The following is a 57,671-nucleotide window of genomic DNA, read 5'->3' as shown; positions in this document are numbered from 1 at the left end:
CTGGAGCGAGATGGCACGGGGCTTGTCGTCGAGCTTTTCGAGGACGACCTCGGCCGCACGTCGACGAAGCTCGAGCGCCTCGTTTCCGTCCATGACGTTCTCGGCGCGCTTCAAGAGGAGCGTCGTCACCTCGGCGAAGTCGCCGGCGTGCTCTCGAAGCGCGACGAGCTCGGCGAGCGCCCAGTCGTCGGCTTCGTTCTCGGCGAGGAGCTCCCGGAGGGCCGCCTCGGCGAGCGCGACGTCCCCGAGGGTGTTCTGCGAGACCTCCTTCGCCTCTCGAAGGAGAGCTTTCTTGTCGGACGGGTCCGTCTCGAGCTTCGCGCGATGGCGGAGCACCTCGACGAGATCTCGTTCCCGTCCCGACACCCGCAAGAGGGCCTCGAGCTCGCGGAGCGCGTCGAGGCTCTCCTTGTCGAGGGCGATCGCCTTGCGGAGCGCGACCTCGGCGCCCGCGGCGTCGTTCGCGCGGTCCCGTCTCCAGCCGGCGAGCCGGATCCAGAGCGTCACCGGCTCGCCGAAGGCGTCCAGGTTCGTCGTGGAGAGCGTCTTCCCCTCCGCGCTCGCGTCGAGCGAGGCGGCCAGCGCATCGGCAGCGCTCGCCCATCGCCCCGTGATCCCGGCGAGACGCTCGAGCTCGGCCTGCGCCTCGGACTCGAGGGGGTCGTCCGAGATCGCGGCCTCGATGGCGCGCTGGGCGCCTTCGACGTCGCGGACCTCGTTCTCGAGGATCTTCGCGTGGTCGAGGCGCGCCGCGACCCGAGCCTTGCGGCCGTCGGCCCGCGCGACACGCCGTGCGAAGAGGTCGCCGAGCTCCTTGGAGAGCGAGAGCTGGCGGTACACCGCCTCGAGGCTCTCGAACGCGTCCTCGAAGAGATCCGTGTCGTCGAGGAGCTTCTCCATGAGCTCGCGGCTCTTCGCGTGCGACGGGACCTTCTCGAGGGCCGTGCGCAAGGTCGCCAAACCTTGGGCTTTTTCGCCGAGCGCGTCGATCTGGAGGCACGCGAGCCGGTGCACCAGATCGGCGGTGGGCTCGGCCTCCGTCTCGAGGGCGATGCGCCGCTCGAGCACGTCGGCGAGGGCGGCGCTGTCGCCGAGCTCCGAGAAGACCGACTCGAGGGCGACGAGCACCTCGGTCGTGTCTCCCCCTTGTTCGGCGGCGTGCTGGAAGGCCTCCGCAGCCTTCCTGGCGTTCCCGAGCTCGGCGCGCTCGATGCGGCCGAGCCTCGCGTAGAGGTCGGCGGTCACCGTCGAGTCGAACGTGGACGTGGCCCGTTCGCGCAACGTGTCGGCGTACTTCTCGAAGCCGGACTTGCCGACGGCCTTGCAGAGCCGCTCGATGTCGGTGTGGGTCGGCGCGTCCCCGGGCTCTTCGGCGAGCGAACGGAGGAGCGCGCCGAGGGCGCGATCGGGCGACTCGACCCGATTTTCGCAATACTCCGCGATCTGCCGGAGGGTCCGGGCTCGATCGAAGGGCTCGGTCTCGGCGCGGAGGCGGAGCTCGAGCACGTCGACGAGCTCGGCGTACTTGCCCTCGGCGAGCAGGATGCCGGTGACCGACTCGGCCGCCTCGTGCCGGAGCTCTTCGCGGGCCTCGCCGATCGCGCGGATGGCCGCGATCGCGTCGGGATCGAAGCCCATCGCGAGCACGTCGGAGTACGCGACGAGCGCCTGCGCGGGATCGTCGAGCTCCTTCGCGAGCAGCCCACCGACACGCTTCTTGAGCGCGCGGCGCTTGTCGGAGTCGGCCTCGAGCCCCGCGCGGGCGCGGAGGTTCTCGTGGAGCTCGGCGTACATCCCTTCGGTCTCGTAGAGCGCGCCGAGGCGCTCGAGGACGTCGACCGAGTCGGGGCGAACCTCGAGGGCCTCGGTGAGCGCTTGGATCGCCTCGCGTCGCTCTCCGAGCCCCTTCTCGTAGCGCTCGGCGGCGTCGAGGAGGAGCTGCAGCTTGAGGCCCTCGTCGTCCTCTCCGCAGAGCTCGATTCGTCGACGATAGAGGTCGACGAGCCTCGCGGCGTCGTTCTTCGCCTCGTAGAGCGGGATGAGGTTGTCGAGCGTGAACGCGCTCTCCGGCTCGAGGTCGAGCGCGCGCTCGTAGGCCTCGGTGGCACCTTGCGCGTCGTCGAGCATGTCGCGTTTGGCCTCGCCGATGCGCCGCCACGTGCTCGCACGCTCGTCGTCGGAGGGGATGAGCTCGACGCGCTTCGTCAGGACGCGCACCAACGTGGGCCAGTCGGACAAGAGCGTGGCGAGATCGACCATCTCGTCGAGCGGATGAATCTCGCTCTCGTCGAGGCGGAAGAGCCGGTCGTACGCGTCGAGCGCGCGACGCGGATCGTCGCGACGCTTGTCGTGCAGCTTGGCGAGCGCCTCGAGGAGCTCCCGTTTGCCGACGCCATCGGTTGCCTCGATCCCACGCTCGTAGGTCTCGGCGAGGTCGTCCCAGCGCGACGTCGCCACCGCGAGACGGTCGAGCTCCTCCCGCGTCTCCCCGTCGTCCGGGTCGAGCACGAAGGCTTGGCGCAAGGCCTCGAAGGCTCGATGCGGGTCGTTGCCGCGCTGCTCGAGCAAGCGGGCGTTCTCGCGAAGGACTCCGACCCGCTCGCCCGAGTCTTGGGCGATCGCGAGACGGTGCTCGTTCACCGAGACGATATGCTGCCAGTCGTCTGCGCGCTCGTAGAGCGGCCGCAGGATCTCGACGACTCGCACCTTGTGCGACTCGTCCGAGAGGAGCGACTCGAGAGCCGCCACCGTCTCCCGGTAGGGGGTACGGGGAGACTCGCCGAGGAGCTCGACGATGGCCTGGTACTCGTCGACCGCCCGGCTCACGTCGCCGACCTTCTCGCGAAGGACGGTGGCGAGATCGAAGCGGAAGCGGGCCTCTTCTTCGGGCATCGCGCTCTGCTCGGCGCGGCGGCGGAGGAGCTCGGACAGGTCGTCCCACCGGGCGTTCTTGGCGAAGAGCCTCGTGAGCGCGTCGAGCGACGTCGTGTCCGTGTCCTCGGTGTCCACCGCGGCACGGTAGCTCTCGATCGCCGCCGCGTCGTCGCCGAGCTCGGCCTCCTGGAGGCCCGCGATGACGTGCAGCGTGCGAACGCGATCGGACGAGTCGTGGCGATGGTCGAGCGACTCGCGGTAAAGGGCCACCCGCTCGACCGGGCGCTTCGCCTTCGTGAGGAGGCGATCGATGGCATCGAACGCCGCCTTTTGGTCCTCGGGAGCGAACGCATACGCCCGCCGGAAGAAGACGAGCGCACGGTCGATGTCCCCGAGCTGCTCGAAGAGCTCTCCGGTCCGCTCGGCGAGCTTCGCCGTGGCGGGCTCGTCCGAGGCGATCTTCTCGAGCTCGGACGCGTACACCTCGGCGAGGCGACGCTCGGCGTTGGCGGCGCGCGCGAGGCGCTCGAGCTCGGCCCAGGTCGACTCGTCGGTGACGTCCTCGGCGAGGAGCCGAGCCGTCACGTCGAGCGCGGCCTTGAGGTCGTCGGACTGCTCCTCTTCGAGCTTCGAAAGGCGCCGAAGCAGCTGGCGACGCTCGTCGGGATCCTGGCTCGCGCCGAGCCGGGCCTCGAGGGTGGACATCACTTTGCGCCACTCGTGGCGCGCGAGATACACCCCTTCGAGGATCTCCGCGGAGCGCGCGGCGTGCGCCTGCTCCTTCATGAGCGCCTCGAGGGACGCCACGGTCGGCGCGTGCTGCGGCACCAGGGTGAGAGCAGCTACGTACTCGTCGAACGCGCGATCCGCGTCGCCGAGGCGCGCCTCGCGCAGGCCACCCAGCGCGTGGTGGAGAGCGGCCTTGTCGCTGTCCGAGAGGGCCCCCTCGGAGAGCCTCCGCTCGTGGAGCGCGACGAGGTCCTCCCAGCGGCCCTCGCTGGCGTAGAGGCGCTCGAGCGACGCGATCGCGTCCGCCTCGAGGCCCAAATCGAGGATCCGCTCGTACACCTCGATCGCGGACACCTTCTCGCCGAGCTTCTCGTCGAGGAGGCGGGCTTCCTTCATGTACACGGTGCGCCGCTCGCCGTCGGTCCGAGCGCTCTCGCCCCGCCGCTTGAGGATGCGGTAGAGGTCCTGGTCCGCGCCCTTCCCTTCGAAGATCGCCTCCAGCGCGAGGAGGGCGTGCTCGTCGTCGCCTCGGAGCTCCAGCGCCTTCTCGTAGTACTCGCGCGCGAGGTCGAGATCGTCGAGCTTGTCGCGGCCGAGGTCCGCCACCCGGAGGAGCACCGCGACCTGGCGGTCCTCGTCCAGGATGTCGCCCGCGACCTCCCTCAAAAGGGCGCACAAACCCTTGAAATCACCGTTCTTTTCGGCGAGCCGCTCGACCCTTTGGAGCCACTCCCCGAGCTGAGTCTCGGCCGCGGCGTGGCGTGTGCCACGGGCCGCGTACACGAAGGCTCGCGTCGCGTCGTGCAGGCGACCTTCGGCCACGTCGGCCGCGAGCGCGAGCAGCTGGAGCTTCTCGTCGATCCCGTCCGTTCCGTCGATCTGGATGTCGAGGACGCGGAGGAGCTTCTCGTGCGCGTCGTCCGCTTCGTAGAGGGGGCGGAGGAGGTCGGCGGCGTCCTTGCGAGCGGTCTCGTGATCGAGGAGCGCCTCGACGGCCTCGCGGCTCTTCGCGTGGGAGGGGCTCAGCGTGAGCGCCTCACGGTACGCGTCGATGGCGGCGTCGACCTCGCCGAGGAGGTTTCGTCGCACGTCGCCGAGCCGCGTCAGGAGGTCGAGGCGTTCGTCGACGACGTCCACGAGGCCGAGCTCCGCGACCAGCGTCTCGGCGAGATCCTCGTTGCGCTTCGCACGTTCGTAGAGGCGCGCGAGGCTCGCCAGGATCGAGCGCTCGGGACCGAAGTCGTCGAGCACCGCCCGGTACGCGAGGATGGCCTCGTCGATGTCTCCGAGCTTCTCGTCGAGCGTCGCGGCGGCGCGGACCATGAAGGTCTTGCGCGCGTCGGCGCCCTGGGCAAGGCGCTCCCGCGAGCGAAGGATGTCGACGAGCGCGCGCGCGTCTCCCTTGCGCTCGTAGAGCCGGTCGAGGGCCACGAGGGCCTCGTCGTCGGTCGGGTCGTCCTCGAGGCGCTCCTTCCACGCGCCCACGGCGGCGTCGAGGTCGGAGAGCTGCTCTTCGCAGAGGGCCCCGAGCCGGCCGAGCAGCGCGCGACGAGCGTCGGGCTCGACCTCGAGCTTCACCTGGACGCGGATCATCTCGGCGAGCTCTTTGCTACGCCCCGTCGCTCCGTAGATGCGCTCGAGCGAGCGAGCGGCCGGCAGGGCCACCGTCGGGTCCTCCCGGTCGAGCTCGAGCACCTCGCGGTAGATCCCTTCGGCGCGCGTCGCGTCGGCGCTCCCCTCGTGGATCTTCGCGACCTCGAGGAGAATGTCGGCGCGCGGCTGCGGCGCGGAGGCGGCCTCGGCGGCCTCGCGGAGCACCTCGGCGGCCTTCGCCATCGCGCCGTGGCGCGCGCTGATCTCGAGGAAGCGGCGCCGGTTGTCGACGTCCTCGGGGGTGAGCGGAACGAGGCGCGCGTAGGCCTCGAGGGCACCGGCGTCGTCGGTGAGCTTCTCGTCGCGGAGGTCGGCGACGCGGCGCAGGAGGTCTCGTCGTTCGTCGCGGTCGGTGGCGAACTCGAGCCGGACCTCGAGAATCCGAACGAGATCACGGCTCTCGCCGCGGTGGGAGTACACTCCCTCTAGAATTTCAGCCGCACGCTTACGCAGCTCGGGCACGGCCAGCGTCGCCTCCACGAGGTCCTTCGCCTCGCGGTTCGTCGGGTCGTCCGCGAGGACCTCCTCGAGGTACCCGATCGCGTTCCCTGGCTCGGAGAGCTTCTCGTGGAAGATCCTGCCGAGGCGGAGGCGCAGCGTCGTGGCCTCGTCACCGATGGCGTTGCCGAGCTTGCGCTGAAGGAGCGCCGACAGCTTTCGCCACTCGCCCGACGCGGCGTAGAGCTTGTCGAGCGCGGAGACGGCCTGATCGTGATCGGGCAAGGTCTCGAGGATGCGCTCGTAATACCCCACGGCGCGCGTGGGCTCGCCCACGATCTCTTCCACGAGGGTCGCGACGTCGACGAGGAGCGACGCGCGCACTTCGCCTTCTTGCGCGGCGATCACCTGCTCGTAGGCGGCCTCGAGATCGGCCCACTTTTCGCGCGCGGTGAGGTTCTGACGGAGGCGGGCGAAGGCGCGTTCGTTCTTCGGGTCGGCCTTGAGGATGCGCTCGAGGTACGGGCGAGCCGCGTCGGAGTCGCCGAGGTTCTCGTCGTACAGCGTGGCCGCGCGCTCGGCGAGATCGAGCTCGACGGCGAGAGGCAGCGACGTGGGCCCGGTGCGCGGTACCGAGGCCGCGATCGCATCGACGAAGGCCTGGGTTCGCTGCGTCTGGTTCGCGAGCACGCCGAGGCGATCCCACAGGGCGAGCTCGGAGGGGATCTCGTCCACGGCGCGCGCGACGACGTCGAACGCGAGCGCGAAGGCCCCCTGCTTCTCGTGCACGTCGGCGAGGCGCTCGAAGAGCGGCAGCCTGTCCTGGCGCGACACCGCGGTCGCGATGCGCACGCCGAGCACCTCGGCTTGTTTTTCGAGGCGCCCCGTCGCAGCGTACGACTCTTCGAGGACCACCGCCGCCCGGCCGCGGGTCTCCGCGACGGGAAGGAGCTTCTCGACGACCGCGACCGCCTCCGGTGCGTTGGGCTCGGCGGCGAGGGCCCGCTCGGCAGCGGCGAGCGCGTCGACCGGACGGCCCAAGCTCCCCATGTAGAGCTCCGCGAGCTCGAGCTCCCTCGCGACGAGGTCCTTGCCTTGAGCCAGGTCTCGCTCTCGTTCGATCGCCGCAGCCGCACCCGCCGCGTCGCCGCCGTGGCGCAAGAGCCGCGCGACGGCACGCAGGGCGCGTTTGTTCGAGGGGTCTCCGTCGAGGATCTCGCGGTAGAGCGCCACCGCGCGTTCGGGGCTCTCGAGCCCCTCTTCTTCGAGAGTGGCCCACTCGGCGAGCAAGTCGAGACGCGCGGAGCCCTCGGCGCGATCGACACGGCGACGGAGGAGCCATCGCAGGTCGTCGTGACGGGCCTCGGCGCGGAGGAGCGCGTCGAGTCGCGAGCCGACCTCCTCGTCGGTCTCGTCGGCTTCGTAGAGGGACCGGTACGTCGCGACGGCTTCGTCGACGCTCCCGAGCTCGCGCGCAGCGATCTCTGCGATCGCGAGCTTGAGGCTCCGCGCCTCAGCCGCCGAAGGCTCACCCTTCGCCAGGCGCGCGCGCAGGATCTCGACGAGCTCGGACCACTTGCCAGCGCTCCGCGTGACGGCCTCGAGAGCCGCGAGCGCGCCTTCCCGGGTGGGGTCGAGATCGTAGACCTTCCGCGCCCACGAGAACGCCGTGCTCCGATCCTGGAGCCTGTCTCCCGTCGTCACCACGAGCTTCTGGAGCAGCGCTCGCCGGGCGCCGTCGTCTTTGGCGTGACCGAGGAGCACTTCGTAGAGCGGGGGCAACCTGCCCCACTTTTCGTCCGACTCGTAGAGCGGCACGAGCTCGCTCGCGGCCCGCTCGTCCGTGGGGCGCACGGCGAGCACGCGCTCGTACGCGCGGAAGGCACGCTCCGGCGCGCGGAGGTTGTCCCGGTAGACGGCCGCTGCACGGAACGAAAGCTCGACCTTCGCCTCCGGATCGCTGGCCTTGTCGGCTGCGCCCGAGAGCACCTCGGCGAGCCCCTCGTAGTCCTGGGTGCGATCGTACATCGCCGTCAGCGCGTCGAAGTCGTGCGTCTCCAGGAACCGATCCCGCAGGGCGCGGAGCGCCTTCGGGTGGTTGGGAGAGAGCTCGAGGACACGCGTCCAGGTCCGGCTCGCCCCCTCCGAGTCGGAGAGGCGATCCGTGTACACTGCACCGAGCTTCTGAAGCACCTGCAAACGCTGGGCGTCGTCGGTCGCGAGCTCGACGCGGCGCTCGAGGACCTCGGCGAGTGAGCGGAAGTCCTTGTCGCGCTCGGACTGCTTCTCGAGCGCGTCGATCGCGGGGAGGTACGAGGGCTCCTCTTCGAGGACCTTCTTGTAGAGCCGTACCGCGTCGGCGCCGCGGTCGAGCCGCTCGGCGGCGAGCTTGGCCATCTCGAGCGTGATGGCGCGGCGCTCGGCCCCGGGCGCCATCGCGGCGACCTCGGCCTCGTGGAGCTCGTAGAGCTTGTTGTAGGTGCGCCGTTTCCCGTAGAGCTCCTTGAGCTTCTCGAGGGCCTCCGGATCGAGCGGCGCGGCCTCGCGCAGCTTCTCGTACGCCTCGACGGCGTTCTGGACGTTGGAAAACTGCTCGATCCACCGGCGTGCGATGCCCCGGTAGATCTCGGCGCGGGCGCCCGCGTCGGGCTCGAGCTCGGCGAGACGAGCCTGCGTGGTCAAGAGGTCGCGCCACCGCTGGAGCGCCTCGTACACGCGCGAGAGCTCGCGGAGCGCGTCGGCGTCCTGAGGCGCCAGCGTGACGATCTGCGTGAGCACGGCGACGAGCGCCGAGTCGCTCTTCAAGTGGTCGCGGTAGACCTGGGCGATCTCGCGCAGCACCGGGAGCCTCGCGTCGGCGTCCTCCGGAGCGATGCGCTCGAGCTCTCCGCGGAGGAGGTCGGCGAGGGCGTTCCACCCGGACGTCTGGCGGTAGAGCCGGCGGAGGGCCACGCGCGCCTCGGCGTGCGACGGATCTTGACGATGCAGGGCGCGCCACTGCTCGATCGCCTTGGCGGCGTTGGCGCCCTCTTCGGCGAGCTTCGCGATCTCGGTCGCGATCTTGGCGCGCTCGGCCTCGGGGAGGGCGCGCTGGGCGTCGCCGAGGATAGCCGCGAGCCGCTGCGATTCGCCGCGCTCGACGCACACCTCACGGAAGAAGGCGAGCATCACCGGCTGCGCGGGCTCCATCTTCCGGAGACGCTCGAAATAGGGCTCCGCCTGCTCGGGGCGCTTCCGCATGCGCCAGTGGACCATCGCGATCTGGAGGAGCGTTCCAGCCTCTTGGCCACCGCGAACGCCGCCGCCGGCGAGCTGCTCCTCGTAGAGCGCGACGAGGTGGTCCCACATCTCCTTCTCGGTGAAGTGATTCGCCAGGAACGAGATGGCCTCCGGGTGGCCCGGGGACAGCTCGAGGACACGCTCGTAGGCGGTCGCCGCGCGCTCGGGCGCCGCGAGACGCTTGCGCGTGAGACGTCCGAGGCGCAGGTATCCCGCGACCTTCTCGTCCTTCGCGCTGGACTCGAGAGCGAAGCGCTCCATCGCCTGCGCGAGCTCCTCGAAGCGCTCCTCTTCGCGGTAGACGTGCTCGAGCAAGAGCGCGGCGCGACGGTTCTTCGGATCGATCTCGAGGGCCTCGGAGAGGCCCGACACGACCTCTTCGAGCAAGACCTTACGAGGAGCCTTGCCCTTCTTGCCCTTCGCCGCGAGCTCCGGCCGCCCGTAGCGGAAGGCGGTCTCGGCCGCGCTCACCAGGAACGAGCTCTTCAACGCCGTGTCGCTCGCGGACCTCGCCTCTTCGACGTAGCGGGTCACGAGCTCACGCCACTTGGCGCGACGCATGGTGCTGCGCTCGATCGCCTCTTCGGCGTGATCGTCGCCAGGGGCGAGCTCGAGCACCCGGCCATAGGCCTTCACCGCGGCCTCGTCGTCGAGCAGCTCGTCGTCGAGAACACGCCCGAGCTCTCGCGCGAGCCCGAGCTCCGCTTCACTTCCGGCCGAGAGCCCGAGCTCGAGGCGCAGCACGTTCGCCACGGCGTCGTACTCGCGACGGGCCTCGTGCGCCTTTCGCGCGGCTTCGAGGAGCTTCGCGAGCTCCGCACGAGGCAAGTCCTCCTCGACGTAGGTGACCTTCCCCGTCTCCGCGTCATACCCGACGGCGGCGCGCAGCTCTGCGAGCGCCTCCGTGTTCTCCGGGTCGTCCTGAAGCTGGCCAAGTGTGCTGCGGATGGTCTTCGCGCTCATCGTCACCTTGCGAATCTGTTCCCCGAAAAACCGAACGACGTGGGCACCTTGGCGAACGTAAACCTTCTACATCGCTAGGTTTTTCCCGCACGAAGCGGCAGTCGAGCCACGATGGTAAAGGCCAGACTGAACGGATTCAATGGGGTTTCGGAGCACACCTCGCGATCCTTCGTGCGCGACGCGCATGCCGGGGCGATTCCGTCGTCGTGTGTCCCTCCGCGCGAAAATTCCGCGTTTCCCTCTCCTTCTCGCAGGCGTCGGGAGGCAAAGTCGTGCTACTAGCCTGGGACCTGCGCGTGGCCCGCTCCCTTCGACTCACCCTGATGAGCGTGTACGAGACGCTCGCCATCTGTGCGCCGACCGTGCTCGAAGCGGCCGTCGGTCGCGTGTCGAAGTCGACCTGCGACGAACGCCTCTCCCGGTGGGGACACCGCATCGTGAAAGGCACACGGATGGACGTCACCGTGGCGGGTCGCGACCACGTGGCCCCCGGCGAGACGTTCGTGGTGATGTCGAACCACCAGTCCCACTACGACGTGCCGGTGCTCTACCACGTGCTCGGGGGCAACCTCCGCATGGTGGCGAAGCAGGAGCTCTTCCGCATCCCGATCTTCGGCGGCGCGATGCGCGGAGCCGGGTTCATTTCCGTCGACCGCGAGAACCGCGAGAGTGCCATCCGCAGCCTCGAAGCCGCGAAGCCCATGCTCCGGGGGGGCACCCACCTCTGGATCGCTCCCGAAGGCACCCGCAGCCTCGACGGGAAGCTCGGCCCGTTCAAGAAGGGCGGCTTCGTGCTCGCGAGGGACCTCGAGCTCCGTATCCTACCGGTCACCGTGACGGGCACGAGAAACGTGCTCCCCTCCCACGGCGCGCTCACGGCACCCGACGAGCCTGTCCACGTGACGTTTCACGCTCCCATTTCGAGCTCGCGGCCTCGCGACGAGGTGATGGCCGCGGTGCGAGAGGCCATCGCGAGCGCCCTGCCGTGAAAACGCGCCGGGGCTCGGCGACCGGGGCGGGCCTCGCCATCGTCGTCAACGCCAACGCCAAACGAGGAGGGCGCCGCATCGCCGTGCAGATCGGCGAGGTGCTCCCGGGGGCCGTGATTCGCCTCACGAAGAGCGCGGACGAGGTGCAGGGCTTCCTTCGCTCGCTCGGGCCTACGAAGGCCGTGATGGCGGCCGGCGGGGACGGCTCCGCGGTCACGCTCCTCACGGCCCTCGACGCCGTGACCCCCCAAGATCGCGAGCTCCCGGCGTTCGGGGTGCTCCCCCTCGGGACCGGAAACGCGTTCGCGCACTCGCTCGGCGCTCGCTCCCTCGACGCGTGCGTGCGCGCCCTCGCGCGTCACCGCGGTCCCCTCCCCACCCGATCGACCCGCGTGTTCTCGTGCGACGAGAAGCTCACGTTCTTCGCGGGGAGCGGCTGGGACGCAGAGATCCTGGACGACTACCGTGCGCAGCTCGAGTCCGCTCCGTCGCGGCGCGTGGCGAAGAGCGTCTGGGGATACCTCTCCGCGGTCGCGCTCCGGACGGCGCCGAAGACCTTGCTCCACGGAAAGGCCACGGTGCGGATCGAGGCGCTCGCGCCCGAGGTCTACGGCATCGACGCGCGAGGAGCCGTCCGGAGGCTCGAGGGGATCGGCATGGGCTCCCTCCTCTACGAGGGGCCTGCGAGCGTGGCCGGCTGCGCGACGTGTCCGGAGTTCGGGTACCGCTTTCGCGCCTACCCCCACGCCGAGCGCATGCCGGGGATGATGAACGTTCGGGTCTACGAACAGACGACCCTCCGAGCGATCCGGGACATCCCGAGGCTCTGGCACGGCCAGCACCCTCTCGACGGGATGACCGATTGGTTCACCTCGCACGTCCGCATGACCTTCTCGCGGGACGTCCCCCTCCAGGTCGGGGGCGAGGCCGTCGGGCGCCGTCGCATCGTCGACTACCGCATCGCCCCGCGCACGATCCGCGCGATCGACTTCCGACGGCTTCTCTGATCCGCTCCGCCGTCGCGCGACGGGCCATCGCTCCACCCTGCCTCGCAGGTGCCGGGATGCGGTAGGCTCGGCCGCATGACACTCACCGACGTGCCGTGGAAGTCGGTGCTCGCCTTCGGGGAGACCGCCTGGGTGGTCGGCCTGACGACGTTCCTCGTCCTCGAGCGTCGGTCGCCCGCAGCGACGCTCGCGTGGGTGCTCGGCCTGGTGTTCCTCCCGTTCGTCGGCCTGCCTGTGTACCTCCTCTTCGGGCCGAGGAGGCTCCGTCGGAGGCGCCTTCGGTACCGCGACTCTCGAAAGCGAGCGACCGCGGCCATCGCCGAGGTGCGGCGACGACTGCCCCCGGGCGACGCATCCCGCCTCGCGCGCATCGGCGAATGCCTGCAGCATACACCCGTATCGACGGCGGAGCGTCTCGTCGTGCACCACGACGGGGACGCGCTCTACGATCGGATCGTCGCCGCGATCGACGACGCGCGCGACCACGTCCACGTGGAGTACTACATCTACGAGGCCGACGCACAAGGTGTGCGCCTCCGCGACGCCCTGGTGCGCGCGCGCAAACGTGGGGTCGAGGTCCGAGTGCTGGTCGACGCCGTCGGCTCCTCGGCGAACCTCGCGTTCTTCGAGGCGCTCGTCTCGGCGGGAGGCATCGCTCGCATTTTTCAGCCCCCGAGGTTCGGTCTCGCGTGGACGCTTTTCTTCAACTTCCGAACCCATCGCAAGATCGTCGTGATCGACGGGACCCTCGGGTTCACGGGCGGCATGAACTGGTCGTCGTGCCATTCCCGTCGCGACTCGGGAGATGCGGCCTGGCGCGACACACACCTCGAGCTCGAGGGAGCCGTCGTCGCCGACCTCCAGCACACGTTCGTCGAGAACTGGGTGTACTGCCGAGGCGACTCGCCGACGACGCCCCGCTACTTTCCGGAGGTCTCGGCGGGCGCCGAGCTCGTGCAGCTCCTTCGCTCGGGCCCCGACCGCGACATCTATCCGATCCACGCCTTCTTCTTCTCCGCGATCGCGATGGCCGAGCGACGCATCCTCCTCACGACGCCGTACCTCGTACCCGACGACACGACGCTCTACGCGCTGAAGACCGCGGCCGCGCGTGGTGTGGCCGTGCGGATCCTCGTGCCGAGCCAGGGCGACTCCCGCGTGGTCTCCGCCGCCGCGCGGAGCTACTTCGAGGAGCTGCTCGACGCGGGCTGCGAGATCCACACGTACGGACCGGGCATGCTGCACGCGAAGCTCCTCGTCGTCGACGACGTCGCCACGATCGGGACCGCGAACTTCGACAATCGGAGCTTCCGCCTCAACTTCGAGGTCATGGCCGTGCTCTACGCGAAAGCCCGCGCCGACGAGCTCGCCGAGCGCTTCGAGCTCGATCTCGCCCACGCGAAGAAGGTCAAGCGGCGAGCGCTCCACGAGCAGAAGCCGCTGCTCAGGCTGGCCGAGTCGGCCGCGCGGCTCGCATCGCCGCTCTTGTAGCCATCAGAAGTGGAGCGTGACGCTCGCGTAGAACGCCCGCGGTGGCCCTTGGGTCACGTGCTGCACCGGAATGCGCGAGGGCGTCGCCCCGCCGGAGAAGGACGAGGCGAACACGAACTGACCGTCGTAGTAGGGCTGGCCGAGGAGGTTCGTCGCGTCGAGGGAGAGCTCGACCTCTCGCAGCCGGAGGCCGAGCGAGGCGTCGAAGAGCACGACGTTTTGGCCGATTTCCCCGTAGGGAAGCGGCCTCCTCAGGACACCATCCAGCCCGAGGCCGACGCGCCCCTCGAGCTCACGGGCGAAGACCTTCGCGAGGGCGTGCGTGTACCGCGCGTCGGTGCGGACGACGATCTGGGGAACGTACGGCAAGAGGTCGCCCGCGACGAAGCCGGCGCCGGTCGCGACGAACGCGGCGCGCGTGTAGGTGGCGCTCCCGGAGAGCACGAGCCCCTCCCCCGCGTGTGCGAGCAGCTCCGCCGTGACCCCGGTGCGCCTCGTGCCAGGGACGGGCTCGTTGCGGGCGGTCTCGGGATCGAACACGAGATCGCCGTCGAGCCCCGAGGTGTACGCGGCCACCGAGCCCGAGAGCGCGCGCCCGAGCGTCCCTCGGAGCCCGACCTCGAACGAGGTGACGTCGGTGAACGGCGCCGTCTCCCCGTTCGCGAGACTGCGAGCTTGAGGGGAGCGGAAGCCTCGCCCATAGCTGCCGACCAGCCGGACGCCACGCCCGAGGAAGACGTCCACGGACACCTTCTCACCGACATGCGTGCCCTGCGCGCTCCGTGAGGGCCCGGGAGCCCGGCTCCGATCGTCGACCGCGTACGAGAGAGAGTCGACCCTCGCGCCACCTCGCACCGTCACGCGCGAGCCGAGCCTCAGCTCCTCGTCCACGTACGCGGCGACGTGGGTCGCCTGAAGGTCGGCATCGACGAGCGTCGCCACCACCCGATCGTCCACGTCTCTCAGGCGCGTCTGGGACTGCGAGACACGGTCGTGACGGCCGTAGAGCCCGACCTCCGTCGTATCGCGCTTCGAGAGCAAGGGGAGCGCGTAGCGCATGGAGCCCGTCGCCCCCAGAGTGAGCGCGTCGTTCTTCTGCTCGCCGTTGTCCGAGACGTTCGGCTCCCCCCGGAGCGCCCCCGTGAGGTACCCGGTGAAGTTCTGCCGAAGCGACATCCCCCGAGCGACGACGAAGGGCGCCAGCGCGAACGTGGCGCGGTCGCCCTCTTTCTTGAGCTCGGCGAGCACCTGGGTGCGCGAGCCTCGCCCACCTTGGCGTGGATCGAGGGTCGCGTAGCGGTCGAGGCGGCCCTGTTCGATGTCCCTCCGAGGGAGTACGCCCGCCGAGTCGTAGCGACCCGAGTACGTCCCGAAGAGGACCCGCGCGGAGATCCCACCGGCGAAGTCATGGGCGACCTGCGCGAGGAACGAGCCCCGCCGCGCCGCGCGGTTCGGACCGAACCCGTCGGTCGCGTACTCCTCGAACGACGCGAACGTCTTCGGGTCTTCGCCGCGCGGACGGTACCCCACGAAGAGGCGGCGCGTCCCGAAGGACCCGAGCGTCCCCTTGACGACTGCGCCCTCCTCCGCGAGCCCGAGCCTCATGCGAACCGTCCCGGCGACGGCGAAGTCCCCCTGACGCGGGTCGAACGGCCCCCCCTGCGCCGAGACCTCGTGGACGACCTCGGGCGAAACGAAGTGCAGATCGGCGTACCCCTGACCGTGCACGTTCGAGACGTCGTTCACGGGCACGCCGCCGACCCACAGCTCGACGTCCTGGCCGTGCACGGCGTCGAAGCCGCGCATGAAAATTTGGTGAGCTTTCCCTTCACCACCATGCTGGGTCACGAATACGCCTGGAACGATGTTCAAGAGATCGGCGGACGTTCTACGCGGCGCGGCTTCGAGGACCTCTCGGCCACGGGTGAGCTCCGACGCCGAGCGCGGAGCCGTGCGCCCGAGCACTCGCGCCTCTTCGGGCGGACCAGCCGCGGGCCCTGGGGGCCCTTCGGGGACCGCGGGCGAAGGGGGGGCGTCGATCTGGAAGACGACACGCTCCCGGACCTTCGAGGCGAGGGCTTTTCCGTCCCGGGTCGCGGGCCGGAAGCGGAAGGCTCGAGCACCTTCGCGGGCCGCTCGGACCACGTCGGGCGCGAAATCACCGACCACCGTGACGTCCGTGACGGTCCCTTCCGCGTCGATCGTGAGCACCACCGGAACGTCGGCCGGGGGCTCGGCTTGCGCATGCGATACGCTCCAGACGACTGCGCGGTGCTCGACGACCACGGGAGGCGTGACCTCGGCCGCGCGCGACGCCGAAGGTACGGCGAGCGCGACCGAGACCCCTGCCATCACGAGGACCGAGCGCACGTGGCCCTCGTAACACGAAATGGACGATGGGTGCTACGGCGCCGACCCGAGCAGAATCCCGCGCTCCCCGAAGTCGGAGAGCCAGCGCGCGACCTCGCCGAGCAAGCCCTCGGAGACGGGCACGCCGAGCGCCGCGCTGGCTTCTTGAATGGCGAGACCGAGGGCCACCCCCTCGACGAGCCGCGCGACGAGCGCGTCGGCGAAGGGCGTGAGGACGAGCACACCGACGCGATGGTGCACGTCGCGGTGGACGAAGAGCCGTGTGGTCTCGGTGGCGGGGAGCCCGGGCTCGACCGTGAGCGTATGCACGGCGTGGTCGACGACGAGCCTGCGGAAGGGCCCTCGAAATACCAAAGGTCTCGCGGCGTCGACGTCGATCGCGGCGGGCGCCGGCTCGTCCGGGAGGGCACCGACGACGAACTCGAGCGCGTCGAGGCGGAGCAAATCGGCGACGTACGAGGGCACCGCTTCGCTACGCTCGACCTCGGCGATCAGATCCACGAGGAGCTCGACGGGGACGTCGCGGAGGTGCCGGGTCCGAGGACCGCCGCGCGCGAGGTAGGCATCGACGGCCGCATCGAAGGCGCCTTTTTTGGCGCGCTCCAGATGCGCGACCCCACGCTCGAGGATGGCCGACGCGACCCCTGTCACGTTCCCGCGGACGAGCTTTCGGTAGAGCGGCAACCTCGCGGGCGCACGCGCGAGCGCTTCGAGGTCGCCGGGCGCGATCCCGTGCCTCCGCGCCAAGCCCTCGAGATCGCGAGGGGCGGCCTCGTCGGCAGAGAAGCAGGCGTCGTGGAAGGCTGCGCGGAGCGCACGCGCGCGTTCGCCCGGATCGGTGCTCATGGCCTCGCCTCGGGAGCGGGACGCGCTCGACGCCGAAGCCCTCGCTCGTAGGCCCGAGTGAGGGCCGCGACCTCGGCGAGGAGAACGGATAGCTCGGGGAGGCTCTGGTCGCGCTCGAGCACCACCGGCACCGGCCCCGTGCGGGCGACGACCTCTTCGAGCAGCACGTGCACGTCGGGGCACACCGGGGCGCCGTGCGTATCCACGATGAGGCGGCCGCGCGCGGGCCGCTGGTCGGCCGAGAGCTCGAACGTGCTCTCGTCGAAGTAGTCGTGCCCGGCGACGTGCATCTGCACCACACGCTTGAGCGGGAGCTTGGCGATGGCTTTGCGCACGTCGTGGCCGAAGTTCGTCGCGTTCACGTACGCGTTGTTCACGTCGAACATCAGCTTGCAGTCGGCGGCCTCGAGCACCTCGGCAAGGAACTCCGCCTCGTCCATCTCCGGCTCGCCGGGGTGCAGGTAGTAGCTCACGTTCTCGATCGCCATGGGGCGCCCGATCGCGTCCGAGACGCGGCGGATCCGATCGGCGATGCGCCGGACCTCGGATCGATGAAACGGGATCGGAAGGAGATCGTGGAGGGCGCTCGACCCGACCGCCGAAAAGCAGAGGTGGTCGGAGTGGAACGGGGCCGCGACCTCGTCGAGGAACCCGCGCAGCGACCTCAAAAACGCTGGATCCAGCGGGTCGTCACCGCCGAGCGAGAGCGAGAGCCCGTGGCTCAGGACCGGATAGCGCGCCCGCGCCGCCTCGAGCAGCGCGGGAAACCGCCCGCCGCGCCCGATGTAGTTCTCGGGAGAGACCTCGATGAAGGGCAGGTCCGGGAGCGCCTCGCAGAGGGCGTCCGCGATCTCCCACCGGAAGCCGAGCCCGACCCCACAGAGGGCCGATCCTCGCCCGGTTTTCACGGCCGTCTCACTCACCGGATACCTCGCCGAATTGCGGTGGAGCCCACGACGAAATGCGACGAGCGCCCGGCGTGGAGAGGTCCACGCGACGGGCGCTCGTCGTCCGTGTCACTTCTTCTTGGCCGCGCACGTCCCGGCGCCGCAGGAGGCCGCGCCGCCCTTCTTCGCGTCGGGCTTCTTGGCGGGGGCCGCCTTGGGATCCGCCGCAGGCGCCGAAGCGGCCGCGGCCTTCGTGTCGGGGGCCGCCGCGGGGGTGGTGGCCGCGGTGGTCTCGGGGGCCTTCGCCTCCTCCTTCTTGGCGCCGCACGACGCCGAGCCGCCCTTGTTCGCGCCGCACGACGCCGAGCCGCCCTTGTTCGCGCCGCACGACGCCGAACCGCCCTTGTTCGCGCCGCACGAGCCGCCGTCGGCCATGGCCGGGGCTGCGCTCGGCACCGCGTCGGTCGCGTTGACGGCGGGAACCTCCGGCGGCTTGGCGTCGCCGCATGCCGCGACGATGACGGAGGTCCCGAGGACAGCGAGCGCGCCCGCGATTTTTTCGAACGAAAGATTGGCCATATCGATGCGATCTCCTGTGTGGGCCCACGGTGGGGCAATGTGCGCCCCGGTGGGGCCGAAACGAAACGAATAGACGAAGCTCAGGGGTTGGGCCGGGCCGAAAAGTCGAGAGTGACCTTTGCGGTCTCGGCCACCTTGGTGCCGAGGATCGAGAAGGCCTTCTTCGCGATCTGACCGACGTCGTCCCGCGGGGCGACCTCGTGCTCGGCGAGCGTAACCTTGAACGGCTCGCGTGTCGCTACCGTCACGACCGTGGGGCGTTCGGTCGCCGGCACTCCCGTGGGGTGAACGAAGCGCACCCGGAGCGAGACGTCCTTCGGCACCCTTCGGCCGTGCACGAGGAGCTCGCCATGAGCGATCAAATCGATCGTGCGCGTATCTTCCCCAGCGGCGCTCACCGGGGTCACCTTCGCGAGGTCGTTCTCGGCGAGCCCGTCGATGCTCCGGATCGCGAAGACGGCCATCCGGTTCTTCGCCTTCACGTCCTCCGCGAGCTTCGCGTTCTCCGCGTCGGCCACCTCGAGCCACGTCTTGGCGTGCGCCGTCTGTGTGCCGTCTTTCGAGGCGTCTCCGAAGGTCGAGAGCACGAGCGACGTGAGATCGACCTTGACCTCGCCTCGTGTGGCCGACAGGTTCGACGGGGCGACGTCGATGCGCCCCTCGACCGTCGAGGTCTGCCCTTTGATGTGCTCCTTCGGAGCCTCCATGTCGATCGCGGCCTTGCCCTTCGCGTCGAGGGCGAGCGAGTACGAGCCCGCGGCCTTCGGCGCCACGGACGGCGCGAGCGACGACGCGGCCGGGGCGGGCTCGGGTTTCGCCTCGCTCTTCGAACAAGCGACCACCGAAGAGGCCACCAGCACGGCGAGCATTCCAGAGCATTTTCGGGCAGTTGGGTCCATCACCATCGTTCTCCGCGAGACACTACGCGCTGCCCGGGGGATGGTTTCGAAAAAGGGTGCGCGTGGGCCCTTTTCGTACCCAGGATGACGAAAGCGTTATCCTCGAGAGCGCGATGCTGGTCCTCCGCGATGCCCTCGCGTCTCCCCGCCCCTGCCCCTGCGCGTGCCACACGACCTTGTCGCGAGCCGATCGGGCCCGTGGCATCGAGGCCGTCTACGTGCTCGACGACACGATGCGCGGGATGGGCTACGTGCCGACCTACGAGCTCACCGGAGACTCGCTCTTTCGCGCTTCGCAGATGAAGAACGATCCGACGACGCGGGTCGTCCCGGTGAGGTTCGGCGAGTGCGTCTACAGGCGGCTCGTCGGCAGCCTGCTCCACGAGGTGCTCCACGCGCTTTTCGGGGAGGTGGGCCCGGCCAACTACGGGATCCCGTTCGGGATGCCCTACGGCGTCCCCGAGAGCCTGCCCGAGGCCGACGAAGAGGCGTACATCGCCCCGTTCAACCTCGGCGAAGCCTGCGCGTTCGTCGGAGTGTGGATCCTCGCGCGGCACATGTTCCGGATCGCGTGGGACGTTCGTACCGCGAGGGACGTGGGCACGTACTGCTTCAAGGGAGGCAACGCCCTCGTCAAGGTCCCGAGGGGTTTCCGCGCCGTCGCCCACCTCGACCGCTCCGCCCACGAGGAGCGCTACTACGCACGCGCGCGCGCCCTCGAGGACACGGCCCGAGCGCTCTTCACGCCCGAGAAGCTCGACGAGCTCACGACGCGCATCCGGGGCTACGCGGCCATCGGCGAGAAGCGCCGACCGAAGGCCTTCGCCCGCGCGAGCGATGTGGCCGATCTCGTGCCCGCCAAGATCGGGCGCAACGACCCCTGCGTGTGCGGGGAGCCGAAGAAATACAAGGCGTGCTGCGGGGAGCGCACCACCCCCTACTTCGCGCCCACCTTCGTCGCGAGGTAGGTCCGGCGGAGGCTACTTCGCGCCGTCGTGCTCGGGGTCGAGATCGGCTGGGTCGGCCTCGTCGCGCAGGACCCCTTCCCAGCGGGCGATGACCACGCTCGCCACGGCGTTCCCGATGACGTTCGTCGCCGAGCGCGCCATATCCATGATCTCGTCGACCGCGAGGAGCATCGCGACGCCGGCCTCACCGGGGAGGTCGAAGCTCGCGCAGGTGGCGGCGATGATGACGAGCGTCGCGCGCGGGACGCCGGCAACGCCCTTCGACGTGAGCATGAACGCGAGCACCATGAAGATCTGCCGCCCGATCGGGAGATCGATGTTCGCGGCCTGCGCGATCGTGAGGCTCGCGAGCACGAGGTAGAGCGTCGAGCCGTCGAGGTTGAACGAGTACCCCGCGGGCAAGACGAAGCTCGCAACCCGGCGCGGCACGCCGAGCTTCACGAGCGTCTCGAGGAGCTTCGGGAGCGCAGCTTCACTCGATGCCGTCGTGTATGCCGTGAGCACCGGCTCACGGATGGCGCCGAAGAACCTCCGCGGGCTCACGCGGACGAGGAGCAGCACCGGCACGAACACGAGCAGCACGAGCGCGAAGAGCGAACCGTAGAGGCTCCCCACGACGCGCGTACTTCCCGACCAGATAGAGCACCGCGGGCCAGCCCTCGATGAGGGTTCCGTCGGGCATTTTGTGCCCCGAGGCCATGTGCGAGACGTTGTAGGCCATGGCTCCGAACACCCCGATGGGGGTGAGCTTCATGATCATGCCCGTGTACTTGAACATCGCCTGCGCGACCGTCTCGGCGAGGGCGAGCAAGGGTTTTCGCCGCTCACCGAGCTGCGTCAGGGCGATGCCGAAGAGCACCGAGAACACCACGATGGGCAGGATGTCGCCCTCGACCGCGTGTTTCGCGAGGTTCGAAGGGAAGAGGTGCATGGCCGTGTCCCAGCCCGACTGCGCCTTCGACTTGTCGACCGCGCCGTGCGCGGAGAGATCGATGGGGAGCCCCTGCCCGGGCTTCACGACGTTGCCCACCACGAGCCCGAGCGCGAGGGCGATGGTCGTCACGATCTCGAAGTAGAGGAGCGACTTCACCCCCATGCGCCCGACGGCCTTGATGTCTCCCGTCTGCGCGACGCCCACGACGATCGTCGACACGAGCAAGGGGACGATGAGCCCCTTGATGAGGGCGATGAACGCCTTCGACATGAACTGGAAGAGCGCGAAAACGTTCGGGAACTTCGACTGCGGGAAGAAGCCTCCGAGCACGATGCCGAGCACCAGCGCGACCACGATGACGATCGTGCCCGCGAGTGGGTGCTTCTTGGGGCCGGCCTTCTCCGACGGGGGTGCGTGGCTCATGCGAGACCGCAAGGTACACGCGAAACGGCTCGCCGCGAGCGGTCAGGTCTTCTTCGGCGGCTTCCAACCAGGAACGCGGATCTCGTGCTTCGGCGGGGGCGTCGGGTGCGGGCGGCCTTGCGCGCAGCGAAACCCGACCCCGGGCACCTGGTAGGTGAACTGCGCCGCCGCGCGGAAGGTGATGGCCATCCCGCCGAACGAGCGGTTCCATGCGCCACCTCGCAAGGGGTGCATCGGGGTCTCGTTGCGCACGAGCGGGTCGGTCCTCTTGTCCTTCGTGAACGGCGCGTACGAGTCCTCGACCCACTCCCACACGTTGCCCGCCATGTCGTGGAGGTGGCCCGACGGCCACACGCGGTCCCCCGGGAGGTGCGTCCCGACCTTGGACGGACCGCCCCCGTGGCATCCCACGTCGCCTCCGGCGCGCGTCTTCGGCGCACCGTATTTCGTGAAGTCGACCGTGTCGCAGGAGGGCTCGGGTGTGTTGCCCCAAGGGTATTTGTACTGCTCGGGGCCCGTCGCCGCCCACTCCCACTCGGCCTCGGTGGGGAGCCGCTTGCCGACGTAGGCGCAGTAGGCGCGGGCCTTGTCCCAGCTGACGAGGTTCACCGGATGGTCGGGGAAGCTCGGGTACATGGAGAACGGATCCTTCGTCCAAGGCTCTTCGCATCGGCCCGCTTCGACACACGCCCGGTACGCGCGCACGGTCACCTCGTCGACGTCGAGGCAGAACGGCTCGGAGAGCACCACCACGTGCTCGCCCTCGCGTCCCTTCATCATGCGGAACCCCTCCGGCCCCGTCGCTGGGATCGCGATGGAGCCCTGCGGACACGCCACGCCGCCATCGCTCTCCGCGTCGGTGTCACGTGCCCCGGCCTCGCTCGACGCCTCGACGGTGGATGCGTCGAACGACGTGCCGCCGTCGGCGTCCGCGTCGGAGCTCGCCGACGGCGAGACCTGGCCGTGCCCCGCATCGGCGAGCACGTGAGGAGCGTCGACCGGACCGAGTCCCTCCGACACACCACCACATGCGCCTACGACAAGCCCTGCCCACGCCCACGATCGACCACGCATGACTCGGTGCTACTCCGCCGGCGCCCGGAGGGGAAATAGACCGGTTCATTTCGGGCTGGCCGGCAAACTTAACGATGTCGTAATCTCGTCGTCATGCTTCGTGGCCTCGGGACGTTGGCGCTCGCCATGCTGTGCATCGTTCGGGCGGAGCGGACCGCGAGCGCCGATCCCCGCGAGACGGCCGTTTGGTCGGCGCTGCTCCTCACGGCCAAGGCCTCCACGGAGCGCACGGGTCCGTCGGTGTGGCTCGACGCGCACGCGCGCCGTGGCCCTACCTCGACGACGGCGATCGTTCGACCGGGGCTCGGCTACCGCCTGTCTCCGACGACGAGCCTCTGGGGCGGCTACGCGTACGTCGGGGCCTTCGCCGACGGCGACGCCGACGACGTCACCGAGCACCGAGCGTGGCAGCAGATCCTCCACCAAGACACCCTCGGCCCGCTGCTCTTCCAGTTTCGTGGTCGCGTCGAACAGAGGTTCCGCTCGGACGAGTCTCCGGCGCTCCGGCTGCGCGCGCTCGCGCGTGCCAACGTGTCGCTGTGGCAGGGCGGGCCGCTCGCGATCGCGTCGTGGAACGAGACGTTCGTCGCCGTCGGGCGAACGTCGTGGGGGTCGCCAGCGGGCTTCGACCAGAACCGGCTCTTTCTCGGCCTCGCCCTCGCCGCCGGCCAGGTGCGCGTCGAGGCGGGGTACACGGGCATCTCCGTTCGGCGCGCCGACGACTCGCTCCTCCACCAGCACGCGCCCACGCTGTGGGTCTTCTTCGCCTACTGACCGAACCTCTGGGGAAGCCACACGGGCTCTTCGGTGGGGTCGGGGCGACCGACGAGGAGCTCGTGGGGGCGATAGGACGACTTGTAGCGGAGCGAGGGACAGCCCTCGACGCGGTACCCGAGGTACACGTACGGGATGCCGCGGGAGCGCGCGATCTCGACCTGCACGAACACGTTGGCGACCCCGAGCGATCGCTTCGCGTAGTCCGGGTCGTAGAAGAAGTAGACCGCGCTCCACGCCGTGGGAGTCTCGTCGGCGAGGCCCACCCCCACGAGCTTTCCATCGGCCTCGTCGTCGTAGAAGCCGACCTCTCGCGCCGACGGGTGCGGGTACGCAAAGCTCTGGAAGTAGCTCTGGCGATCGGTCGGTGACGGATCCCACCCGCGTGTCTCTTCGCGGGCCGCGTGCCACTTCGCGAAGAGGGCGAGTCGCGTGTCGTCGACCGTGGGTCGGGCGACCTCGATCCTGAGGCCCCGGCACGCCTTCGCGGCGCGGCGCTGGGCCTTCGACGGCTCGAACGCGAGCGTGGGGATGCGAATCGACACACACTCCGAGCAGCCCTCGCACGCCGGACGAAAGTAGACCGGCCCGAAGCGCCGGTACCCACGGACGAGCATCTCCTCGTACTCCTCGGGCGTCACGTCGATCATCACGCGGACGTCCTGCTTCGCGCGCGCCTCGGAGAGGTAGACACACGCCCGCTCGGGCTCGACGAACGCTTCGAGGACTCGCGCCATGAGGCGAGGGTACGCGCTTTCGAGCCTACGCGACGAGCCTCGAGGGCCGCTTCACGAACGGCTTCGATAAGGGGCGCTGTCAGCCCTCGAGGTTGGCGAGCACCTTGCGGAGGACGTCCACGTCACGGACGTTCTCGGCCTCGGCGCGGTACGAGAGCACGAGCCTGTGGCGCATCACCGGGACGACCATGGCCCGCACGTCGTCGACGTCGGCCGCGGCCTCCCCCGCGAGCGCCGCCCGAGCCTTGGCCGCCAGCACGAGCGCCTGGGATCCACGCGGCCCCGCCCCGAAGCGCACATACTGCGACACGGCCTCCGGGGCCTTTTTGTCGCGGGGACGTGTGGCCCGCCCCACCGCCACGGCGAGATCGACGGCGGCATCGGTGACGGGGATCCGCGGCACGAGGCCCTGGAGGGCTCGGACCTCGGCGGCCGTGAGGACCTTGGGGATTTTGCGCGCTTCGCCGCTCGTCGTGCGCCGCGCGATCTCGCGCTCTTCGGCCTCGGTCGGGTAGTCGACGTGGACCTCGAGGAGGAACCTGTCGAGCTGCGCTTCGGGCAGCGGGTAGGTGCCCTCTTGCTCGATGGGGTTGCGCGTCGCGAACACCTGGAACGGATCGGGCAAGGCGTGGGTCACCGTGCCGACGGTCACGCGCCGCTCTTGCATGGCCTGGAGGAGCGCGGCCTGCGTCTTCGGTGGGGTGCGGTTGATCTCGTCCGCCAGGACGAGGTTGTGGAAGATCGGCCCCGGCAGAAACCGAACACGACGCGACGTGGCTCCGTTCGCGCCCTCGTCTTCCTGGAGCACGTCGGTCCCGGTGATGTCGGCCGGGAGCAAGTCGGGTGTAAACTGCACACGACCGAAGCCGAGATCGAGCGCCTCGGCCAGGGAGGCGACGAGGAGCGTCTTCGCGAGCCCGGGCACCCCGACGAGCAGCGCGTGGCCACGCGCGAGCAGGGCGATCAACATGAGGTCGATGACGCCGGACTGACCGACGACCCGCGCCCCGAGCGCCTCGTGGAGCTTGTCCTTGGCGGCCTTCGCTTTGGCGAGGAGGGCCACGTCGTCGTCGGGCTCGCGGGCTTCGGCCTCGCCGTTTTCGCGGTGTTCGGTCACGGCTCCGGCATACCACGAAGCGAGCCGAGGCGACGAGCGCCCCCGCACCTACGGGTGTGAAAGCCTGCGTTCGCGTGGTATCGAGCGAGGGTGTCCGAGCCTGTCTCACCCCCGAGCGCCTCCGCCCCGCTTCCCCCATCGACCACGGCACCGGCCGAGATCGTGACCCGGCCCGAGCCAGGCCTCGCCCGTGGCAAATGGGAGGCACCGAAGGGCGCCTTCTTCGTCGTGGTCGCGCTCGTCGTGCTCCTCGCCTTGGGCGTCTTGGCCAAGAAGGCCGGCCTCGTCGACCGCCTCCGAAAGAAGAGCCCGTGAAGCTGTCGCTCCGCCGCATTCTGGTCGTGATGCTCCTCGGCGTGCTCGTGTACGGCGGGTACGCCGTCTACAGCGGGCTCGGAAAGATGCGCGAGGCGCTCTCGGGCTACGCAGGGTGGACGTTCGCCGCGGCCTGCGCGCTCGCGTTCGGCAACTACGTCCTCCGCTTCATCAAGTGGGAATTTTACCTCTCGCGGCTGGGCATCAAGGGCGTGCCGAAGGGCGAGAGCTTCCTCGTCTACCTCTCGGGGTTCGTGCTGACCATCAGCCCGGGCAAGGTCGGCGAGGTGTTCAAGTCGCTCGTGCTCTTCGAGACCCACGGGGTGCCGATGACCCGGACGGCGCCCATCGTCGTGGCGGAGCGCGTGACCGACGTCATCGGAGTCGTCGTGCTCATCGTCGTGGGCTCGCTCGGGTTCTCGGGGGGGCTCGTGTGGGCGGGGGTCGGGACCGCGCTCGTCGCGACCCTCGTGATCGTCGTCATGAGCGAGCGCCTGAGCCTCGGCATCATCGGCGTCGTCTCCCGGCTCCCGGGCCCAGGCAAGAAGATCGGAGAGAAGGCGAAGGCCGCCTACGAGAGCCTCAAGACATTGATTTCCCCCGCGAATCTCGTCGTCCCGACGCTGCTGTCGATCGCCTCGTGGACGCTCGAGTGCCTCGCCCTTTGGATCATCCTACGGGGCTTCGGAGAGAGCGTGAGCGTGCCGCTCGCCACGTTCTTCTACGCGACGAGCACCCTCGCCGGCGCCATCATCCCGGTCCCCGGAGGGCTCGGCGTCACCGAGACGCTCCTGAACCGCCAGATGCACGAGCTCGGGCACGTCGGCGTCGCCTCGGCGACCGGCGCCATGATGCTCGTGCGCTTCGCGACGCTCTGGTTCGCGGTGCTCGTCGGCTTCGTGGCCCTCTCGCTCTTGAAGCGCCGCTACCCGGAGCTCCTCGCCGAGCGCCCCGCGGAGGCGATCGGTCCTCCCCCGAAGAGTGTCCGGGCCGAGGCCGGCCCGAGCGACGACGCGCCGAAGTCAGCCGCCCCGTAGGGCCGACACGGCGGCGACGAAATCGTCGGGCCACGGGCTCTCGAACACGAGCGGCTCGTTCGTGCGCGGGTGCCGGAACCCGAGACGACGCGCGTGGAGCGCTTGCCTGCCGAGCGCGCCCGCGATCCGCGCGAGGGCCGGGTCGCGCGGCGCCTTGCCGTACATCGTGTCGCCGAGGAGCGGGTGCCCGGCGTCCGACAAGTGCACGCGGATCTGGTGGGTCCGCCCCGTCTCGAGCCTGCACTCGACGAGCGTCGCCATCGCCCCGAAGCGCTCCTTGGGCGTCACGTGGGTGATCGCGTGTTTGCCCTCCCGTACCCGCGAAGAGAAGAGCATGCGCTCCTTCGGGTTTCTCCCGTAGAGGGTCGAGTAGGTGCATTCTGCAACGACTCCCACGGCGAGCGCGTCGTAGGCCCTGTCACACGCGTGCGCCGCGAACTGCGCCTTCAAGTGCTCTCGAGCCTTGGTCGTGCGCGCCACGACGAGCACCCCGCTCGTGTCCTTGTCGATGCGATGCACGATCCCGGGCCGGGAGAACTGCGGGGAGGGCTCGTCCTCGTCTTCCTCGCGCGCCGGCTCGGCCGCCGTGAGGAGGTCGTCGCGATCGAAGTAGCCGCGCGCCAAGAGACCGTTCACGAGCGTGCCCGTCGGGTGCCCATGGGCGGGATGCACGACGAGCCCCGCAGGCTTGTCGACCACGACCACGTCGTCGTCGGCGTAGAGCACGGCGAAGACGACGGACGGGTCGGGAGTGGCGACGCTGGGCCGAGGAGAGGCCGGCGCCACTTCGAAGACCTGACCTGCACGCGCCTTGTCGGCGGCTCGCACGGGAGCGCGACCCGACGTGACACGGCCCGCCTCGATCCAACGTTGAAGCTCGGCGCGCGAAGGAGCGAGCGCGTGCGACGCGAGCGCTTCGGCGAGGACCCGGTCCACGCGCTGCCCGACGGCGCCCGGCGCCACCACGACCGTGATGGCGGGCTCGTCGGGCTCGCTCACCAGATCTTCGACTTGATGTGACCCTTCGCCTTGATGAGGATGTCGACCAGGGCGCGATCGTAATAGTTCTTCGGGTAGAGCTCGGGGGCCACGCGGCGCTTGTAGAGGGCCCGACCTTCTTCGATCTCCTCGGCGAGCGACTCGAAGAGGTTGTCGTTCGTGATGCCGTTCACGATCTTCTCCTCGTTGTAGAGGCTGAGGTCGCTGGCGATGGCGCGGGCAAGACGGCGAGCGGCTTCTTCGGTCTCGATGAGGGGCATGCTTCCGAAAGTATCGCGGGTTTTCGGTGCGGGTGTCAAAAGGTCGCGTCGCCTAGGGGCGAAGAAACGAAAAAAGGGCCGCGCCGAAGCGAGACCCTTTTTGCATACGAAAAGGCGCGGTGCTTTTCAGCCGCCGTCGCCGCCCGCGTTCTTGCTCTTGCAGGTGTTGTACGCCGTGATCTTCTCGGCGCACTTGGCGATCGCCGCGAGGCCCTTCGCGCCGTCGGACTTGTCGTTCGTGCAGAGGTCCTCGCCGTTCACGCAGCTGAAGGCGTCGTTGTACTCGGAGCTGCACGCGCCGGACTTCTCGGCCTCGCAGGCCTTCTGGGCCTCGGCGGACGGAGCGGGGTCGCCCGAGCAGGCGGCCTTCGTGCAGTCGACGCTGCTCGAACAGGCCGGGGTGGCGCTCACGAAGAACAGCGTGGCCACGGCCGACGCCAACATTCCCATGACGATCTTCTTCATTGGTTCTCCTCCAAAGCAGCGCGGGTGGACGAAAGAGCCCGAGACCGCGCGGGCGATAGGACGATGGTTTTACCTGGGGATTCACCAGAACGGCAAAGAACGTTCAGTCGCTCCGTGACGCTCGAGGAGAGAAGCGCGTCAAAACGCATGAAATCTCTCGCTTTTTCGGCAGGATCGGAGCTGCAGAGTTTTTTTTGCGCGTGGCCCCGCCGGATCGGCGCAAGAAGCCGCAAGCTCGGAGTGCTTCGACGAAACGAGCGCGTCAGCGCGCGCGCGACGTGCAGTCGGTGTACGCGGCGAGGAGCGGTCCGCACTCCTTCAGCACCACCTGTGTGGTCGCGGCCACGTCGGTCCGATCGTCGCGGCCTCACACGGTGAGCCCGTCGGAGCAGTCGCGGAGCGCGTCGTACGAGGCCTGGCAGGTGGGGAAGTCGGTGACGCGGTCCTCGCACTCCTGGCGCGCTTTGGCCGATGGCTCGGGGTCGGCGGGGCACGCCGCGCCGCAAGGGCTCGACGTGCACGCGGGGCCGCTCCACACCGCCGTGATGGCCGCGAGGGCTGCGAGGATCGAGGTCGTTCGGCGGGCGATCGTCATCCGGGCCTCGAGCCCTTTAGCAGAGATTCGGGAGCGTGGGGAACGGCGTCGCGTCGGTGCATGGGGGAGACGAAAGCGCTTGTCGCACGGACCATGCGCGCGTTACTGGCCCGGCCCATGGCGGCGTTCGAGATCCAGAGGGCGGTGCGGTTCGAAGAGGTCGACGCCGCGAGGATCGTCTTCTTCGCGCGGTACCTCGGGTACGGGCACGAGGCCATGGAGGCCTTCTTCGGCGCGCTCGAGGGCGGCTATCACGGCCTCGTCGACGGGCGTGGCATCGGCTTTCCCGCCGTGCACGTGGACGCGACCTACGAGGCGCCGCTCCGCTTCGGCGACACCGTCACGATTCGCGTCGACGTGACCAAGCTCGGCACGACCTCGTGCACGTTTCGCTACGTCTTCGTCCGACAAGACGGGGTGCGGGCCGCCACCCTTCTGCATACGTGCGTCTGCTGCGAGCTCGCGGGAGAGCCGAAGAAGATCCCCTTCCCGCCCGACGTTCGCGCGAGGCTCGAGGCGCACCTCGTCGGCGGCTGAGCCAGGGCGCCCTCAGTGGGCAGCGTTCTCCGCGGCGGCGGGCGCATCGGCCTCGGCGGTCGCGCCTCGTGCCATGAACGGCGCGTAGACGTCCTCGCCGCTCGCCTGGATGTCGCGCATCTTCTTCCACATCACGAGGCCGAACACGAAGAGGGCGACGCACGCCCACTGCCCGGGGGTGAGCCCGCCGTAGCGAGGATCGGACTCGGCGCCTTCGTGGAGGCGGAAATAGTCGAGCACGAACCGCACGGGCGCGTACGAGAGGGCCGTGGCGACCACGTAGCTCCCGACGGGGAGGCGCTTTTTCCACGTGAGCGCGAAGGCGAGCGCGAGCACGACGGTGAACATCCACTCGAGTAGACCGAGGTCGAAGCGCAGCTCGGGGCCGTGGATGAGCTGCATCGGAGCGTGACGACCGGGGCCGAACCTCGGGAACTCGACCGAGAGGATCGAGTCGACGAGGGCGCCCTTGTGATCATGAACGACGCTGCAACCGCCGCGCCCGAAGATCCAGGCGACCGGGAACACCGACAAAATGAGGTCGCAGAACGCCAAGATCGACGCGGGCTTCTTGCGACGCTTGAACTTGTGGAGCGTGAAGAGCGGCGTCTCGAGGACGGGGATCGCGTAGAAGTACTTCCACAGGACGACGCCGATGAGCGCGCCCGTGAAGCCGCCGAACGACGACAGGCCCTCCCACAGAAAGAAGAGGGACTCGGGGCGCCGGAGGAGCTCTTGCGGGTGATAGAAAATCTCGTCGAGCATGTGGCCGCCCATGAACCCGGCCACGAGCATCCACGTGATGAACGAGTTCAGGTGGCCTTCGTCGAGGCCTCGGCGGCGCGCGCGCCACGTGGCGAGCCACGTTCCCACGATGACGCCCGTCGCGACGAGCAGCCCGAACGGGTGGAGGGGGATCTTGCGATCGAGGATCGGGATCGGGCCGAGCTCGAAGTCGGGGACGTGGATGTAGGGAATCGCCATACGCTCGCGCGAGACACTACTCGTTTCCCTTCGGCGAGGCCACATGGGCATCACCGTCCGGCTCGAGGACCAGGCGGTCGTCGGCGCCGAAGGCTTCGGGAGAGACCACCGAGACCCGCTCTCCGTGGCAGGCCCGCGCGAGGACCTCTCCGCGCCCAGGGGGTACCTCGCACGTGGCCTTCGGGAACCGGGCCTCGAGGGCGCCGGCGACGACCTCGAGGGCGTGGGCGGTCGCGACCTTGCGATCGGCGGGGGACGAGGCGTCGAGGGCCGCGCTGCTCTCGGCTTCGCGGAACCGCACGAAGAGATCGGGTCCCGCGATCTCGACCCGGACGACGCGGTGGTGGAGCTCGCGGAGCTCGACCCGGTAGCTCAAGACCCGATCGGCGTCGTGGCTCCCTTTGGGCGCCGGGAGCGCGAAGAACGCGTCACGCTCCGACCTCGCCGGGAGACCCGACAGCGAGCCAAGCTCCCCGTGAGCCGCCCGCAAGAGCGGCAACGGCGGGGCGTCGAACGACGCGCCGAGCACCCCGGGCGACGAGATCGCCGCGAGGGCGTCGAGGAAGGCCTGAGCGGCCGCGGCGCGAGCCTTCCTCGCGCGTTGGAAGCGCACCTCGGCGAGCCGCCCTTCGCGGAGCTCGCGGTCGAGGGCGATGTCGTCGGCGCGCTCGTACACACCACGGAGCGCGGCGCTCGCTGGCCCGGCGTGGGGACCGTCCGGGAGGCTCGCGAGGTAGTCGCGCGCCCCCTCGGGGGTGGCCTTGGCGCGCTCGAAATAGGCGGGCTCGTCGGCTTCGTACGCCGCGCGCACCTCGGCCGCGTAGACCCCCTTCGGGTGGCGCTCGAGGTAGGCCTTCTGGCGTGCCACACGCGTGCCCTCGTGGGCGGCCATACGGATCGCGACGTAGTCGTCGTGGTCCGCGGGGCTCGCGACGAGGGCCTTTCCGAGCCCACACCCCACGGTGGACGCCGAGACGATCGAGGCGGCCACGACGAAGAGGAGGCGGCGGCTCATGGGCCGGCCTCGTTCCCGAGGAGCGGGCCCGACGGGCCTTGAGCGCCCTCGCGCGGGAGACAGAACTGGCACTCGGTCGGCGCCGATGGCGACGTGTCCGACATGTAGGATGCATACGTCTCGCACGAGGCGATCCGGAGCGCGCGGATGCACACCTCGCCGTCCCGTAGGAGCGGGGCGCACCCGGGGGGGAAGCCGAGCTCGGGGGCCACGTCGGTCCGGCACGCGCGTGTGCAGCGAGCCGTCGAGATGCCACACTCGACACAACGCGCGCAGTCGGTCTCGCGCCTCGTGTCCGCGTAGGCGCGCTCGTCGAGGGGCTCGGGGGCACGCCCGCAACCCCCGACGTCTCCGGGGGTCGGTGCCATGCAGAGCCACGCGAGCACGACGACGACGGCCACCTTGGCGCCGTTCGCCCGGTGACGTTCGATCATGGGAGCACCTCGTAGGCGACGACGATCCCCAGGGCGAGCGACAGCATCGGGTAGGCCGGCGTTGCGCGCTCGACCGTCCCCGCGCCGTAGAAGACGTCACCGACGATCTCGACCCGCGCGCCTACGGCCGCTCGAAAGTAGTACGTGCCCGACACGGCGAGCTCACCGCCCACGGTGGTGTTCGGCGTGAGCACGATGGGCGTCGCCACGCGGAGGGCCGCGGCGAGCGCGCCGCGACGACGGGAGAGCACGTAGGAAGGGACGAGCACGGTCTGGCGAATGCCCTCGAGCGGCATCGACACGGAGAGGTCGGCCCCGTGCTGGACATGCGTCGGGCTCCCGAAGAGCACGGCAAGGCCGAGGTCCGTGTAGACCGGGGTGCGCGACACCGACTCGGCCGTGTCGCCGAGCACGGTGGGCAGCCTGTAGGGGTTATTGAAGCGGAGGCCCGTGCCGAACATCGCCTTGGCTTGGAGCTGCAGATAGCCCGGCTTCTCGGCGAACGCCCCCTGCTCGGGCGAAGGCGGACGAGACGGCTCCGCGGCGGGGGCGATCGACGGCGCGGCGAGAGCGATCGCGACGACGACGGATGCGACGGTGGCGGCGCGACGTGCGCGGCTCATCCTCGATCCACACGCACCTTGGGCTTCGCTCCGAGGAGCGCGAGCTGACCACACGCCGCGGCCACGTCGTCTCCCCGGCGCCGCCGAATGAACACCGAGTACCCCGCGTCGAGCAGCACACGCTGGAACTCCAGCGTCCGCGCCCCGGCCGGCGGCCCGAGGGTCGAGGCCTCGATGGGGTTCATGGGGATGAGGTTCACCTTGACCGGCAGGCCGCGGAGGAGCCTCGCGAGCTTGGTCGCCTCGAGCGGCGCGTCGTTCTTTCCGGACACGAGCGTGTACTCGATCGTGATGCGACGCCTTCGCGGGAGTGGGTACGCGCGGAGCCCCTCGATGAGGGCCGCGAGCGGGTACTTTTTGTTGATGGGCATGAGCCGCGAGCGGGTCTCGTCGTCGGCCGCGTGCAGCGAGATCGCGAGGCCGATTTGCCCCGCGAAATCGGCCCCGAGCTTCGCGATTTCGGGCACGAGCCCGCTCGTCGACACGGTGATGCGGCGCGGCGAGATGGCGAGCCCGTCCGCGTGGGTCAAGAGGCGGAGCGAGCGCACCGTCGACGCGTAGTTGTGGAGGGGCTCTCCCATGCCCATGTAGACGATGTTCCGGAGGCGTTCGTCGTCGTCGAGCTCGGCCTTGCCCGCGAGCACCTGGGCCACGATCTCGTCGGGGCCGAGGTTGCGCTTGAGCCCCGCGACGCCGCTTGCACAGAACACGCAGCCCATCGCGCAGCCGACTTGGGTGCTGATGCACTGAGTGACCCTAAGGTACGATTTTCCCTGAGGATTTTCGTCTCCCAGGTCCTCGTCGTCGTCCTCGTCGTCGACCGCGGCCGCGGCGTCGGCGTCGTCGCTCTCGGTCTCGTCCTGTACACCTCGGCCGAGCCGGCGCTCGCCGCTCACACCAGGGATGAGCACGGTCTCGACGGTCGCCCCGTCACGGAGCCGGACGAGCAGCTTGCGGGTCCGGTCGGCGGCGCGCGTGCCGGGGAGCACCGTGAGGACGGGCTCGACCCCTCCTTCGGCGAGGGCGCGGCGGAGGTCCTTCGGAAGGTCGGTCATCTGGGCGGGCTCGAACACGCCGCGCGCCATGAGCCAGCGGAAGACCTGTTTTCCGTGGAACGTGCGGCCGCCGAGGCGGACGACCTCCTTCGCCCACTCCTCGGGGAGTCGAGCCAGGGGGGGCGGGGCATCTTTGGAGGGCGTGGTCACGGCTGCGGAAGCCTAGCAGCCTCGCCGAGGAACTCCCACGAGCAACGTCCGGGCAAAAGCGCGTGCCGATTCGGCCCGTAGACCACTCGCCGGGGGAGCACGAGTGGCCGCCGCGAGCGCGCTGCGAAGGAAAGAGGCGTACGGCGATCCGTCGTCGGCCTCTCTGCGCGAGCATTTTGCTAGCCTTGCGAGGTGGCCGTGAAGATCGAAGACCGCTCCGGCGTGTCCATCCAAGACATCGCCGCGTTTTGTCTGGTGGTCGCGGCGATCAAGCTCTCGGCGCCGTTCCTCGTCCCCGTGACGTTGGCGGCGGTCCTCGTGACGGTCACCTCTCCGCTTTCTACCTGGCTCGTGCAGAAGCGCGTCCCCCCCGCGATCGCCGTCGTCGTCGGTGGCCTCGCGACGTTGCTCGCCATCTTCGCAGCCACGGCCGCGCTCGGCCTCGCGAGCACGCAGCTCAACGACGAGTGGCCGCACTACTCGGCGCAAGGCGCGGCGTTCTGGTCGAGCGCACGCCATTGGCTCGGCACGCACGGCGTCCAGCTCTCGGCGACGGGCCCGAAGGGGCCCGACTGGGTGGGCATGGCGACGAACCTCCTCCAGCGCGCCGCGAGCCTCCTCTCGGACTTCTTCGTGGTCATGCTGGTCGTCTTCTTCGGCCTCGCCGAGGTGCTCGATCTGGGCGGCAAGCTCCGCAAGGTGACCGACGATCCCGAGCTCGGCTTCTCGAAGGTCGACGAGGTCGTCCGCAAGGTGCAGACCTACCTGCTCGTGAAGACCTTCACGAGCCTGCTCGTCGCCGCGCTCACGTACGTCGTGCTCAAGGTCGCCGACGTGAAGCTCGCGCTGCTCCTGTCGGTGCTGCTCTTCCTGCTCCATTTCGTGCCGAACGTGGGCGCCGTGCTCGCCACCATCCCCGCCGTGATCGCGGCGTTCCTGGACAGCGGCCCCGGGGCCGCCCTCGGCGTCCTCGTGAGCATGTCCATCACGAACTTCGTGGTCGGAAACGTGATCGAGCCGCGTCTGCTCGGCCGCACGCTCGGGCTCTCCTCGTTCGCCGTGGTGGTCTCGCTGCTCTTCTGGGGCTGGCTCTGGGGTCCGGCGGGCGCCATCCTCTCCGTCCCGATCGTGATGGTGCTCAAGATCACGCTCGAGCGAACGAAGTACCGCCGCTGGGCGTACCTGCTCGAGCCCGCTCCCCACCCCGAGGACGAGGAGCACGGCGAGGCCCTCCCCACACCGAGCGCGGCCTCGGCGGCGAAGCGGCTGCGCCTGTGGACCACGGCGACACCGGCGCCCAACTCCGTCGGCCTCGGCGCACGACCGACGCCCGCTCCGCCCAAACCGCGCAGCACCCCGGTATCACCCGAAAAGTAAACAGTTACTTATACATACGCTCAATGCGCGATTCGGGATCGCCCGGATCGCCGAGCAGGAGCACGAGCTCGAAGGCGACCTCGGCCGGCTTCATGGCGAGGTAGAGCGCGTTCTCGAGCCAGCGCCTCCGCGAGAGCGCCCCGCAGATCGGGACGGCCAGGGCGTCGTAGGTCTTGCGCGCCCACCGCCCGAAGCGTGGCCAGCGCTCGTGGAGGAGGTCCTCGAAGGCGTTCGCGACCGCGAGCTGGCGATTGACGACGATGGTCCGGCCGCGGCGTGTGCCGAGGCGGAGCGGTCGCACGAGCCCGGGGCTCCCCTGGGCGGCGATCGTGCACAGGTAGTGGCAGTCGGCCGGAGGCGGCACGGGGAGGCGCGAGAGCGGGTAGCCGCACGTCTCGACGAACGCGACCACGGCGGCGTCGGCGCGGGACAGCACGAGCGCGCTCACGATCGCGTGGGCACCGACCACGAGCTGCGCGACCCCGAGGCCCCGGAGCGCGAGCGGGACGTGCACGGGCCTCGCGACGACGGTCTCGGGGACGACCTCGAGGGGCGCGGGCTCGCGGTACGTCGGCTCCTTGAGCGACGCCTCGCGCGCGGTCGCCTCGGCCTTCGCGACGAGCGCGTCGTGCCCTCGGGCGCGAAGACGCACGACCACCTCGCGGAGGAGGAGCGGCACCGTCACGTACGGAGTCAAGATCGGCAGCGGAATGACGAAGAACGCGAGCGGCACGGCCGGGACGAACTGCACGCCCAGGAGCACGTGGAGGACGACCCCCGCGAGCATCGCCCCGACGAGCGCCGCTTCGACGACGGGCCGCGTCGCGCCGGGCCTTCGCACCGAAACGAAGAACGCGAGCGCACAAGCGGCGTGCACCGGCACGAGCCCGAGCACCCCGGGGAACGAGAGCGGCCGGAAGTTCGGATCGCAGCGACCGCCGTCGCACGGGTCCGCAGCGGCGTCGACCGCGATCCCGAGGAGCGGGAGCACGACGAGGAGCGCCACGCCGAAGAGGACGTAGACCACGTGACGCGTGCCTCTCGCGCCGAGGCGAGGGACGAGCGTGAGCAGCCCTCCGCAAAGGCTCACGGTCGCGACGAGCGCCCCGACACCGAGGAGCGGGACGTTCGACAGCGCAAGGAACGCGACCGGCAGCGGGGCGAGCCCCACGAAGCCCGCGAAGAGGTACGTGAGCGCGCGGACGAGCGGCGAGGATTCGGCGAACGGCTTGGGGCTCATGCCCTATCAACGTCGCAGGGTCGCCCGTCGAAGGCAAAACGTCCCGGCCCGAGCGGTCGAAATCCGGGCGCGACCGGCCCGCTCGAGCCTCGGCGAACGTGCGTCGTGCGCAGGCTGCGCGTCAGGGTCCGGAGAGCCCGAGGACCTTGACCTCGGCGACGTTGACCCGGAAAAACGAGCCTCCCGTGCCTCCGGTGCCCGCCGTGTACGTCGCGAAGTGCGAGAAGGCGGACATGTTGACGCTCTTCGCGTCGTCCGTGACGACGACCCGGTAGGTCTTCCCTTGGGTGACCTTGGCGCGGACGAAGGTCGAGTCGCCCCAGGTCGCCCACGTGCCTCGCTGAGGCATCACGGCGTACCCCTCGCCTGCGACCGCGCCGCTCTGGGTGTCTTCGACCCGAACGAGCTTCGTCGCGCAGGTGATGCCCGTGGTGGTGCCCCCTGCCCCGTTCCCGTACGTGAGCTGCACGAGGACGTCGCCCGTCGCCTGGGCGGTGAACGGTGTCGTCGTGAGCTTGTGCCCGGGATCACCCCACGCCTCGAAGAACGAGCGCCCGTGGTCGGTCACGTAGGTGCCCCCGACGCTCGTGATGTCGGTGTTCGCCCTCGTCTGGATGCGGGCGTAGCCTGCGCCCCAGAAACACTGGGGGTTCGCGCGGTGCGACGTCGTCCCGGAGGAGAACTGCGTCTCGACGGTGTAGCAGTGGCTCGGGCTCGCCGCGCTCGAAGACGCATCGACCCACGAGGTGGTCGACCCCGGGAGCGCCTCCGCGACCTTCTGGCCGTCTCGGAAGACCCGGAAGGTCACGTCGGCTGCGCTCTCTCCGCCCGTGTCGAGGCCGATGCGGATCTTCCCCGCGTCGAGCGCGACCGAGGTGACGCGAGGCGGCTTCGGCGCGAAGATGGTCTTGTAGTCGCTCGTCGTCGTCACCACCGTGGCGCGCTCGGCGCCGTCCGGATCCGCGCCGTCGGCGAGCTCGATCTCGAGCGTGTTGCGGTTCGCGAGCTTCGCCTCGGCGATGGGCCCCTCGCCCACGGTGACGCCGTTCAGACGGATGCGAGCGATCGCGTAGGCGCCCTCGTCAGACGCGCCCTTCGGCGGGAGCCTCACCTTCACGCTGATCTTCTTGCCGTGGTACGGGAAGTTGTTCAGCACGAGCATGTCGGTCCCCGCGAGGTACGTCACGCGGAGCTTCTTGGGCACGTACGGCAAAAAGCGAATGGTGCTGCCCGTCGCCTCGAGACCGAAGAGCCCGTCGTGCACCATCGAGAGGTACCCGGCCACGCTCCAGAGCTGGCGGCGAGAGTTCACGACCGGTCCGCTCGTCGCGCCTTCGTCGACGTACGTCTTCCCGGTGACGAGCTCGAAGTTCTCCATGTTGGAGAGCGAGAGCGCGCTCCCGCGGACGAGGGTGTCGATCGCGCGAGTCGCGACGTCGGCGTTGCGGACCTTCCGCGCGGCCTTGAGGGCGTACGCCGTGACGAACGGCCAGATGGCGCGGTTGTGGTAGATCGGCGTCGCCTGCTCCTCGGGCCACACGACGCCTGCGCCCTTCGGCACGTGCGGGTAGCTCGCCACGGCGGCCTTGCCCTCGGCGGGGGTGCCCACGTCGTTCAGGACGGCGAGCGAGGTCCCCAGGAGGTCGTAGCGGGCCACCGGAGCGGGGTCGAGCTCGGTGGTAATCATCGTCGAAAACTGTTTCTTTTCGGACAGATAGAAGCGCTCGCGGATCTTCTGGCGGAGCGCGTCGGCGAAGCCCTTGAACCTCCCAGCGGAGGCCGCGTCGCCCTTCTCGGTCGCGAGCTTCTCGCCGACGTCCAGGATGACGAGGTGAGCCACGTTGGTCGAGAGCGTGCGGCTCTGCGCGATGTGGGCGAGGTCGTCTTTGGTCCACGAGGGGTACGTCTGCTCGCGCCAGTCGAGGAACGACTGCTCTCCGCGGTAGAGGCCCTGGCCCCCGTTGAAGACCACGGAGCGATCGCGCTCGATCGTGTTCGCGATGGCCTCGTATGCCCGGGTGACGAAGGCACGGCGATCGTCGCCCGTGAGGTACTTCGCCGTCTCCCACGCGCCGAGCGCCCAGATGACGCGATCGGTCGACACCGGCCACGAGCCGCCCGTACCCGTGTCCTGCACGATCTCTTCACCGGTGCCGTTTCGGCGCGGGGAGAGCTTGAAGAGCAGCGACGCCCGCGCGCGCGCAGGATCCATGGCGCCGAGGCCGAGGTGCATCGCGTAGGCCGTGTCGCGCGTCCAGACGTAGGTCCACTTCTCGCCGGTCTCGAAGCACCCGCCCTCGGCGCACGGGAGCGCGGCCCCGTTCTGGAAGGCGTAGTCCTTGATCGACGCGACCGAGTTCTCGCGCATCTCGGTGAGCGCGAGGGCGTAGAGCGCATCGAACATCGGGCTCTTCGTCTGAAGGCTCGGCAGGTTGCCAGGCTCACGGACCTGGCGCGACTTCGGCGCCGCGTCACGCTGCTCGACGTTGGTCGTCAGCGAGAAGCTCCGCATGCAGGGGGCGCCGCTCGCCGTCACGTCGGTCTTGTCGGCGCCGTCGGCGAACGACGAAGGGCCTTGCGTGCCCGCGGCCTCGATGCACTCGGGGGTCGTGTTGCCGTCGAAGGGCACGTCGCCTGGCGACAGCGCGTCGACCTCGGCGTCACCGGGTGGGGCGACGACGGCGTCGGGACCGCTGCCTCCGTCCGGGGTGAAGGGCTCGTCGGTTCCGGCGTCTTTCGCGCAGCCCGCGAAGAGCCCGAGGACGACGACGGCAGAGGACAGCAAGAGGGTCGGGGCTCGCACGGCCGTCACTCTGAACTAAGGCACGGGAGATGCCAGCGATTTTTCGCGTCGGAAGAGCTCGGACTGGGCGTTTTCGCAGCGCGTCAGCCCCCGCCGATTCGGGGCCGTCAGCGCCCTTCCTCGTCAGGGGCTCCCGACCTCGGAGAGGAACGCGGCGAGGCGGCGCGCGAGCGCACGAGGATCGTCGAGCTGAGGGCAATGACCTACGCCCTCGGGCTCTTCGATGCGCACGTGGGCCGGGAGGTGCTCCTTCAGAAACGCGAGCCCCGACGCCGGCAGGAGCCGTTCGGACTTCCCCCACGAGAGCACGGTCGGCACGGTGAGCTTCGCGAGCTCGTCGGTCGAGAACGCGATCTCGTGGGCGTGCTCGAGCAGGTCGCGCACGGGCTCCCGCCCCATCCACCGCGGCAGCTCGTGAGCCACGAGGCCCGTGTAGAGCGGCGGGCGGTGGTAGAGCTTGTCGAGGAAGCGGCGGCCCTCGGGGCGCCCCCGCATCCGAAACGTCGCGAGCACCTCGGCGGCGTGGTCGCCCGGGAGGTGCGCACCCGCCGGCGAGAGCAGAAAGAGCCCTCGCGTGCGCTCCGGGCGCTCGAGCGCGTGGGCCAACGCCGCGGCCCCACCGAGTGAGTTTCCCACGAGCACGAACGGCTCGTCGAGGAGGCCATCGAGGGCGTGCACGACCGCCCGAAACACGGTGCGAGGGGTGAGGGGCCGCAAGAGGGGCGCGACCGACCGACCGTGCCCGGGCATGTCGAGCAAGACGACCCGCTTCGAGACCGAAAGGAGGGGAACCGCCACCCTCGCGAACGAAGCGGCGCTCGCGCCGAGCCCGTGGACGATCACGACGGGAGGGAGGGCCCCTCGCCCTTGGGCGTCGTACGCATGGACCGGCTCGAGCCCGGCCGAGATCGTGCGGCTCACGAAGCCCCGCCCTCGAAGCGCCGCGTGGGACAGGTTCTCGATGGCCCGAAGGATGGTGCCCATGACGACATCGTACCGCGATTTCGCGCCGGAGCTCAGCCGCCGGACGCGAGCGCCTCACGCACCGCGACGAACTCCAGGCCGAACCGAGCGAGGTACTTTCGTAGCCGATCGGCGTCGTTGCTCTTCGTCTTCTTCGAGCGCGACGCGGCGAAGAGGACGCGCCCAGCCTCGCTCAGCGTGCGCGCCTCTTTGCACACCCGAAGCACGTCGGCGAGCTGGACGGCGTCGAACCGGTCGAGCGGCACGCCCGGGAGCACCCGACCGACGAGCGACTCCGAGGGGTCCTGGGGCACTCCGGACGAGCGCGCCTCGAGCGCCGCGATCTCCTCGAGCACCCTCTCGCGGGTGATTCTCCCCTCGGTCGCGAGGGTCGCGAGCCGCGTGACACTCGCGCCGAGGTCGCGGAAGTTCCCGGGCCACGCCGCGCGGGGCGAGGTGGCGAACGCGAGGTACGCGTCGCGCGCTTCGCGTGTCCACGTCACGTTCCTCCCGAGCAGCCGGCCCACCCTCGCGCTCTCGTGCTCGACGTTCGGGGCGATGTCCTCGACACGCTCACGGAGGGACGGGAGCCGAAACGTCCAAAGGTCGATGCGCGCGAGCAAATCGGGGCGGAACGTCCCTTCGCGAGCGGCGGCGAAGAGATCGGCGTTCGTACCGCATAAAAGCTGAAAATCACTCGTCTTTTCGACATCGCTCCCCATCGGGACGAACGTCTTGTCCTCGATCGCCCGGAGCAACATGGCCTGCTCGTCGGCGCCGAGCTCGAAGATCTCGTCGAGGAAGAGCACCCCCCCGTGAGCCCGAAGGAGCTGGCCGTCGCGATCGGAGAGGGCGCCCGTGAAGGCTCCCTTCTTGTGGCCGAAGAGCGTGCTCATGGCGAGATCGCCGCGGAGCGTGGCGCAGTTCACCTCGACGAAGGGCCCCGAGAGCCCCTGCCGGGCCTTCTTCAACGCGAAGACGCGCCTCGCGAGGGCGCTCTTGCCCGCGCCCGTCGGGCCGAGGAACAGCATCGGCGCCTTCGAGCGGACGGCGACCTCTTCGACCTTCGCGACGAGCGAGTTGTACGCGGCGTTCCGTGTGGCGATGCCGTCCTTGAGGATGGCCTCCCCGCGCGAGTGCTCGGCGCGCGCGCGCGTCGCGATGGCCTCGTAGCGCTCGAGGTCGAGGTCGACCACACCGAACGTGCCCCGCGCCGAGTGCTCCGAACCCTCCCCACGAGGGTCGCGAGGCGACGTCTGGAGGAGCCTTCCGGGGAGGTGCCGAGACTCGGTGAGCAGGAAGAGGCAAATCTGCACGACGTGGGTGCCCGTCGTGATGTGGACGTAGAGGTCGACCTTCGCCGGATCGAACGCGCGCGCCGCGGCGAAGTCGAAGAGCGCGCCGTACACCTCCTCGAAGTCCCACGGATCGCCGAGCGCAAAAGGCTCGACGTGGACCTGGGTGTCCGGCGACACCTGGGCGATGTCCTCGCGGACGAGGTACGCGAGCCCCTGCGCTCTCGGCTCGAAGAGGAGCCAGAGCTCGTCGACGAGGAGGTCGTCGTGTTGGCAGAGGGCGACCGAGGGGCGCCAGCGCTCCCACCGGGAGGGCCCCTTCCCCGAATCGAGCTGCGTCCCGAGCACGGAGACGACGACGGTCCTCTTCGCGTCGGCCATCGCCACGAATCTACGATGGAACGCCCCGGGCGACGAGCCCCCCCGGGCGCGTCGTCACCCCGCGGCGGGCTCGGCCTTCTTCACGACGGCGAGCACCGCGCGGGCGCCGACCTGCGCGCTCGCGGAGACGCCGATCGACGCGATCGTCCCGTCGAAGGGCGCCGTGAGCAAAAACTCCATCTTCATGGCCTCGAGCGCGACCACGAGCTGCCCCTTTTTCACGACCTCTCCCTCGCTGACCGCGACCCGCAGGACCTTTCCGTCGATCGGCGCCGTGAGAGTGCCGTCCCCTTCGCCGTCCGCCGCGCCCTTCCCACGGTAGGTGACGTCCTCGAAGACCCGTGGGACGTCGCCCGCGTCGAGCCAGAGGCGCGCTCCGTCGAGGTGCGCGCGCACGCGGACCGAGTGGTCGTCCACGGTCACGAGCACCTCGCCCGACGCCGTCGGCACCACCGTCGCGACGAGCTTGGTCCCCGAGACGACCACGCTCACCGTCGTCGCGTCGAGCGGGGTCACGTGCGCCACGTGCTCGACGTCGCCCTCGACGAGGCGCACCGTCGACGGGCATGGGAGCGCGCTGTTCCACCCACGGAGCTCGCCCGGGAGCCCCGTGCGCGCGGCGAGCGCGTCGGCCTCGAGGCGGTAGAGGACGGCCGCGGCCATGGCGAAGTCTCCCGGCGTGGGAGCGAACGCCGTCGCGAGGACGGCCGCGCCGAAGTGTGTCGGCACGAACGAGGTGTCGTACGCGCCGCTCGCGAAGGCGGGGTGCTCGAGCACCCGGAGGAGCATCGCCTTGTTCGTGACGACGCCGAGCACGGCGAGCTGCGTGAGCGCCTCCGAGAGCTTCTTTCGTGCCTCGTCGCGTGTCCTACCGTGTGCGATGAGCTTGCCCTGCATCGAGTCATAGAAGGGGCTCGCGGAGCGCCCTTCGGCGAGCGCATGGTCGAAGCGCGCGAGGCCTACGTCGGGCAAAACGAGCCGCTCGATCGTGCCCGTCTGCGGCATGTACTCACGTGAAGGGTCCTCGGCGCAGAGCCTCACCTCGATCGCGTGCCCCGAGAATACGATCTCGTCCTGCTTGCGCGGGAGAGGCTCCCCCGCCGCCACCCGGAGCTGCCACTCGACGAGGTCCTCGCCGGTGATGGCCTCCGTGACCGGGTGCTCCACCTGGAGGCGCGTGTTCATCTCCATGAAGTAGAACTCGCCCGCGGGCGAGAGGAGGAACTCGATCGTGCCCGCGCCGAGGTAGTCGATGGCCTTCGCCGCTTTGACCGCGACGTCTCCCATCCGCGCGCGCAGCTCCGGGCCGACGGCCGGCGACGGGCTCTCCTCGACGACCTTCTGATGGCGCCTTTGCACGGAGCAGTCTCGCTCGCCGAGGTGCACCACGTTCCCGTGGGCGTCGGCGAACACCTGGATCTCCACGTGCCGCGCTCCGATGACCGCCTTCTCGAGGATGAGCTCGCTGCTCGCGAACGCGTTCTCGGCCTCGGCCCTCGCCGACCGCGCCGCGTCGACGAAGGCCGAGCGCTCGTGTACGAGGCGCATGCCTCGCCCTCCCCCGCCCGCCGCGGCCTTGATCATCACGGGGTACCCGATCCGATCCGCTTCGCGGAGGAGGACGTCATCCGACTGGTCTTTGCCTTCGTACCCGGGAATGCACGGGACGCCGGCCTCGATCATGCGAAGCTTCGCCTGGCGCTTGTTGCCCATGAGGCGCACCGCGTCGCGCCGAGGGCCGATGAACACGAGCCCTGCGTCGCTGCAAGCGCCCGAAAACTCTGCATTTTCGGACAGGAAGCCGTACCCCGGGTGCACGGCGTCGGCGCCCGAACGCTTCGCCGCTTCGAGGATCTTCTCGGCGACCAGGTACGACTCTTTCGCGGGGGAGGCCCCGATGTGCACGGCCTCGTCGGCGGCGAGCACGAACGGAGCGCCGCGGTCGGCGTCCGAGTAGACGGCGACCGTCCGAATGCCGAGCTTCTTGCAGGTGCGGACGACCCGCATCGCGATCTCGCCGCGGTTCGCGACGAGCACCTTCTGGAGGGGCTTCTGGGTCGGGCTTTTCATGGGGTCCTTCACATCCGTGCCACGCCGAACGTGGTCTTCTTGAGGGGGCGAGCCTCGGCCTCGCGGCAAACGGACAGCGCGAGGGCGAGCACTTTTCGAGTGTCTCGTGGATCGACGAGGCCGTCGTCGAAGAGGCGCGCGGAACAGTGGAACGGGTGCGACTCCTTGTCGAACTGCTCGACGATGGGCTGCGCCATCTGGAGGAGCACCTCCTCCGGCACGGGGTTGCCCTGCTTCGCCATCTTCTCGCCGCCCACGATGGCCATCACGCGGGCGGCCTGTTCGCCACCCATGACCGCCGTGCGCGCGTTGGGCCACGCGAAAATGAACCGCGGACCGAACCCGCGCCCGCACATGCCGTAGTTGCCGGCGCCGAACGAGGCCCCGATCACCATCGTGATCTGCGGGACGTTCGCGTTGGCGACCGCCTGGATCATCTTCGAGCCGTGCTTCACGATGCCCGCCTGCTCGGCCTTGGTCCCGACCATGTAGCCCGTGATGTTCTGCAGGTACACGATGGGGATGTTCGACTGGCACGAGAGCTGGATGAACTGGGCCGCCTTGGCCGAGCCCTTGTCCGTGATGGGCCCGTTGTTGCCGATGATGCTCACCGGGTGCCCCGCGATCGTGCCGCGGCCACACACGATCTGACCGTCGTAGCGCTCTTTCCACTCGACGAAGTCCGAGCCGTCGACGAGCCGGGCGATGACCTCGCGGCAGTCGTACGGCTTGCGGTAGTCGACCGGGACCACACCGCAGAGCTCTTCGGGCGGGTAGAGCGGCTCTCGGACCTCGCTCGGAGGAGCGTCGTCGATGCGGGCCCAGCCGAGGTTCGCGACGATCTCGCGCGCCTTCAAGATGGCGTCGACGTCGTCCTCGGCGAGGAGCTCGGACGTCCCCGCCACGTCCGTGTGCATCTCGGCGCCGCCGAGCTCCTCGTCCGTGGCGATCTCTCCCGTGGCCGCCTTGAGCAGCGGTGGCCCCGCGAGGAACACCTTCGCCTTCTTGCGGACCATGATCACGTAGTCCGACAGACCGGGCAGGTAGGCGCCGCCCGCCGTGCTCGACCCGTGCACCACGGTGACCTGCGGGATGCCGGCCGCCGAGAGGCGCGCCTGATTGCAGAACGTGCGCCCCCCGGGGATGAACACCTCTTGTTGGTAGAGGAGGTTCGCCCCTCCGCTCTCGACCATGAGGACGATGGGGAGCTTGTTCTCGAGCGCGATCTCCTGGGCGCGGAGCGTCTTCTGGACGCCCCACGGCGACATGGTGCCGCCCTTGATGGCGGAGTTGTTGGCCACGACGAGGCAGCGAACGCCGGAGACGTAGCCGATCCCGATGATGGTGTTGCCACCCGCGAGCGAGCCGTCGGTGTCGTCGTGGTGCTTGTAGCCGCAGAGCGTGGAAATCTCGAGGAACGGCGAGCCGCGATCGAGCATGAGCATGACGCGCTCGCGGGGCAGGAGCTGGCCGCGCTTCGTGAATTTTTCGCGCGCGCGCTCCTCCGTGTCGCGCACCTTGCCTTCGATCGCGCGGAGCTCCGCGACGCACGCGAGCATGTCGGCGCGGTTCTTCGCGTACGCCTCGGAGCTCGTGTCGATTTTGCTGCGAATGACCGCCATGGCTCTCGTTCCTCCGCGGCCTCGCCTTTCGACGCGAGGGACCGCGAACGCATCGTGAACGGCCCGCCATAAAAAATCAAGGCCGCTTGTTTTTCGCCGATGGCACCTCACAAATGCCGTTCATTCTGCCCTTTCGGCGCGATACCGGTCGCAGTCGATTGTTTTTCGAGGCCCCGGCCGCCTGCCCGAGGTGTACGCTCCGCGGGCATGGCGGCGGCGAAACGTGAGCGAAAACCCCAAGAGCGCAGCGAGCGGACCCACGCACGCCTCTTGGAGGCGGCCATCGACACGCTCTCCGAGGTCGGCTTCGCGGGCGCCACGATGGCCGTCATCGCGCGGCGCGCGGGGGTGTCGCGCGGGGCGTCGCAACATCACTTTCGCACGCGGGACGAGCTCTTGACCGCCGCGGTCCTGCACGTGGCGAAGGTCCGGTCCGACGAGCTCCGACGAGAGACCTCGGCAGGCAGGCCGCACTCGACCACGCTCGAGACCCTCGAGGTCCTCGCGTCCTTCTATCTCGGTCCGCTGTTCTCGTCGGCGGTGCAGGTGTGGGTGGGCGCCGCGTCCGACGCCCGGCTCCGCGCGCAGATCGTCCCCCTCGAGGCCCACGTCGGCCGCGAAGCGCACAAGCTCGCGGTCGACCTGCTCGGCGTCGACGAAGAGGTCCCCGGGACGCGCGAGCTCGTGCAGGCCACGCTCGATCTCATGCGCGGCCTCGGGCTCGCGAGCCTCCTCCGCGACGACACCCAACGGCGGAGGCGGGTCTTGCGCACCTGGGCCGACACGCTCGATCGTATCTTGCCTCGCAAGGCGCGAAGGCCTGCACGGCCACGCGCTTCCCCCTGACGGAGGCCCGACGCGTGCTCAAGGGGGGCTCTCGGCGGATGCCACTCCCTCGCGCGCGTCGACCTCGCGTGCCCCGAGCTCCTCGATACGATCGACGAGCTCGTCCGCGAACGACGCCACGTCGCGAGACGCTCGGTCCGCCTGAGCCTTCAGCGCGGCGCAGCCGATCGCGCCCGCGAGCCCGAACCCGACCACGGTGAGCGCCTGCCCCACGAGGCCCGAGGTCACGAGCTCGAGCACGTCGCCCGACAGGGCGGTCGGGTCGGACAGCCCCTGCCGGAGCAGCAACGCCGCCAGCAAGAACCCTACGCTCGACGACAGGCTCGCACACACACGCGGCACCCTCGACCATCGCGACAACGCAAAATCGAGCTCGGTGAACGCCTCGTTCAGCTCGGCGACGCGCAACCTCGCGTCCTTCGCGCCGACGGCACGAGCGACCTGCCCCTCCCAGGGCGCGTCGCTCTCCGCGAGGGCCGCGGTCACCGACGGGCCGCGACGAGCCCCGGCGTCCCCACGGAGCTCCCGGACGAGCACCTCGACGTCGAACGCCGTGGCCGTGTGTACGAAGTGAACGCGACGCGCGCTCGCGGCGAGGCACACGAGCGCGACGATGAACGACACGATCGCGATCATGGGTCCGAACCTACCCGCGCCCGCACGCGCGAGGTCAGAACGGATCGCGCTGAGCGGCTTCTTCGATGCGATCGAGGAAGGGCTGGCGGAGCTCGGCGAGCGTGAGCTTCGCCTGGATTTTGCTGACGTCGACCGAAGCGACGGGCTTCTGGACGCGGCCGACGATCGTCACCTCGTTGATGGTGATGACGCCTTTGCCTTGCGCCTTGGCGTTCGTGGGCATGGCCGAGAGGAGGAGGCCCACACCCATCGCGAAGAGTACTTTTTTCATCGGTCCGACCTCGTCCTTCGATCGTCCGCCTCGAACGGGCGGAGCGCAAGCGTCTCGGTTCGTTACTTTCCGGCGTCACCGGCCGCCGGAGCGGGGGCCGCGCCAGCATCCCCACCAGCCGCCGAGGCCGCGGGGGCCGCTGGAGCCGGGGGAGCCGCCTGGCCCTGCTTGATTTCGGCCTGCTTGGCCTTGGCGCGGTTCAAGAGATCGTCGACGTCGTCGCCCTTCTCGGCCTTGACGCCCCGCATCGTTTTGTACGTCTCGAACTCTTTGATCGACTGCCCCGCCTGATCGGCCGCGGACATTCCCGGCACGCTCGCAGCCACCAGGTAGAGGAGCCCGAGATTGTAGTGGGCGATCGCGAGGGTCGAGTCGAGGGCGAGCGCCTGCTCGAGCTCGCGTTTGCCGTCGGCCGGGCGCCCTACCAAACGGTAAGCATCTCCCAGGTTGAGGCGCGCAGGAGCGCTCTTCGGCGCGTGTTTCACGGCCTTCTCGAGGACGGGGAGCGCCTCCGCGGCGTTTCCGGCCTCGAGCTTGATGGCCCCGAGCTGAATCGCACCCTCGACCAGATCGGGTCGCTTCGCGTAGCAGGCCTCGAAGTCGGCGAGGGCCGCGGCGCGGCGTCCGGCCTCGCGGAGGATGAGCCCACGAATGAGGTGAGCCTCGGCGTTCTCCTTGTCGCGCGGCGGGGTGCCCTCGCCGAAGCCGTCGAGGATGGCCGTGAGCGCGTACTTCGCGAGCTCCATCTTACGCGCCCGGTAGTGATCGCGCGCGATGGTCACCATCGCCTCTTTGTAGTCGGGGTTCATGCGCAGCGCGTCTTGCGCGAGCTGCTGCGCGGTGCCGTGATCCTTCTGGATCGACTTGACCTCGGCGAGGTACGTCGTGAGCCTGGCCGACTCCGGGCTCTTCGCCTTCTTCTCCGTCAAGAACCCGTCGGCCTCGCCGGCGTGCCCGCTCGAAGCCAGAGAGAGCGCATACGCTCCCATGGCGATCTCGTGATCGGGCTTGAGGCTGAACGCCGCGCGGTACTCTTGCTGCGCGCCCGAAGCATCCCCGAGGCGCTCGAGCACGACGCCGAGCGAGTAGTGCGGCGAGGGGGCCTTCGGGTCGGCCGCCGAGGCATCGGTGAAGCCCTTCTTGGCGCCCTCGAGGTCACCTTCCATCCACGCGCGGAACCCACGGTCGTAGGCGTCTTTGGCCGCACCGGAGAGGCCCGACGTACCCGCGCCGTCGGTCACTCCGACCTGGGCTCCGCCGTTGTCGGTCACCTTCCCGCCGGGCCCTGCGTCTTGCCCACCTGCCGGGTAGTTGATCGGAGGGTTGTCGCCGCACGCCACGACCGACGAGCCAGCGAGGCCCAAGACGACCACAAGGGACGTGAGGCCCACCCCGGTTCGAAGGGCGTTGCGGAGGGGGCGGAGCGTGCGAAGCATCATGGACGTTTCCTCGAAAGACACGGGCCGAGAAGGGCCCCTCACTGAGATCGTGGCAAGAACGAGGCCCCCCGGCAAAAACCGCCTTTGGGGGCCTCGCGGCTACGGGGCCGCCGGGAGCGGCGAGGTGGCGCCCGAGGGCGGCGGGACGGCCGTCTGACCCGAGCGCGTCTGGACGTACTGGCCGTCGGTGTACGAGAGCTTCTTCGTCTTGTCGGTCGGGTCGGTCGTGTTCGTCACGTACTGGCGCATCTTGGCTTCGCCGATGATCTCGGTGAAGAACGCCAGTCGGGCGACGGCGCGCTGAATGGCCGCGTTGCGCACGTTGAACTTTCGCGCGAGCGCCACGGCGGTCGCGTAGCGGCGAACCATGACCTCGTCGGAGCCGTTGAGCTCCTTCTCTTTCTTGGTGCGCCAGCCCTCTTTCACCGTGTCGCGGAGCTCGGCGGCCTTGTCCTCGAGCTCGGGGCGACCGCTGTTCTCGAGCATCTTGATCTGCGCCTCCTGCTGCGGCGTGAAGTACTTCAGCTGCGGCGGCACGAGGTTGAAGAGGCCGGTGCGGAGGGTGTCGAAGAGCGAACCCTGGCGCGCCACCATGGCGGGCAGCCACTCGGCCGACGGGTACTTCTGGACCAGCTTGTCGAGCGCCTGATCCCACTTGTCGGCGTCGGCGGCGTTGGCTTGGTAGCGCCCCTTCTTGCCCTTCCCGTCGCCGACCACGTCGGCCACGGCGCCCTGGTATTTGTGCTTCGCCTCGACGTCGTACTCTTTCTTGATCTGAGCGTCGATGAGCTCGAACTCGGTCTCGGCGACGTAGTCGACGAAGGGAGACGAGAGCGCCTCGGGCTTGCCGTCCTTGCCGTTGCCACCCTTCACGCGGAAGTCTTCCCAGGCCGAGATGATCGACTTCTGCCAGCGCTCCCGACCGGGCTCGTTCGCGGCGCGCATCATCGTCGAGATCGAGTGGGCGGCCTCGACCACGTACTTGAGCGCGGGCGCGCTCGAGCGGTAGGTCTGGTAGTAGCGCGAGAGGTTGGTTTCGGCGTCGATGCGGAACTGGCGGTTCGAGCCCGAGTCGGCGCCCTGCGGGTTCCACTGCTTGCGGTCGTAGTCGGCGAGCAGGTAGTCGGCGTTCGCCTTCTCCTCCGGCGTGGGGGAGAGCTTCATGAACGCCTTGTGCATGGCGGACATCTTGTCGCGCTGGCCCATGCTCGCGTAGAGGATCATCGCGTTCTTCGCGGCGACCTTGCGCTTCTCGGGCGCGAAGCGCTCGTTGTTGGCGACCTTCTCGTACGTCTCGGCCGCCCGCTGGTAGTTGAAGAACGAGTAGTACGTGGTGCCGAGCGCGTCGTACGCGTCGTCCAAATACTTGAGCCTTTCCGCGTACTTCTTCGGGTCCGGGCCCACCTTCGCCTTCGCGTCGCCCTTCTGGAGCTTCTCGAGGCGATCCTCGCTGCCGTACTCGCTGATGAACTTGTTGTAGAGGTCGATCGCCTTGCTGAAGTCGCCGACCTGCTTGTACGCGTAGGCCGCGTTCATGGCCGCTTCGGGGGCCTCGTCGCGCGCCGGAGCAGCGATGAGGGCCGCCTCGTACATGCCGGCCGCTTCGCGCCAGAGCTTGTCCTTCCCGGGGCCGGGCGGCGCCTTCTGCGCCTCTTCGAACTTGAGGCGCGCGCGAACGAACGCGGCTTCCTGCAAGGTCGGGTTGACGATGAGCCCGGCGGTCGTCTTCTGCGCGTCGTTCACCGCGCACGACTTCGCCTTCTCGGCCTCCGCGAGCTCGGTCGACCGCTTCGCGTCGCGGGTGAGGTTGCTCATCGTGATGAGCTTCTCCCACGCGCGGTAGCCGAACTCGTCCTTGCCGCAGTGCTCCTTGTACATCGGCTCGAAGCGCGCGCGGGCGAGCTCGAACTGGCCGTAGAGGAAGTAGGTCTCCCCCGCGTAGAACTGATAGTCCGCCGCGTGTTTCTGCGTGTCGAGGTTCGCGGGCACGCGGGCGACGTAGTCGTCGCGGCCCTGGATGCTCTGTTGCACGACCGGCGGCACGGGGTCGGCCACGACTTTGCGCGTCGACGGATCCGGCCCGTCGAACTTCACCTCGACCCGGCGCTCGACGCCCTGGGTCCCCTTCGAGTCCTCGAAGCGCTGGTAGGCGATGTCGCGATCGACGTCGGCGATGTCGACGACGAAGAAGGCCGCGTTGTCGAGGAACTTGTCGTCCTCGTTCGAGTCGCGCACGTCGATGGCAGCCGCGAGGGCGTCGTCGATCTCTTTGCGCGAAGGCTCGGGGAATTTGTCCTTCTGGATTTTGTGGAGGACGACCTGGATGCGCACCTGCTGACGACGCGCATCCGCAAGCCAGTAGCGGCTCTCGTAGGCGTCGGGCGCGTTCTCGTCCTGCTTCAGGTAACCGTCCCAGCCGATCGCGGCGAGCTTGTACTCGCCGTGCGCGCGGGTGAGGAGGTCGAGCTGCCGGCCGGCGTCGCCGGTCTCTTGGGCGGCGACGAGCGCGGCCTTGCCGTTGTTCGTGTGCTGCGCGGCCGCCTGGCGGAGACCACCACGGACGAGGCGTTCGGCGTTCTGGATGGCCGCCGGGTTGTCCTTGTTGGCGTCGACCCAGGGTTTGTTGCCGACGTAGTTCGCGAGCGCCGTGCGCGCCTCGAGGGCCTTCTGCGAAGCGGCCTCGTGCTCCGGCGTGCCCTGCTTCTTGGAGAGCGCGAGCTGGTCGTACGTCTCGGCGAGGGCGTTCTGGACGTCGGGGGCCGTCGGGTCCATGGGCCACTTCTGGAGCATGGCCTGGTAGACTTCGATGGCGTTGTTGAACTGGTTCAGGCTCCGGAACTCTCCCGCGAGCGCGCGGTAGATCTCGATCGTCCAGGGTTTGTCCTGGGGGATGAGGTTCGCATCCTTGACGCGATCGACGGCGACATGGAGCTTCTTCTCGGCGATCTCCGGGCGCGGCTCGGTGTCGATGATGTCGGGGCGCTGGATGTACGGGTCGTCCGCCTCGGGGCCGGCGAAATCGACGTTCGTGAGTGAGCCCGCGATGTACGTGTACGCCTCGCCGCGGAAGTCGGCGCCGGTGTCGCCCGTGAGCTTCTGCTGCTCGTCGGTGTAGTTGAGGAGCTTCACGAACTCCTTCGTGGCCGCCTCGTAGCGCTGCTGCTTGAAGAGCGTCCACGCGTATTTGTAGAGCGACACGCCGAAGAGCGGCGGCTTCCTGTACCGCATGGCCCGGGTGTACGCGCTCGCCGCGCGGTTGAACCCGTACACGCTCGCGGGCTCGTCACGGACGTAGCCCGAGCCCTGGTCGAGCTGGTCGAACTCCCAGTTTCCGATCTGCCACCAGATCTCGGCGACGTACTTCGGGTCGTCCCCCGGGAGCACGTTGGGCTGGGCGAGGTACTCGCACGAGGCCGGGAAGACCTCGGTGTACTTCGTGTCCGCGCCGCCCCGCTTCAGGGCCTTCGGGTCGCGGTTCGTGTTGCGCCACGCGGCCCAGTAGGTCTCGTCGTGGTCCTGCGGGAGCGGGTTGACCGTGTCCCGGTCGGGGCGCTTCGGGTCGGGGGGTGTGGGATAAGGGTACTTGTTGTGGCACACGAGCGAGCGCCACACCTGCTGCCCTTCGTCGGTGCGGCCGGAGTCGACGTACGCGTGACCGAGGAAGTAGTAGACGCCGGCGAGCTCGCGGTACTTCGGGAACTCGTTGATGATGCGCTTATAGAGCCCGATCGCGTCTTTCAGGCCCACCTCGAGCGGCTCGGTCGCGTCCTCGGAGCGGGCGCGCTCCTCGTAGAGGGCCGCGAGGCGGTACATGGCGTCGGGGGTGGCCTCGGGCTGCGCACGTGGCCCCTGGTAGCGCTCGATGAACTCTTGGAGCCGCTTGATGGCGGTCTCGCGCGCCTTTCGGAGCTCGGCTTTCTCGAGCACGATCTCGCCGTCGAGGCCGGCCAAGATCTCCTTCTTCTTCGTCTCGTAGTGGAGGCGAATGATCGACGTGACGGCGTCGCGGTAGTCCTTCGCGCCCTTCTCGTAGACGTCCATTTGCGAGCGCATCTGCTCGAGCGCCGCCAGCTGCTGGGGCGTGGGCGGAGGCGGAGGCGGGGCCGACTTGCGGAGCGACGGGGCTTGCGTCGGCGCCGTCTGCATCCCCTGGATCTGGTCGGGGTTCCCGGTCGCCAGCGGGGTCCCGGCCTCCACAGCGAGCGCGGCGGCGCCCGAGTCGGACGCCGAAGCTGCGCCTCCGTCGGACGCCGAAGCCCCCGCGTCGGTCTTGGGGGTCGCGGGCTGCGCCGCTCCGGTCCCCACGTAGAGGGCGAACCCCCCGAGGGTGAGAAGGCCGAGCGTCGATCGTTTCAAGATGTTCTTCATCGTCGAGTCCCCACGTCCGAAACTTGAGAAGCGTTGGCGGACGGTCCCGCCGTGCTCGAATCGACCTCGGTTCGGCCGCGTGCGCGGTCTCGGCCGAGGCCGGTCGAGCGCCTCACTTCAGAGGCTTGCCCTGGGCGTCGCCCGAGTCGTCGAGGACCTCGCGGAGCTCCTCTTCGAGCAAGGTCTCCTGCTTGGCGCGCTCGGTCTGGAGCGTATGTACGCGGTCGAGCTCCTCTTCGCGGACCTCCCACGCCTGCTCGGTGATGCCCACGTCGGCGCGGAGGACGACGTTGCGAAGCTTGTCGCGGACGATCTCGAAGTTCCGTTTGGCTACGAGCCCGACGAGGTCCTGCGCCTCCGTGTCGAGCGTCGCGAGCTGGACGTTGTACCCGTTGATCTTGGTGCGCTCGGCCTCGATCTTTTCTTTGAGCACACCGACGCGCGCCGCCACCTGAGACTCGAGGGCCGCGAACGCCGCGGTCAGCCGGTCCTCGGTCGCCCTCGCCTGCGCGAGCACCGGCGTGATTTGCGCCGCGAACTGCGCCGCCGAGCCACCCGCTTGGCCCTGGGCCGCGAGGCGAACCTCTCGGTCGAGGGCGTCACGGAACTGCTGCCGCGCGAGGGCGTCGTTCTGGTAACGCGCGTCGCCGAGGCCCACTTGGAGACGCCCCGCCTCGAGCATGCGCCGGAGCTCGGCGATCTCGTCCCGCCGCTTCTTGAGCTCGCGCTCGTTCGCCTCGAGCTCGTCCGCGAAGCGTTTGGCCGTGGCCGGATCGCGGGTCACCCCTCGCTGCGCGTCCTCACGGAGCACGCGGCGGAGGCCGTTCACCGTGGCCTGGAGGTAGTCGACCTCGACGCCGCGGCGCGTGAGCTCTTGCGAGAGCTTGTTCCACTGCCGCTGGCCGTCGTAGTCGCGCTCGGCGAACTCGCCGGACGTGGTCGGCAGCGCGCCGATCATGCCCATGAGCTGGCGACGGGCCGCGCGGGCCTCGCCGATCTCCCCGCCGAGCGACGAAGGCTCCTGCGAGTCGAGCTCCTTCGCGAGCGCGAGGCGCGCACGCGAGAGGCGGTTCAGGAGCCCGAGGGCCTGCTCCTCGCCCGCCGCGATCTCGGGGAACGCGCGGACGCGGTTCGAGGCGCCGAGGATCGCGAGCAGCTTGTCGATGAGCACGTACGACTGCCGAATCAGCGTCTTGCACTGGTTCACGTCGTCGATCACGCGGAACGCCGCCGGGCCGTCCTCGGCCTCGCGCGCCCAACGCACGGCGATCGGAGGGAGCTCGTCGTTCTGGTCGAGCACGTCGAGCTGCTGCGCCGCGAGGCGCTCGTAGAACTTGCGCGGATCCTTGGTACCGTCGAGGAACGCCTCGACCTTGGCCCGCATCGGCTCGAACTGGTCACGCACGCTCTGGTAGAGCTCGAGCGACTTGTCGAACGAGCCGGCGCGGAGCAGGAGATCGGCCCGAAGCAGCGTGCCGTCACCGACGAGCGGGGAGCCCGGGTCGGACACCTGAAGAACCTCGAGCGCACGCTCGGCGCGCTGCACGTCGCCGAGGCGCACGTACACCCACGCGAGCTCGTAGAGCATCGTGTCGAACTCGGGCGACCCGCGACCGACCTTGGCGTACGCCTCGCTCGCCTGCTGGTAGTTCTCCATCTCGTAGAAAAGGCGCCCGATCGCCATCCACGAGAGGTCGATCACGTGACGGTGCTCGTCCGAGTCGGGGGGCAGCTCGGCGACCTGCCGAAACGCGTCGATGGCCGCTTTGTAGCTCTTCTGCGGGGCGCGCGCCGTGGGAGAGGCCGGCGCCGGCGTGGGCGCGGTCTTCATGGCCACGAGGCCGAGGAAATAGCGGGCTTGGTGCGCGTACGCGTTTCCGACACCGACGGACTGGAGCGCCTGGGTGGCGTTCGCATAGTCCTTCTTGGCGTAATACGCCTTCCCTTTGGCGTAGAGGAGCGCCGCGTCGACCTGAGCCGGCGGGACCATGTTCAGCTTCGAGAACACCTCGTCCAGGCCAGCGATGTCGTTCGTTCGGAGCGACACGTCGACGAGGCGAGCGAGCGCCTTGCCGAAGTAGGGCTGGAACCGACCTTCGCTCCCCCGCGCGACGATCGCGCGGTAGTCGCGGCGCGCGGAGAGGTACTCCTTGGCTGCGTAGAACGTCTCACCGCGGAGCCAGAGCGCGTCCGGGAACGAGGGGGTGTCGGGGTACTCCTCGAGGACCTCGCCGAACACGACGGTTGCCCGCGCGTAGTCTTTCGAGCGGAACAAGAGCTCGCCGTTCGCGAGACGTTGCTCCGGAGAGAGCTTCTGGGCCTTCGAGCGCTCGACGGCCGCTTGCACGCTCCCGGCCTCTTGATCGACGGTGGCGACCTCGGTCTGGGCCGTCCGTACCGCCGCGCTGTCGGCACGCGCTACGCCGGCAAAGCCCACCACGGCGGGGAGCAGGAGCGCCCCGAGCCGTGTGTGGTGCCGCAGCCTTCGGGGGCTCACTTACTTGCCTCCGCCGATGGAGACCGAGCCGCTGACACCACCCGAGCCGCTCGGTGCGCCGGGTTTGCCCGCGCCGGAGGCCGGAGCGGCGCCGAGCGCCTGGATCTTCTCGTTCCACTCGAACTGCGGGCGCTGCTCGAGGGGCGTCGTGACGCCCCCTTTCTCGAGCGCGGTGCCCGTCACGACGATGGACTTGCCCTCGACCACGGTGAACGAGTGCGCGTTGCGCACGTCGAACTTGTAGCCACGGAGGTAGGTGAAGACGCCGTACCCGTTGCCCTGGAACTGGAGCACGGCCTGCACCATGTGGTCGCCCGGGGGCATCGAGCCGCTGAAGAGAGGGATCTCTTTCTGGTCGGCGAGCACGCCGGTCTCGTCCTGGCGGTTGTACTGGACGGCGCCGTCGATGATGAACGCCGCCTTGATGAGGCGGAAGGCGCTCGACATCTCGTTGCGGAAGATGATCTCGGCGCGCGATCCGGCCGCGCCGCCCGTGAGGATGGTGTCGGAGAGGAGCGAGAGACGCGTGTGGCTCCGGCGAATCTGGTCCTTGAGCTCGTCCACGCGGGCCTCGAGATCGCGGAGGCGAACCGAGTACGTGGCGCCGTCGGCCTGCGCCGGGATCGGAACGGCGGGCGCACCTGCCGCGGGAGCCGCCGCGGAGGACGACGCGCTCGGAGCGGCGCTCGCCGCGGGGGCCGCGGAGGCGGAGGGGGACGCACTGGCGGACGCCGCGGCCTTCGCGACGGGCTTCGCGGGCGCCTTGGGCTGGGCAAACGCGGTCACCGAAACTCCGACGGCCATGAAGAAAGCCAGCCCAATCGCTTGACGTCGCATCGCGTGCTCCCCTTGCGCTCCGGCCCTCGAGGCCGGAACAAACGTTGCTGAAAAAAGTGTGTCGTGAAGTGCGTGACGTTCGAGGCCTCGCCGCCTCGACCCGGCCACCGGGAGCCGAGGCCCCGAGGGCGCCGCCGCTTTGCGCTGCGAAGAGAGCTCTCCGTAGAGCGATCCGACGACGGAGCGGAGTCTAGTCGGGGCGCAAGCTCCAAGGCAACCGAGGAAACGTTCGGATTCTGCAGAGCGGGTGCTCGCTTGCCCTGGCTCGCACTCGGACGCCGCGGAGCCTGCCCACGTTGACCTACAGTCACCCACTCGACTAAGCTCGCGTGCGCCGAGGGGGACTCGGCCGGCGGCGCCCGTGGTTCTTGAGAGAAAACGTGACCCCTTTGCTATGGTGCTCAGCGGTGTGCGCCGGGCGGTTGGCTCGGGCCCGCCGTCGCGGTAGGTCTCGGACGAGGCAGTGTCGTGGGCTCGCGCTCTTCGCAGGCGGTCCCCCGTCGGGCCTTACGCCAAGGCGCGACCGCACGAGCGGGGTCGAATGCCCGCCCGTCAACGACCGCACGGGCCATCTGGGAGCTCGAAGAACTTTGTCAGCCCTCACGCGTCTCCTCCCCCAAGGAAATGAATCTCTGGGTGTCCGGCAGCGCCGAACGCGCTCCGCTCTCGCGCCTCGGCGAGGGTGGGCGCATGGGGCCCTCTCCTCGAGGGGAGACCTTCCGTGACGGCTCCGGCCGAAAGCGACGAGGCCCTCGTCGCGCGGTTCCAGCGAGGCGAGCGCGCGGCCTTCGCGACGCTCGTCCGTCGGCACCAAGGGGCCCTCTACCACTTCGCGTTCCGGCAGCTCCGCAACGGGCCCGCCGCGGAGGACGTCGTTCAGGAGACCTTCGTCCGTGTGGTGCAGAACGTGGCCGATTTCAAGAACGAGGCCCGCTTCACGACCTGGGTCTACACGATCACGCGGAACCTCTGCATCGACCAGCTCCGCAAGCGGGCGCACCGGAAGCACCCTTCTCTCGACGAGCCGCGGGGCGACGAAGGCGACGGGCGCACCCTGGGGGAGCTCGTGGCGGACAAAAAGTCGGACACGGAGCGCTCGGCGGGAAGCTCCGAAATGAAGGAGCACATCGCCCGCGCCGTGGCGAAGCTCCCGGACGATCAGCGCGAGGTGTTCCTGATGCGCGAGGTCGCGAACCTCCCCTTCAAGGAGATCGCCGAGATCACGGGAGTGCCGGAAAATACCGTAAAGAGCCGCATGAGGTACGCCCTCGAGCGGCTCCAAGAGGCCCTCGGGGCCTACGAGGACTATGCCCGTGCGCTCCGATGAGGTCGTGCGCACACTGACGGAAACGACGCGAAGGCCCCGACATGGATTGCGAGAAGTTCGATAGCCTGATCCTCGACGAGCTCTACGGTGAGCTCGACGAGGTGACGAGCGCCGCCATGAAGCGGCACGCAGCGGGCTGCTCGGCGTGCGCCGAGAAGCTCGGGGGCCTGCGGGGCACGCGCGAGGCTTTGGCGCTCGA

The 57,671-nt window shown here is 69.4% G+C and carries 42 protein-coding genes and 2 pseudogenes (1 of these 44 only partly in view); 12 read left to right on the top strand and 32 right to left on the bottom strand.

From position 1 onward, the window contains the following. Window positions 1-9,936: the 5' portion of a tetratricopeptide repeat protein gene (locus tag IPK71_19315; GenBank protein MBK8215884.1), read on the bottom strand. It extends 1,428 nt beyond the left edge of the window; only the first 9,936 of its 11,364 coding nucleotides appear in the window; it begins with the start codon at window positions 9,934-9,936; the stop codon falls past the left edge of the window. Between the two features lie 323 nt (window positions 9,937-10,259). Between IPK71_19315 and IPK71_19310 the strand changes: the two genes are divergently transcribed. The 3 genes from IPK71_19310 to cls all read left to right on the top strand — a co-directional run bounded on the left by IPK71_19310 (window position 10,260) and on the right by cls (window position 13,423). After that, a complete protein-coding gene (locus IPK71_19310; protein MBK8215883.1) occupies window positions 10,260-10,925 on the top strand; it encodes a 1-acyl-sn-glycerol-3-phosphate acyltransferase in 666 nt (221 codons plus the stop codon). After that, window positions 10,922-11,932 carry a hypothetical protein gene (locus IPK71_19305; GenBank protein ID MBK8215882.1) on the top strand — a complete coding sequence of 337 codons (1,011 nt, stop codon included), beginning with the start codon at window positions 10,922-10,924 and terminating at the stop codon, window positions 11,930-11,932. The genes IPK71_19310 and IPK71_19305 overlap by 4 nt, the downstream gene beginning before the upstream one ends. 75 nt (window positions 11,933-12,007) lie before the next feature. After that, window positions 12,008-13,423: a cardiolipin synthase gene (gene cls / locus IPK71_19300; protein ID MBK8215881.1), complete on the top strand. Its 1,416-nt coding sequence runs from the start codon at window positions 12,008-12,010 to the stop codon at window positions 13,421-13,423. A 3-nt stretch (window positions 13,424-13,426) separates the two neighbouring features. On the opposite strand, the gene IPK71_19295 is transcribed toward cls, so the two are convergent. The 5 genes from IPK71_19295 to IPK71_19275 form a co-directional block, all read right to left on the bottom strand. Further along, window positions 13,427-15,775: a TonB-dependent receptor gene (locus tag IPK71_19295; protein MBK8215880.1), complete on the bottom strand. Its 2,349-nt coding sequence runs from the start codon at window positions 15,773-15,775 to the stop codon at window positions 13,427-13,429. A 51-nt stretch (window positions 15,776-15,826) separates the two neighbouring features. Continuing rightward, entirely contained in the window at window positions 15,827-16,639 is an 813-nt protein-coding gene (locus tag IPK71_19290) for a hypothetical protein (GenBank protein MBK8215879.1), read from the bottom strand. After that, entirely contained in the window at window positions 16,636-17,547 is a 912-nt protein-coding gene (locus tag IPK71_19285; GenBank protein ID MBK8215878.1) for a DUF692 domain-containing protein, read from the bottom strand. The genes IPK71_19290 and IPK71_19285 overlap by 4 nt, the downstream gene beginning before the upstream one ends. A gap of 108 nt (window positions 17,548-17,655) precedes the next feature. Next, on the bottom strand, window positions 17,656-18,105 hold the full coding sequence (locus IPK71_19280) for a hypothetical protein (GenBank protein MBK8215877.1): 450 nt from the start codon (window positions 18,103-18,105) through the stop codon (window positions 17,656-17,658). 80 nt (window positions 18,106-18,185) lie between these two features. Next, a complete protein-coding gene (locus IPK71_19275; GenBank protein MBK8215876.1) occupies window positions 18,186-18,974 on the bottom strand; it encodes a hypothetical protein in 789 nt (262 codons plus the stop codon). 143 nt (window positions 18,975-19,117) lie between these two features. On the opposite strand from IPK71_19275, the gene IPK71_19270 reads away from it, so the two are divergent. Next, window positions 19,118-19,972: an SEC-C domain-containing protein gene (locus IPK71_19270; GenBank protein MBK8215875.1), complete on the top strand. Its 855-nt coding sequence runs from the start codon at window positions 19,118-19,120 to the stop codon at window positions 19,970-19,972. Between the two features lie 12 nt (window positions 19,973-19,984). Here IPK71_19270 and IPK71_19265 read toward each other — a convergent pair whose 3' ends face one another. Genes IPK71_19265 through IPK71_19255 form a run of 3 tightly spaced genes read right to left on the bottom strand, consistent with a single transcriptional unit; the run spans window position 19,985 to window position 22,349 of the window. Next, window positions 19,985-20,554, bottom strand: a complete 570-nt coding sequence (locus tag IPK71_19265) for a dicarboxylate/amino acid:cation symporter (protein ID MBK8215874.1) — start codon at window positions 20,552-20,554, stop codon at window positions 19,985-19,987. Next, the gene (locus IPK71_19260) at window positions 20,481-21,329 is read right to left on the bottom strand and encodes a cation:dicarboxylase symporter family transporter (GenBank protein ID MBK8215873.1); all 849 of its coding nucleotides are present in this window, start codon (window positions 21,327-21,329) and stop codon (window positions 20,481-20,483) included. The genes IPK71_19265 and IPK71_19260 overlap by 74 nt, the downstream gene beginning before the upstream one ends. Window positions 21,330-21,371: 42 nt before the next feature. Next, window positions 21,372-22,349 carry a formylglycine-generating enzyme family protein gene (locus IPK71_19255; protein MBK8215872.1) on the bottom strand — a complete coding sequence of 326 codons (978 nt, stop codon included), beginning with the start codon at window positions 22,347-22,349 and terminating at the stop codon, window positions 21,372-21,374. Window positions 22,350-22,496: 147 nt separating this feature from the next. Here IPK71_19255 and IPK71_19250 point away from each other — a divergent pair, with 147 nt between their 5' ends. Then, complete coding sequence (locus tag IPK71_19250) at window positions 22,497-23,177, top strand: DUF2490 domain-containing protein (protein MBK8215871.1); 681 nt, start codon at window positions 22,497-22,499, stop codon at window positions 23,175-23,177. On the opposite strand, the gene IPK71_19245 is transcribed toward IPK71_19250, so the two are convergent. Further along, a complete protein-coding gene (locus tag IPK71_19245; GenBank protein ID MBK8215870.1) occupies window positions 23,171-23,914 on the bottom strand; it encodes an arginyltransferase in 744 nt (247 codons plus the stop codon). The two genes, IPK71_19250 and IPK71_19245, sit on opposite strands and share 7 nt — an antisense overlap. Before the next feature lie 79 nt (window positions 23,915-23,993). After that, on the bottom strand, window positions 23,994-24,884 hold the full coding sequence (locus tag IPK71_19240) for an AAA family ATPase (protein MBK8215869.1): 891 nt from the start codon (window positions 24,882-24,884) through the stop codon (window positions 23,994-23,996). 237 nt (window positions 24,885-25,121) lie between these two features. Here IPK71_19240 and IPK71_19235 point away from each other — a divergent pair, with 237 nt between their 5' ends. Then, window positions 25,122-25,346, top strand: coding sequence for a hypothetical protein (locus IPK71_19235; protein MBK8215868.1), 225 nt, complete (start codon window positions 25,122-25,124; stop codon window positions 25,344-25,346). Further along, complete coding sequence (locus tag IPK71_19230; GenBank protein MBK8215867.1) at window positions 25,343-26,383, top strand: flippase-like domain-containing protein; 1,041 nt, start codon at window positions 25,343-25,345, stop codon at window positions 26,381-26,383. The genes IPK71_19235 and IPK71_19230 overlap by 4 nt, the downstream gene beginning before the upstream one ends. Here IPK71_19230 and IPK71_19225 read toward each other — a convergent pair. The 4 genes from IPK71_19225 to IPK71_19210 form a co-directional block, all read right to left on the bottom strand. Further along, window positions 26,369-27,385, bottom strand: coding sequence for an RluA family pseudouridine synthase (locus IPK71_19225; GenBank protein MBK8215866.1), 1,017 nt, complete (start codon window positions 27,383-27,385; stop codon window positions 26,369-26,371). The two genes, IPK71_19230 and IPK71_19225, sit on opposite strands and share 15 nt — an antisense overlap. After that, a complete protein-coding gene (locus IPK71_19220) occupies window positions 27,379-27,642 on the bottom strand; it encodes a hypothetical protein (GenBank protein ID MBK8215865.1) in 264 nt (87 codons plus the stop codon). Before IPK71_19220 ends, IPK71_19225 begins: the two co-directional genes overlap by 7 nt. A 126-nt stretch (window positions 27,643-27,768) precedes the next feature. Next, on the bottom strand, window positions 27,769-28,107 hold the full coding sequence (locus IPK71_19215) for a hypothetical protein (GenBank protein MBK8215864.1): 339 nt from the start codon (window positions 28,105-28,107) through the stop codon (window positions 27,769-27,771). A 367-nt stretch (window positions 28,108-28,474) separates the two neighbouring features. Further along, window positions 28,475-28,702, bottom strand: a complete 228-nt coding sequence (locus IPK71_19210) for a hypothetical protein (GenBank protein MBK8215863.1) — start codon at window positions 28,700-28,702, stop codon at window positions 28,475-28,477. Window positions 28,703-28,819: 117 nt separating this feature from the next. Between IPK71_19210 and IPK71_19205 the strand changes: the two genes are divergently transcribed. Continuing rightward, the gene (locus IPK71_19205; protein MBK8215862.1) at window positions 28,820-29,239 is read left to right on the top strand and encodes an acyl-CoA thioesterase; all 420 of its coding nucleotides are present in this window, start codon (window positions 28,820-28,822) and stop codon (window positions 29,237-29,239) included. A gap of 12 nt (window positions 29,240-29,251) precedes the next feature. On the opposite strand, the gene IPK71_19200 is transcribed toward IPK71_19205, so the two are convergent. The 5 genes from IPK71_19200 to rlmN are packed head-to-tail and all read right to left on the bottom strand — an operon-like array spanning window position 29,252 to window position 33,500. Beyond that, window positions 29,252-30,223, bottom strand: coding sequence for a prolipoprotein diacylglyceryl transferase (locus tag IPK71_19200; GenBank protein ID MBK8215861.1), 972 nt, complete (start codon window positions 30,221-30,223; stop codon window positions 29,252-29,254). Window positions 30,224-30,239: 16 nt separating this feature from the next. After that, window positions 30,240-31,238: a hypothetical protein gene (locus IPK71_19195; protein MBK8215860.1), complete on the bottom strand. Its 999-nt coding sequence runs from the start codon at window positions 31,236-31,238 to the stop codon at window positions 30,240-30,242. Then, window positions 31,235-31,672, bottom strand: coding sequence for a hypothetical protein (locus IPK71_19190; protein MBK8215859.1), 438 nt, complete (start codon window positions 31,670-31,672; stop codon window positions 31,235-31,237). The genes IPK71_19195 and IPK71_19190 overlap by 4 nt, the downstream gene beginning before the upstream one ends. Further along, the gene (locus tag IPK71_19185) at window positions 31,669-32,295 is read right to left on the bottom strand and encodes a hypothetical protein (protein MBK8215858.1); all 627 of its coding nucleotides are present in this window, start codon (window positions 32,293-32,295) and stop codon (window positions 31,669-31,671) included. The genes IPK71_19190 and IPK71_19185 overlap by 4 nt, the downstream gene beginning before the upstream one ends. Beyond that, window positions 32,292-33,500 (bottom strand): 23S rRNA (adenine(2503)-C(2))-methyltransferase RlmN, encoded by a 1,209-nt coding sequence (gene rlmN, locus IPK71_19180; GenBank protein MBK8215857.1) that lies wholly within the window; start codon window positions 33,498-33,500, stop codon window positions 32,292-32,294. The genes IPK71_19185 and rlmN overlap by 4 nt, the downstream gene beginning before the upstream one ends. A 198-nt stretch (window positions 33,501-33,698) precedes the next feature. Between rlmN and IPK71_19175 the strand changes: the two genes are divergently transcribed. Further along, complete coding sequence (locus IPK71_19175) at window positions 33,699-34,877, top strand: AI-2E family transporter (protein ID MBK8215856.1); 1,179 nt, start codon at window positions 33,699-33,701, stop codon at window positions 34,875-34,877. Between the two features lie 4 nt (window positions 34,878-34,881). Here IPK71_19175 and IPK71_19170 read toward each other — a convergent pair whose 3' ends face one another. From IPK71_19170 to IPK71_19145, 6 genes are all read right to left on the bottom strand, one after another. Continuing rightward, complete coding sequence (locus IPK71_19170) at window positions 34,882-36,117, bottom strand: hypothetical protein (GenBank protein MBK8215855.1); 1,236 nt, start codon at window positions 36,115-36,117, stop codon at window positions 34,882-34,884. A gap of 121 nt (window positions 36,118-36,238) precedes the next feature. Beyond that, window positions 36,239-38,920 carry a hypothetical protein gene (locus IPK71_19165; protein MBK8215854.1) on the bottom strand — a complete coding sequence of 894 codons (2,682 nt, stop codon included), beginning with the start codon at window positions 38,918-38,920 and terminating at the stop codon, window positions 36,239-36,241. 123 nt (window positions 38,921-39,043) lie between these two features. Beyond that, window positions 39,044-39,904 carry an alpha/beta fold hydrolase gene (locus tag IPK71_19160; protein MBK8215853.1) on the bottom strand — a complete coding sequence of 287 codons (861 nt, stop codon included), beginning with the start codon at window positions 39,902-39,904 and terminating at the stop codon, window positions 39,044-39,046. Between the two features lie 32 nt (window positions 39,905-39,936). After that, the gene (locus IPK71_19155) at window positions 39,937-41,559 is read right to left on the bottom strand and encodes a sigma 54-interacting transcriptional regulator (GenBank protein MBK8215852.1); all 1,623 of its coding nucleotides are present in this window, start codon (window positions 41,557-41,559) and stop codon (window positions 39,937-39,939) included. Between the two features lie 54 nt (window positions 41,560-41,613). After that, window positions 41,614-43,629 carry an acetyl-CoA carboxylase biotin carboxylase subunit gene (locus tag IPK71_19150; protein MBK8215851.1) on the bottom strand — a complete coding sequence of 672 codons (2,016 nt, stop codon included), beginning with the start codon at window positions 43,627-43,629 and terminating at the stop codon, window positions 41,614-41,616. Window positions 43,630-43,637: 8 nt separating this feature from the next. Further along, window positions 43,638-45,251, bottom strand: coding sequence for an acyl-CoA carboxylase subunit beta (locus tag IPK71_19145; GenBank protein ID MBK8215850.1), 1,614 nt, complete (start codon window positions 45,249-45,251; stop codon window positions 43,638-43,640). A gap of 207 nt (window positions 45,252-45,458) precedes the next feature. On the opposite strand from IPK71_19145, the gene IPK71_19140 reads away from it, so the two are divergent. Continuing rightward, window positions 45,459-46,097 carry a TetR family transcriptional regulator gene (locus IPK71_19140; protein MBK8215849.1) on the top strand — a complete coding sequence of 213 codons (639 nt, stop codon included), beginning with the start codon at window positions 45,459-45,461 and terminating at the stop codon, window positions 46,095-46,097. An 18-nt stretch (window positions 46,098-46,115) separates the two neighbouring features. Here IPK71_19140 and IPK71_19135 read toward each other — a convergent pair whose 3' ends face one another. The 6 genes and pseudogenes from IPK71_19135 to IPK71_19110 form a co-directional block, all read right to left on the bottom strand. Continuing rightward, window positions 46,116-46,733, bottom strand: coding sequence for a hypothetical protein (locus tag IPK71_19135; protein ID MBK8215848.1), 618 nt, complete (start codon window positions 46,731-46,733; stop codon window positions 46,116-46,118). A 34-nt stretch (window positions 46,734-46,767) separates the two neighbouring features. Further along, window positions 46,768-46,947, bottom strand: a pseudogene (locus tag IPK71_19130) (hypothetical protein). A 119-nt stretch (window positions 46,948-47,066) separates the two neighbouring features. Next, window positions 47,067-48,443 (bottom strand): tetratricopeptide repeat protein, encoded by a 1,377-nt coding sequence (locus tag IPK71_19125; protein MBK8215847.1) that lies wholly within the window; start codon window positions 48,441-48,443, stop codon window positions 47,067-47,069. Window positions 48,444-48,542: 99 nt separating this feature from the next. Next, window positions 48,543-52,811 carry a tetratricopeptide repeat protein gene (locus IPK71_19120; protein ID MBK8215846.1) on the bottom strand — a complete coding sequence of 1,423 codons (4,269 nt, stop codon included), beginning with the start codon at window positions 52,809-52,811 and terminating at the stop codon, window positions 48,543-48,545. Between the two features lie 112 nt (window positions 52,812-52,923). Next, a complete protein-coding gene (locus IPK71_19115) occupies window positions 52,924-55,308 on the bottom strand; it encodes a tetratricopeptide repeat protein (GenBank protein ID MBK8215845.1) in 2,385 nt (794 codons plus the stop codon). Next, window positions 55,309-56,094 (bottom strand): hypothetical protein, encoded by a 786-nt coding sequence (locus IPK71_19110; protein MBK8215844.1) that lies wholly within the window; start codon window positions 56,092-56,094, stop codon window positions 55,309-55,311. It lies immediately after the preceding gene. 772 nt (window positions 56,095-56,866) lie between these two features. On the opposite strand from IPK71_19110, the gene IPK71_19105 reads away from it, so the two are divergent. Both IPK71_19105 and IPK71_19100 read left to right on the top strand, forming a co-directional pair. Next, window positions 56,867-57,472: an RNA polymerase sigma factor gene (locus tag IPK71_19105; protein MBK8215843.1), complete on the top strand. Its 606-nt coding sequence runs from the start codon at window positions 56,867-56,869 to the stop codon at window positions 57,470-57,472. A gap of 41 nt (window positions 57,473-57,513) precedes the next feature. Next, a pseudogene (locus tag IPK71_19100) lies at window positions 57,514-57,624 on the top strand (zf-HC2 domain-containing protein). Window positions 57,625-57,671 lie beyond the last annotated feature (47 nt).

The organism is Myxococcales bacterium, from assembly GCA_016712525.1.
Classification (GTDB): domain Bacteria; phylum Myxococcota_A; class Polyangia; order Polyangiales; family Polyangiaceae; genus JAAFHV01.
The sequence above is the reverse complement of the archived record's forward strand: the minus strand, read 5'-3'. Positions and strand labels throughout refer to the sequence as shown.

Excerpts from the sequence above, each read along its gene's own strand:
- IPK71_19310 (MBK8215883.1), top strand. The coding sequence starts at position 10,260 with ATGAGCGTGTACGAGACGCTCGCCATCTGTGCGCCGACCGTGCTCGAA.
- cls (MBK8215881.1), top strand. The coding sequence starts at position 12,008 with ATGACACTCACCGACGTGCCGTGGAAGTCGGTGCTCGCCTTCGGGGAG.
- IPK71_19295 (MBK8215880.1), bottom strand. The coding sequence starts at position 15,775 with ATGGCAGGGGTCTCGGTCGCGCTCGCCGTACCTTCGGCGTCGCGCGCG.
- IPK71_19290 (MBK8215879.1), bottom strand. The coding sequence starts at position 16,639 with ATGAGCACCGATCCGGGCGAACGCGCGCGTGCGCTCCGCGCAGCCTTC.
- IPK71_19280 (MBK8215877.1), bottom strand. The coding sequence starts at position 18,105 with ATGGCCAATCTTTCGTTCGAAAAAATCGCGGGCGCGCTCGCTGTCCTC.
- IPK71_19275 (MBK8215876.1), bottom strand. The coding sequence starts at position 18,974 with ATGCTCGCCGTGCTGGTGGCCTCTTCGGTGGTCGCTTGTTCGAAGAGC.
- IPK71_19270 (MBK8215875.1), top strand. The coding sequence starts at position 19,118 with ATGCTGGTCCTCCGCGATGCCCTCGCGTCTCCCCGCCCCTGCCCCTGC.
- IPK71_19260 (MBK8215873.1), bottom strand. The coding sequence starts at position 21,329 with ATGAGCCACGCACCCCCGTCGGAGAAGGCCGGCCCCAAGAAGCACCCA.
- IPK71_19250 (MBK8215871.1), top strand. The coding sequence starts at position 22,497 with ATGCTTCGTGGCCTCGGGACGTTGGCGCTCGCCATGCTGTGCATCGTT.
- IPK71_19245 (MBK8215870.1), bottom strand. The coding sequence starts at position 23,914 with ATGGCGCGAGTCCTCGAAGCGTTCGTCGAGCCCGAGCGGGCGTGTGTC.
- IPK71_19240 (MBK8215869.1), bottom strand. The coding sequence starts at position 24,884 with ATGTTGATCGCCCTGCTCGCGCGTGGCCACGCGCTGCTCGTCGGGGTG.
- IPK71_19220 (MBK8215865.1), bottom strand. The coding sequence starts at position 27,642 with ATGCCCCTCATCGAGACCGAAGAAGCCGCTCGCCGTCTTGCCCGCGCC.
- IPK71_19215 (MBK8215864.1), bottom strand. The coding sequence starts at position 28,107 with ATGAAGAAGATCGTCATGGGAATGTTGGCGTCGGCCGTGGCCACGCTG.
- IPK71_19210 (MBK8215863.1), bottom strand. The coding sequence starts at position 28,702 with ATGACGATCGCCCGCCGAACGACCTCGATCCTCGCAGCCCTCGCGGCC.
- IPK71_19205 (MBK8215862.1), top strand. The coding sequence starts at position 28,820 with ATGGCGGCGTTCGAGATCCAGAGGGCGGTGCGGTTCGAAGAGGTCGAC.
- IPK71_19200 (MBK8215861.1), bottom strand. The coding sequence starts at position 30,223 with ATGGCGATTCCCTACATCCACGTCCCCGACTTCGAGCTCGGCCCGATC.
- IPK71_19195 (MBK8215860.1), bottom strand. The coding sequence starts at position 31,238 with ATGAGCCGCCGCCTCCTCTTCGTCGTGGCCGCCTCGATCGTCTCGGCG.
- IPK71_19190 (MBK8215859.1), bottom strand. The coding sequence starts at position 31,672 with ATGATCGAACGTCACCGGGCGAACGGCGCCAAGGTGGCCGTCGTCGTC.
- IPK71_19185 (MBK8215858.1), bottom strand. The coding sequence starts at position 32,295 with ATGAGCCGCGCACGTCGCGCCGCCACCGTCGCATCCGTCGTCGTCGCG.
- IPK71_19170 (MBK8215855.1), bottom strand. The coding sequence starts at position 36,117 with ATGAGCCCCAAGCCGTTCGCCGAATCCTCGCCGCTCGTCCGCGCGCTC.
- IPK71_19160 (MBK8215853.1), bottom strand. The coding sequence starts at position 39,904 with ATGGGCACCATCCTTCGGGCCATCGAGAACCTGTCCCACGCGGCGCTT.
- IPK71_19155 (MBK8215852.1), bottom strand. The coding sequence starts at position 41,559 with ATGGCCGACGCGAAGAGGACCGTCGTCGTCTCCGTGCTCGGGACGCAG.
- IPK71_19150 (MBK8215851.1), bottom strand. The coding sequence starts at position 43,629 with ATGAAAAGCCCGACCCAGAAGCCCCTCCAGAAGGTGCTCGTCGCGAAC.
- IPK71_19145 (MBK8215850.1), bottom strand. The coding sequence starts at position 45,251 with ATGGCGGTCATTCGCAGCAAAATCGACACGAGCTCCGAGGCGTACGCG.
- IPK71_19140 (MBK8215849.1), top strand. The coding sequence starts at position 45,459 with ATGGCGGCGGCGAAACGTGAGCGAAAACCCCAAGAGCGCAGCGAGCGG.
- IPK71_19135 (MBK8215848.1), bottom strand. The coding sequence starts at position 46,733 with ATGATCGCGATCGTGTCGTTCATCGTCGCGCTCGTGTGCCTCGCCGCG.
- IPK71_19125 (MBK8215847.1), bottom strand. The coding sequence starts at position 48,443 with ATGATGCTTCGCACGCTCCGCCCCCTCCGCAACGCCCTTCGAACCGGG.
- IPK71_19120 (MBK8215846.1), bottom strand. The coding sequence starts at position 52,811 with ATGAAGAACATCTTGAAACGATCGACGCTCGGCCTTCTCACCCTCGGG.